The 57,093-nt window shown below is 47.3% G+C and carries 55 protein-coding genes and 1 tRNA gene (2 of these 56 only partly in view); 22 read left to right on the top strand and 34 right to left on the bottom strand.

Translation table 11 applies throughout. The features are described 5' to 3' along the window. On the bottom strand, positions 1-408 hold the 5' portion of the coding sequence (locus U2F10_RS21450; RefSeq protein WP_163696862.1) for a class I SAM-dependent methyltransferase. Its footprint begins 333 nt before the window's first position; only the first 408 of its 741 coding nucleotides appear in the window; the start codon lies at positions 406-408; the stop codon falls past the left edge of the window. A 381-nt stretch (positions 409-789) separates the two neighbouring features. Then, the gene (locus U2F10_RS21445) at positions 790-2,922 is read right to left on the bottom strand and encodes a serine hydrolase domain-containing protein (protein WP_499873208.1); all 2,133 of its coding nucleotides are present in this window, start codon (positions 2,920-2,922) and stop codon (positions 790-792) included. Positions 2,923-3,451: 529 nt separating this feature from the next. Between U2F10_RS21445 and U2F10_RS21440 the strand changes: the two genes are divergently transcribed. Continuing rightward, entirely contained in the window at positions 3,452-7,045 is a 3,594-nt protein-coding gene (locus tag U2F10_RS21440; RefSeq protein ID WP_499873207.1) for an NB-ARC domain-containing protein, read from the top strand. Positions 7,046-7,066: 21 nt separating this feature from the next. On the opposite strand, the gene U2F10_RS21435 is transcribed toward U2F10_RS21440, so the two are convergent. Then, entirely contained in the window at positions 7,067-7,948 is an 882-nt protein-coding gene (locus U2F10_RS21435; protein ID WP_499873206.1) for an SRPBCC domain-containing protein, read from the bottom strand. Positions 7,949-8,176: 228 nt separating this feature from the next. On the opposite strand from U2F10_RS21435, the gene U2F10_RS21430 reads away from it, so the two are divergent. After that, positions 8,177-9,574: an NAD-dependent malic enzyme gene (locus U2F10_RS21430; protein ID WP_163662209.1), complete on the top strand. Its 1,398-nt coding sequence runs from the start codon at positions 8,177-8,179 to the stop codon at positions 9,572-9,574. A 236-nt stretch (positions 9,575-9,810) separates the two neighbouring features. Further along, a complete protein-coding gene (locus U2F10_RS21425; protein WP_163662211.1) occupies positions 9,811-10,104 on the top strand; it encodes a YiaA/YiaB family inner membrane protein in 294 nt (97 codons plus the stop codon). 5 nt (positions 10,105-10,109) lie between these two features. Here the strand turns inward: U2F10_RS21425 and U2F10_RS21420 are convergent, their stop codons facing one another. Genes U2F10_RS21420 through petN form a run of 3 tightly spaced genes read right to left on the bottom strand, consistent with a single transcriptional unit; the run spans position 10,110 to position 11,796 of the window. Next, complete coding sequence (locus tag U2F10_RS21420; protein WP_499061181.1) at positions 10,110-11,450, bottom strand: 16S rRNA (cytosine(967)-C(5))-methyltransferase; 1,341 nt, start codon at positions 11,448-11,450, stop codon at positions 10,110-10,112. 1 nt (position 11,451) lies between these two features. Beyond that, positions 11,452-11,688, bottom strand: coding sequence for a hypothetical protein (locus U2F10_RS21415; protein ID WP_163661770.1), 237 nt, complete (start codon positions 11,686-11,688; stop codon positions 11,452-11,454). A gap of 18 nt (positions 11,689-11,706) precedes the next feature. Continuing rightward, positions 11,707-11,796, bottom strand: coding sequence for a cytochrome b6-f complex subunit PetN (gene petN, locus U2F10_RS21410; RefSeq protein ID WP_006516091.1), 90 nt, complete (start codon positions 11,794-11,796; stop codon positions 11,707-11,709). Between the two features lie 125 nt (positions 11,797-11,921). Between petN and U2F10_RS21405 the strand changes: the two genes are divergently transcribed. Next, a complete protein-coding gene (locus U2F10_RS21405; protein ID WP_163662215.1) occupies positions 11,922-12,338 on the top strand; it encodes a hypothetical protein in 417 nt (138 codons plus the stop codon). Positions 12,339-12,404: 66 nt separating this feature from the next. Here U2F10_RS21405 and U2F10_RS21400 read toward each other — a convergent pair whose 3' ends face one another. The 5 genes from U2F10_RS21400 to U2F10_RS21380 form a co-directional block, all read right to left on the bottom strand. Then, on the bottom strand, positions 12,405-15,299 hold the full coding sequence (locus tag U2F10_RS21400) for a carboxypeptidase-like regulatory domain-containing protein (RefSeq protein ID WP_499873205.1): 2,895 nt from the start codon (positions 15,297-15,299) through the stop codon (positions 12,405-12,407). A 6-nt stretch (positions 15,300-15,305) separates the two neighbouring features. After that, positions 15,306-15,821, bottom strand: a complete 516-nt coding sequence (locus U2F10_RS21395; protein ID WP_499873204.1) for a hypothetical protein — start codon at positions 15,819-15,821, stop codon at positions 15,306-15,308. Positions 15,822-15,919: 98 nt separating this feature from the next. Continuing rightward, positions 15,920-16,708, bottom strand: a complete 789-nt coding sequence (locus tag U2F10_RS21390) for a fimbrial biogenesis chaperone (RefSeq protein WP_499873203.1) — start codon at positions 16,706-16,708, stop codon at positions 15,920-15,922. Positions 16,709-16,944: 236 nt separating this feature from the next. After that, positions 16,945-17,418 carry a hypothetical protein gene (locus U2F10_RS21385; RefSeq protein WP_499873202.1) on the bottom strand — a complete coding sequence of 158 codons (474 nt, stop codon included), beginning with the start codon at positions 17,416-17,418 and terminating at the stop codon, positions 16,945-16,947. Between the two features lie 218 nt (positions 17,419-17,636). After that, positions 17,637-18,086: a hypothetical protein gene (locus U2F10_RS21380; protein WP_499873201.1), complete on the bottom strand. Its 450-nt coding sequence runs from the start codon at positions 18,084-18,086 to the stop codon at positions 17,637-17,639. A 245-nt stretch (positions 18,087-18,331) separates the two neighbouring features. Between U2F10_RS21380 and U2F10_RS21375 the strand changes: the two genes are divergently transcribed. Both U2F10_RS21375 and clpP read left to right on the top strand, forming a co-directional pair. Beyond that, on the top strand, positions 18,332-18,454 hold the full coding sequence (locus U2F10_RS21375) for a hypothetical protein (protein WP_499873200.1): 123 nt from the start codon (positions 18,332-18,334) through the stop codon (positions 18,452-18,454). Between the two features lie 113 nt (positions 18,455-18,567). Then, positions 18,568-19,173, top strand: a complete 606-nt coding sequence (clpP, locus tag U2F10_RS21370; RefSeq protein WP_006516099.1) for an ATP-dependent Clp endopeptidase proteolytic subunit ClpP — start codon at positions 18,568-18,570, stop codon at positions 19,171-19,173. A 9-nt stretch (positions 19,174-19,182) separates the two neighbouring features. On the opposite strand, the gene U2F10_RS21365 is transcribed toward clpP, so the two are convergent. Continuing rightward, entirely contained in the window at positions 19,183-19,881 is a 699-nt protein-coding gene (locus U2F10_RS21365) for a slr1353 family protein (RefSeq protein WP_163662230.1), read from the bottom strand. 123 nt (positions 19,882-20,004) lie between these two features. Between U2F10_RS21365 and U2F10_RS21360 the strand changes: the two genes are divergently transcribed. After that, a complete protein-coding gene (locus U2F10_RS21360) occupies positions 20,005-20,769 on the top strand; it encodes a TerC family protein (protein WP_006516101.1) in 765 nt (254 codons plus the stop codon). Between the two features lie 6 nt (positions 20,770-20,775). Here U2F10_RS21360 and U2F10_RS21355 read toward each other — a convergent pair whose 3' ends face one another. From U2F10_RS21355 to U2F10_RS21340, 4 genes are all read right to left on the bottom strand, one after another. After that, positions 20,776-21,165, bottom strand: a complete 390-nt coding sequence (locus U2F10_RS21355) for a hypothetical protein (RefSeq protein WP_163662232.1) — start codon at positions 21,163-21,165, stop codon at positions 20,776-20,778. A gap of 550 nt (positions 21,166-21,715) precedes the next feature. Continuing rightward, on the bottom strand, positions 21,716-22,585 hold the full coding sequence (locus tag U2F10_RS21350) for a carbohydrate ABC transporter permease (protein WP_499873199.1): 870 nt from the start codon (positions 22,583-22,585) through the stop codon (positions 21,716-21,718). Beyond that, positions 22,582-23,670, bottom strand: coding sequence for a carbohydrate ABC transporter permease (locus U2F10_RS21345; protein WP_163662240.1), 1,089 nt, complete (start codon positions 23,668-23,670; stop codon positions 22,582-22,584). Before U2F10_RS21345 ends, U2F10_RS21350 begins: the two co-directional genes overlap by 4 nt. A 133-nt stretch (positions 23,671-23,803) precedes the next feature. Then, entirely contained in the window at positions 23,804-25,084 is a 1,281-nt protein-coding gene (locus tag U2F10_RS21340; RefSeq protein WP_163696873.1) for an ABC transporter substrate-binding protein, read from the bottom strand. A gap of 168 nt (positions 25,085-25,252) precedes the next feature. On the opposite strand from U2F10_RS21340, the gene U2F10_RS21335 reads away from it, so the two are divergent. Further along, positions 25,253-26,044: a M48 family metallopeptidase gene (locus U2F10_RS21335; RefSeq protein WP_499867538.1), complete on the top strand. Its 792-nt coding sequence runs from the start codon at positions 25,253-25,255 to the stop codon at positions 26,042-26,044. 84 nt (positions 26,045-26,128) lie between these two features. After that, positions 26,129-26,202 (top strand) — tRNA-Arg (locus tag U2F10_RS21330). 379 nt (positions 26,203-26,581) lie between these two features. On the opposite strand, the gene U2F10_RS21325 is transcribed toward U2F10_RS21330, so the two are convergent. Both U2F10_RS21325 and U2F10_RS21320 read right to left on the bottom strand, forming a co-directional pair. Continuing rightward, positions 26,582-26,899 (bottom strand): DUF1830 domain-containing protein, encoded by a 318-nt coding sequence (locus U2F10_RS21325; RefSeq protein ID WP_163696877.1) that lies wholly within the window; start codon positions 26,897-26,899, stop codon positions 26,582-26,584. Positions 26,900-27,342: 443 nt separating this feature from the next. After that, positions 27,343-27,558, bottom strand: coding sequence for a hypothetical protein (locus U2F10_RS21320; protein ID WP_163662254.1), 216 nt, complete (start codon positions 27,556-27,558; stop codon positions 27,343-27,345). 310 nt (positions 27,559-27,868) lie between these two features. Here U2F10_RS21320 and U2F10_RS21315 point away from each other — a divergent pair, with 310 nt between their 5' ends. Together U2F10_RS21315 and U2F10_RS21310 are read left to right on the top strand one after the other, a co-directional pair. Next, positions 27,869-28,105 (top strand): response regulator, encoded by a 237-nt coding sequence (locus tag U2F10_RS21315; RefSeq protein WP_499061174.1) that lies wholly within the window; start codon positions 27,869-27,871, stop codon positions 28,103-28,105. 164 nt (positions 28,106-28,269) lie between these two features. Beyond that, entirely contained in the window at positions 28,270-31,653 is a 3,384-nt protein-coding gene (locus tag U2F10_RS21310) for a leucine-rich repeat domain-containing protein (protein ID WP_499061173.1), read from the top strand. Position 31,654: 1 nt separating this feature from the next. Here U2F10_RS21310 and U2F10_RS21305 read toward each other — a convergent pair whose 3' ends face one another. Then, a complete protein-coding gene (locus tag U2F10_RS21305; protein WP_163696326.1) occupies positions 31,655-31,894 on the bottom strand; it encodes a helix-turn-helix domain-containing protein in 240 nt (79 codons plus the stop codon). A gap of 112 nt (positions 31,895-32,006) precedes the next feature. Here U2F10_RS21305 and U2F10_RS21300 point away from each other — a divergent pair, with 112 nt between their 5' ends. After that, positions 32,007-32,279, top strand: a complete 273-nt coding sequence (locus tag U2F10_RS21300) for a hypothetical protein (RefSeq protein ID WP_499061172.1) — start codon at positions 32,007-32,009, stop codon at positions 32,277-32,279. A gap of 67 nt (positions 32,280-32,346) precedes the next feature. Here U2F10_RS21300 and U2F10_RS21295 read toward each other — a convergent pair whose 3' ends face one another. Both U2F10_RS21295 and U2F10_RS21290 read right to left on the bottom strand, forming a co-directional pair. Continuing rightward, a complete protein-coding gene (locus U2F10_RS21295; RefSeq protein WP_499061171.1) occupies positions 32,347-32,883 on the bottom strand; it encodes a Uma2 family endonuclease in 537 nt (178 codons plus the stop codon). 137 nt (positions 32,884-33,020) lie between these two features. Further along, the gene (locus U2F10_RS21290) at positions 33,021-33,644 is read right to left on the bottom strand and encodes a TetR/AcrR family transcriptional regulator (protein ID WP_499061170.1); all 624 of its coding nucleotides are present in this window, start codon (positions 33,642-33,644) and stop codon (positions 33,021-33,023) included. A gap of 434 nt (positions 33,645-34,078) precedes the next feature. On the opposite strand from U2F10_RS21290, the gene U2F10_RS21285 reads away from it, so the two are divergent. Both U2F10_RS21285 and U2F10_RS21280 read left to right on the top strand, forming a co-directional pair. Next, positions 34,079-35,413 carry an efflux RND transporter periplasmic adaptor subunit gene (locus U2F10_RS21285; protein WP_250564871.1) on the top strand — a complete coding sequence of 445 codons (1,335 nt, stop codon included), beginning with the start codon at positions 34,079-34,081 and terminating at the stop codon, positions 35,411-35,413. A gap of 102 nt (positions 35,414-35,515) precedes the next feature. Beyond that, positions 35,516-38,680: an efflux RND transporter permease subunit gene (locus U2F10_RS21280; RefSeq protein WP_499873198.1), complete on the top strand. Its 3,165-nt coding sequence runs from the start codon at positions 35,516-35,518 to the stop codon at positions 38,678-38,680. Positions 38,681-38,694: 14 nt separating this feature from the next. Here U2F10_RS21280 and U2F10_RS21275 read toward each other — a convergent pair whose 3' ends face one another. After that, positions 38,695-39,063, bottom strand: a complete 369-nt coding sequence (locus U2F10_RS21275) for a rhodanese-like domain-containing protein (RefSeq protein ID WP_499873197.1) — start codon at positions 39,061-39,063, stop codon at positions 38,695-38,697. 396 nt (positions 39,064-39,459) lie between these two features. Here U2F10_RS21275 and U2F10_RS21270 point away from each other — a divergent pair, with 396 nt between their 5' ends. Further along, positions 39,460-39,666 (top strand): hypothetical protein, encoded by a 207-nt coding sequence (locus U2F10_RS21270; RefSeq protein ID WP_163662262.1) that lies wholly within the window; start codon positions 39,460-39,462, stop codon positions 39,664-39,666. A gap of 56 nt (positions 39,667-39,722) precedes the next feature. On the opposite strand, the gene U2F10_RS21265 is transcribed toward U2F10_RS21270, so the two are convergent. Beyond that, positions 39,723-39,866, bottom strand: coding sequence for a CAB/ELIP/HLIP family chlorophyll-binding protein (locus U2F10_RS21265; protein ID WP_499873196.1), 144 nt, complete (start codon positions 39,864-39,866; stop codon positions 39,723-39,725). Positions 39,867-39,909: 43 nt separating this feature from the next. Here U2F10_RS21265 and U2F10_RS21260 point away from each other — a divergent pair, with 43 nt between their 5' ends. Next, a complete protein-coding gene (locus U2F10_RS21260; protein WP_499873195.1) occupies positions 39,910-40,077 on the top strand; it encodes a hypothetical protein in 168 nt (55 codons plus the stop codon). Here U2F10_RS21260 and U2F10_RS21255 read toward each other — a convergent pair. From U2F10_RS21255 to U2F10_RS21245, 3 genes are all read right to left on the bottom strand, one after another. After that, positions 40,037-41,164, bottom strand: coding sequence for a site-2 protease family protein (locus tag U2F10_RS21255; RefSeq protein WP_163662268.1), 1,128 nt, complete (start codon positions 41,162-41,164; stop codon positions 40,037-40,039). The two genes, U2F10_RS21260 and U2F10_RS21255, sit on opposite strands and share 41 nt — an antisense overlap. Positions 41,165-41,335: 171 nt before the next feature. Next, positions 41,336-41,992: a HEAT repeat domain-containing protein gene (locus U2F10_RS21250; RefSeq protein WP_163662270.1), complete on the bottom strand. Its 657-nt coding sequence runs from the start codon at positions 41,990-41,992 to the stop codon at positions 41,336-41,338. A 167-nt stretch (positions 41,993-42,159) separates the two neighbouring features. After that, positions 42,160-42,918, bottom strand: coding sequence for a fatty acid desaturase (locus U2F10_RS21245; protein WP_499873194.1), 759 nt, complete (start codon positions 42,916-42,918; stop codon positions 42,160-42,162). A 141-nt stretch (positions 42,919-43,059) separates the two neighbouring features. Between U2F10_RS21245 and U2F10_RS21240 the strand changes: the two genes are divergently transcribed. Continuing rightward, positions 43,060-43,497 carry a hypothetical protein gene (locus U2F10_RS21240; RefSeq protein WP_499873193.1) on the top strand — a complete coding sequence of 146 codons (438 nt, stop codon included), beginning with the start codon at positions 43,060-43,062 and terminating at the stop codon, positions 43,495-43,497. Between the two features lies 1 nt (position 43,498). Here the strand turns inward: U2F10_RS21240 and U2F10_RS21235 are convergent, their stop codons facing one another. From U2F10_RS21235 to U2F10_RS21225, 3 genes are all read right to left on the bottom strand, one after another. After that, positions 43,499-43,924 (bottom strand): nuclear transport factor 2 family protein, encoded by a 426-nt coding sequence (locus tag U2F10_RS21235; protein WP_499873192.1) that lies wholly within the window; start codon positions 43,922-43,924, stop codon positions 43,499-43,501. A 13-nt stretch (positions 43,925-43,937) separates the two neighbouring features. Further along, positions 43,938-44,438 carry an orange carotenoid protein N-terminal domain-containing protein gene (locus U2F10_RS21230; protein ID WP_163662278.1) on the bottom strand — a complete coding sequence of 167 codons (501 nt, stop codon included), beginning with the start codon at positions 44,436-44,438 and terminating at the stop codon, positions 43,938-43,940. Positions 44,439-44,954: 516 nt separating this feature from the next. Beyond that, positions 44,955-47,408 (bottom strand): ATP-dependent Clp protease ATP-binding subunit, encoded by a 2,454-nt coding sequence (locus U2F10_RS21225; RefSeq protein ID WP_499873191.1) that lies wholly within the window; start codon positions 47,406-47,408, stop codon positions 44,955-44,957. Between the two features lie 509 nt (positions 47,409-47,917). On the opposite strand from U2F10_RS21225, the gene U2F10_RS21220 reads away from it, so the two are divergent. Further along, positions 47,918-48,877: an RpoD/SigA family RNA polymerase sigma factor gene (locus U2F10_RS21220; protein WP_163662282.1), complete on the top strand. Its 960-nt coding sequence runs from the start codon at positions 47,918-47,920 to the stop codon at positions 48,875-48,877. On the opposite strand, the gene U2F10_RS21215 is transcribed toward U2F10_RS21220, so the two are convergent. The 4 genes from U2F10_RS21215 to rplU form a co-directional block, all read right to left on the bottom strand. After that, a complete protein-coding gene (locus U2F10_RS21215) occupies positions 48,874-49,191 on the bottom strand; it encodes a hypothetical protein (RefSeq protein ID WP_499061163.1) in 318 nt (105 codons plus the stop codon). The genes U2F10_RS21220 and U2F10_RS21215 overlap by 4 nt on opposite strands. A gap of 284 nt (positions 49,192-49,475) precedes the next feature. After that, positions 49,476-49,982 (bottom strand): hypothetical protein, encoded by a 507-nt coding sequence (locus U2F10_RS21210; RefSeq protein WP_499873190.1) that lies wholly within the window; start codon positions 49,980-49,982, stop codon positions 49,476-49,478. A 512-nt stretch (positions 49,983-50,494) separates the two neighbouring features. Next, positions 50,495-50,755: a 50S ribosomal protein L27 gene (gene rpmA / locus U2F10_RS21205; RefSeq protein WP_163662288.1), complete on the bottom strand. Its 261-nt coding sequence runs from the start codon at positions 50,753-50,755 to the stop codon at positions 50,495-50,497. A 60-nt stretch (positions 50,756-50,815) separates the two neighbouring features. After that, positions 50,816-51,181, bottom strand: a complete 366-nt coding sequence (gene rplU / locus U2F10_RS21200; protein ID WP_499873189.1) for a 50S ribosomal protein L21 — start codon at positions 51,179-51,181, stop codon at positions 50,816-50,818. Positions 51,182-51,446: 265 nt separating this feature from the next. On the opposite strand from rplU, the gene U2F10_RS21195 reads away from it, so the two are divergent. The 4 genes from U2F10_RS21195 (at position 51,447) to murI (ending at position 56,236) form a co-directional block, all read left to right on the top strand. After that, positions 51,447-52,460 carry a GDSL-type esterase/lipase family protein gene (locus tag U2F10_RS21195; RefSeq protein ID WP_499873188.1) on the top strand — a complete coding sequence of 338 codons (1,014 nt, stop codon included), beginning with the start codon at positions 51,447-51,449 and terminating at the stop codon, positions 52,458-52,460. A gap of 102 nt (positions 52,461-52,562) precedes the next feature. After that, on the top strand, positions 52,563-53,375 hold the full coding sequence (locus U2F10_RS21190) for a carbon-nitrogen hydrolase family protein (protein ID WP_163662293.1): 813 nt from the start codon (positions 52,563-52,565) through the stop codon (positions 53,373-53,375). 145 nt (positions 53,376-53,520) lie between these two features. Then, positions 53,521-54,936: a cation:proton antiporter gene (locus U2F10_RS21185; protein WP_163662295.1), complete on the top strand. Its 1,416-nt coding sequence runs from the start codon at positions 53,521-53,523 to the stop codon at positions 54,934-54,936. Positions 54,937-55,390: 454 nt separating this feature from the next. Further along, complete coding sequence (gene murI / locus U2F10_RS21180; protein WP_163698617.1) at positions 55,391-56,236, top strand: glutamate racemase; 846 nt, start codon at positions 55,391-55,393, stop codon at positions 56,234-56,236. A gap of 176 nt (positions 56,237-56,412) precedes the next feature. Here murI and U2F10_RS21175 read toward each other — a convergent pair whose 3' ends face one another. Further along, positions 56,413-57,093: the 3' portion of a 3'(2'),5'-bisphosphate nucleotidase gene (locus U2F10_RS21175; RefSeq protein ID WP_163662299.1), read on the bottom strand. Its footprint extends 273 nt past the window's final position; only the last 681 of its 954 coding nucleotides appear in the window; the start codon falls outside the window, past its right edge; its stop codon occupies positions 56,413-56,415.

Raw genomic sequence — 57,093 nt, 5'->3', positions numbered from 1 at the left:
ACCACCTGGTTCAAGGGCTTGATAGATACGCTTGAACAGTTGGACTAACAACTGCTCATTGTTATCTGGATCAAACAAGTAGTTGAGACATTCACCAATGGCAGTGACCACCTTGCATGTTGGAATCTCAATTTGGAATAGCGATGCAACTCGAAAATCTGCACTTGGAACTCGGGTTCTGGCTGAGGCAATCATTGCCTCAGAAATATCAACACCTAGGACTTGATATCTTGCCTTGATGAATTCTAGTGTTGATATGCCACTACCACAGCCTAAATCAACAATCAAACCATTTTGAATATTATTTTGGCTCAAAGTAGTGAGGATACCGGTAGATGCATTGAGGGCATAGTCACTGTAGCCTGCATCATGGATATAGGAAAGGTCCTCTTTGTAGAAATCTGCCATTGCTTAACAAAAATTCTGTCTGAGCTATCAATTCACTGGATAACGCTGTTTTTAATTATGCAACTCACAGTTGTCATTAGACCATTGTGCCGAGTCTAAAAAGCACTAAAGAGACATAAGGCAATCGTTTAAGCTACTGTTTGACGACCAGCTTTAACGGTGTCTGCTCATCCATCCACCGTTGATGGGTTTCAAGGCTCTCCTGAATCGTATCTGTGACCTGGCCCAAATCATTCACCAATGCTATGGACTGTCATAGTGACATCAACAGAACAGCTATGAATTCGCTAGATGACCGCTCAATACAAACCCCTACTTTAAAGACCATGAGCCAGGACAAACTTACTGCTGCCCTGGCTGATTAGATATGGATATAATCAGTTAATCCAGCTGCCAAGAGATCATACGAAGTTTCTTCTCTGTGTCTCGCACAGCCGTTAACAGAAACTCCTTGCCATCACGCCGAATAGCAGATGATGCAATCCGACTGACCTGCCCCGCAATATCAGTGCCCACACGCGCGATTTGACCGTTGCTCTGCACTTGATAGGCGATCATGCGCAGAATACCTTCACTATCTTTGACCGAGGCAATGACCTTGCCCCCCGGTGCCGCCGTGAGGTCCACAATGCTGGCAAAGCCTGCTGTGGTCGAAGCCTTACGCTGAATCTGGCCGTTGGCCTGCACCTGCCAGGTGATCAGTTTCAGATTGGCATCTTCATTGCTAAAGGCAGTTACCACAATGTCGTTGCCCGCAAGCTGGGCTCTCACAATGTTCAGCTCTCCCTTGATAGCACCCGCCTCAGCATCGCCTCGACGAGAGAACGTTTTGGCAGCTGAGTTAAAGGACCAGGCAATGAGCTTGAGTGTGCGATCGCTCCCGGTTGTAGCACTCACCACCCCAGCAAAATCGGCACGGGTTGTGGCCACCGCAATATCCTGGACTGGACCAGCATCAATGTCACCTCGACGGATAATATTCAAGGAGGGAGTCACTTCCCAGGCCACCAGTTTTAAGTCATTCTTCATGCCTCGGGTTAGCGTAATCACCCCTTTGCCATCGGGAAAAGGCGTTAAGGCAATTCTCTTAACGGGGCCAGCAACGGCATCATCTCGACGTGTCACCTGACCGCTACTCGAAATCTCCCAGGCAATCAGCTTCAGGTTATCATTCGCATCTCGAAAAGCAGTGACTGCATCTGCACTACTGTAGTCCGGGTGCACCAGATTCACCTGGCTAGCCGCTCCAGCTGTAACAACTTCACCACGGGTCAGTGTCCCCAAATCGTTCACCCGATACGGGATCAGTTGTAATTTACCTTCCGAGTTTGAGAAGACTGCGATCGATCCATCCAGGCTGGCCTCCTTAAAGTCACCGCCCATATCAGTATCCTGTCGCAGAAACTGCGTGATGTCGTAATGCGCTGGAACGTTAGCTGCAGGCACCGCCAGCACAATTTGATCAACCAGCTTCCTGAGGGGGGTAATCTCCTTCATATTGATATTGGTGGCTACAGCAACATGGATACGGCTCAGATCAACGCCGTTCAATGAGGTATAACCGTCCGGGAACATGGCAACGTATGCCGTACCGCTATCGTGAATTAGACCACCATGGGCAAGTTTGCCACGGTCATTGCTATTCCAGGCCATTTTTTCCAGCTCTGGCCCAGTATACGTATTCTCCAAATCAGCCGTAATATACGTCAGATCCTGAGCCGATGCGCGGAAGCCACCTGCTGCCAACCCTGTTCCCGAATTCTTGGGTTTAATAGGAACCGGTGTCCCTTGATCGTTATAAACATGGCTGCGAGCCTGACGGTTACCAAGTTTGGTGCTTTCGGGCAGTACCGCCTCGTGGAGGCCGAGCGATCGCAAGTACGTGTTCACAGCATAGTCGCGATAGGACTTGCCAGAAAGTGCTTCAATGACCAACGTCCATATTCCCAGGCTGTGGTTAGCATACTCAGAATTTGTACCGGGCTGAAAGATCAATTGCTGGGTTCTGAGAAAGTGCTTATGAATGTGTTCATAGGTCACCAATGCTTTATCTTTGATGTTGAACATAGCGGCTGCACCATTGAGGCTACCGCTGCCGTAAAAACCAGCTGCATGATCCAACAGGTGTTGCAGGGTGATTTGGTAGTACCAGTTTTTGTTCGGAGTAGGACTGAGTGCAATGTCTTCCGCAAAGCGATTCTTAAATAAACCACTCGGGCCATACAGCTTTTGTTGCTGAGGATTAATGCCCTTTGCTCGCATCAGCTGCCAGCCAGCAGGTCCTGTTACAACGGCCTTGGTCACACTACCAATACGGCTGCTCATAAAGGGCTCCATGGTCTGTTTTGTTTCGGCGTTAGCCCAGCCATAGCCTTTAGCTACAATTAGCCGACCGTTTTTTGTGACGGCCACAGTCATGCCAGGCAGTTTTTCTGCTTGCATTAACTCTTTGATAAATTCATCTACTTTAGGTTCAAGGCTGGTCCAAGCGTATCCTGAAGCTGGAAGTTCCATAGTATTCTCCTTTTTTTAAAATCTAGACGGCTCTCGACAAAGAGACTCTTTGAACATGAACAACAAACCACCAGAAGCGTTCTGGAGATTGTTGTTATGCTGCTAGCCATTTACAAACAAGGCGATTATTTTCCACAACCCATGTTGCTTTTAGGCGCACTTTGGGTGCAATTTGTCCCGTAGCACCAGATTTACAATTGTTTTTTTGGGTAGTTGAAAACATGACACAGACTCCAATCAGTTTGTCTATGCCTATCTAAACCAAACACCAACTGAGATCTTGACCGAGTTCTTAGGACTTTTGACCGACTTTTTTCCAAATTTGGAAAGTGACGTGCCACATTTGGAACGTCGACATCTCGCAACTTTTATTTATTTATGCTTCAGCCGAGCTCATGCTCCGTTTGGCTTCATGGTACTTACGTTATTAATAATATGAATGCACATTATGCAATTGATAGATGAGTACTGTCAGTAAAATACTTTCAGCTAGTTGATATAGTCATAAGCATGTGGAGCCCTATTGGTTATGTCTCGCTCTCTAAAGGTCCATAGTCAGTCGACTCAAACCGTTAAAAGCTCACTAAAACGATGTGGTTTTCGCAGTCAGCGCTCCCTAGCTGAGGACCTGGGAATGGCTCTATCGACCGTTAGTCGGTTTCTTAATGGCAAGCCCGTTGACTTTGCGACGTTTGTGGAAATTTGCGATCGCTTAAGCCTAGAGTGGCGAACAATCACCGACATCGCTGGTGATATTACATCCGAGACCGACTTAGAAGCATCATCAGCCCTGCCATCTGAAGCTGCTCTATTGTCTTCTGACATTATCCCACCAGAACAACCTCCTGCATCTGAGCCCACCACAGATACACCACAGCAGGATTGGGAAGAAGCCATCGACACCACTTTTTTCCATGGACGCAATGACGAACTAGCCAAATTAAAGAACGCTATTCTCACAGATGAATGCCGTCTGGTAGCGATTTTAGGTTTAGGCGGCATCGGTAAAACCAGTCTGGCCGCAAAACTAGCACAGACCGTTTCCTCAGATTTTGATGTTGTTATCTGGCGCTCTGTACGCAATGCCCCTTCCCTTAAACACCTACTTAAGGAGATGGTGCCTTTCGTATCACAGCAACAGGATATGGCACCCACTACAGAACGACTCTTCCATTGGCTACGGAGTCGACGCTGTTTGATTATTTTAGATAATGTAGAAACATTGCTAGAAAGTGGGCAATCAGGTCAATACCGTACTGGGTATGAAGACTATGGCGATCTGCTACGTCGATTTGGAGAAACCACTCACCGTAGCTGCTTAATGATCACTAGCCGAGAAAAGCCCAGCGAAATTGGCGTTTTAGAGAGCGATCAGCTATTAACCCGCTCATTTCAGCTAGGTGGATCAGCAGAAGCAGCGCAAGCCATTGTCGAAGCAAAAGGGTTGCTGGGTACCCCCGAAACAATCCAACAGTTTTGTCAACGCTATGGAAATAATCCCCTCGCCATTAAAATTGTAGGCACCTCAATTCAGTCAATCTTTGATGGGGACATTGATCTCTTTTTACGGGAAAATGCCCCTGTCTTTAATGATTTCCGTAGACTGCTCAACCAACAATTTGAGCGACTGTCTCCCCTTGAACAAAGCATTTTGTACTGGCTGGCCATCAATCGAGAATGGACAACAACATCTGAACTATTGGATGATATCTGGCCTGTAATTTCACGGGCAGATGTGTTTGATGCCTTAGAATCTCTGAGCTGGCGGTCACTGATCGAAGTAAAAGGAGGTCAATATACTCAGCAACCGGTCATTATGGAGCATGTTACTGAGCGGTTGATTCAAACTATTTATGAAGAGCTAACGATTCTGAGCCAGCCGGAAAATCTGACGCTCGCAACGGCATCTCCACATCTCTTTCATACCCATACCTTATTGAAAACAACGAATAGGGATTATGTGCGTGACAGCCAGCGACGGATGATTCTTGCCCCCATCACCAAACGGTTGCAAGCACTACTGATCCAGCCACACATGGTAAGTCAATATATGATATCTATTTTGACGAATCTCAGACAGGTTGTCGCAGGCTATGGTGTTGGCAACTTTATTAACCTGTGCCGACAACTTGATGTCGATTTAACAGGCTACGATTTTTCTAATTTAGCTATTTGGCAAGCAAATCTAAAAGAAATTAGTTTGCGAGCAACCAGCTTTGCTCAAGCAAATTTTCAGAATTGTCAATTTAACCATGATTTCGGTGCCGTTATCGCTCTGGCAGTCAATCCAGATAATACTCTGCTAGCAGTTGGTGATTTGCAAGGACATATTCTCATTTGGGACCTGGAAACATATAACCATTTAGAAACCATTAACGGTCACCCGGAAGGTGTCTTTTCGATCGAGTTCTCTCCCGATGGGAAATACTTGCTCAGTGGTAGCGGTGATGCCACACTTAAACTTTGGCAGACAACTAACTACCAGTGTATCCAAACCTTTCAAGGACATCATCAAACGGTGATGTCCGTTGCCTTTTCACCAAATGGAGAACAGATTGTGAGCGCTGGTGTTGATAAGCGCATTAAACTGTGGGATATCACGAGTGGGCGATGTGTCAGAACCTTGAAAGGACACAACGGTGCCATTAGGGCAATCACGTTTGCACAGACAAAGCCAATCTTAGCAAGTGCGAGTTTTGACAATACTGTTAAGCTTTGGAATTGGGAAACAGGTCAATGCATTAACACTCTGGTAGGTCATACTCAAGGTGTCTGGAGCGTAGACTTTGGTCCGGATGACCATTTGCTAGTCAGTAGCAGTAATGACCATAGTGTTCGCGTATGGGATGCTGCCACAGGAGACTGTCTCAAGGTGTTGTCAGGGCATCAACATGCTGTTTGGTGCGTGAAAGTTAGCCCTGATGGAAACAATTTTGTCAGCGGTGATTACAGCGGTTTAATTAAGCTTTGGGATCTGAAATCTTACACATGCGAACGGTCTCTTCAAGGACATAATAGTTGGGTGTGGTCGCTTGCATTTTCTAGAGATAGCACCTTCCTTTATAGCGGAGGCCAAGACCGTACTATCCGCATATGGGAATATCAGTATGGATGTTGTATCAAAACTCTCTCGGGATACACCAATACAGTATGGGCCCTTGACTTTTCCCCAGATGGCAAAACATTAGCTAGTGGCAGTCACGATGGCAAGATTCGCCTTTGGGATATAACCCAGCAGCAATGTCGATCTACCCTTCTGCATCAAAGTTCGGTTTTTAACCTTAGCTTTAGCTCAGATGGTAACTACCTTGCCAGTGTTGGGGGAGAGCAACCTGTTGTTAAAGTTTGGCGTTTAGATAAAGAAAGCTGTTCCCAGCATTTAACTGGCCATACCGGTCTTATACGGTCAGTTAAATTCCATCCAAATAGTAACTTTTTATGCAGTACTGGCAGCGATCAGACTTGCAAACTGTGGAATATAGCCAGTAATGAAAACAATAACAACTATGTGAGAACATTTCTAGGACACAAAGAGACTATTTGGTCGGTGGCGTTCTCTCATAATGGCAGATATGTGGCAACAGGCAGCTTTGACTGTTCTGTTAGACTGTGGAACCCTGAAACAGGTGATTGTTTGCAGACATTAGATCATTCTGATCATGTGCATTCAGTTGTATTCAGTTCTGATGACCGTTTATTAGCTAGCACTAGTTCTGATACGACGGTCAGGATTTGGAATGTTCAAACTGGTGAGTGTCTCAAAACGTTGACAGGCTTTGCTAATGCTGTTTTGACAGGCTTATTTCTATTAGATAGTTCTCAGTATGTGAGTGGCGAATTTAATGGCAATCTCAAAATTTGGGATGTGGAAAGCGGCCAATGTCAGCACACCATACAGGCCCATAACCATATTCTTTGGGCTCTAGCCTTGAGCCCGAATGGTCAGATACTTGCCAGTGGTGGAGAAGGAGACACCATTAAACTCTGGGACACCCAATCATGGCAGTGTATTGGCACTCTACAGTTGCCTGGCCCCTATGAAGGGATGAATCTAACCAACGCCACAGGGTTATCAACAGCAGAAAAAACAGCACTCTATGCGTTGGGTGCTGTTTCTGCATAGGTCGTCACAGCATTCAAACGATTACCAACCATCATCGCGGTAGTCTTGATCGTCACGATAGTCACGGTCTGGGTAGTTGCGATCGCTCCTCCGCTCATCAGACCCTCGACCACGATAGCCCCGGTCATCATAGCCTTGGCCACGATCCCCCTGATTGTCATAGCCCTGATCGCGATATTGCCGATCATCATAGCCACGCTGGGGATAATCACGGCCTGATCCCTGATCCGAATAGCCTCGCTCTGGATAACCCTGGTCTGGATAACCGCCTCTACCACCCTGGTTACCGTAGCGTTGGTCATCATAGCCGCCACGACCGTAGCCACGATCGTCATAGCCCCTGTCCTGGTAGCCCCTGCCCCCCTGGTTGCCATAGCCCAAATCATCATAGCCACGACCATAACCACGATCACCATAGGGATCGCGATTTCTGCCATAGGGGTTGCCATAGGGATCTCGCTGAGGCTTGCCGCCACTTTCCACATAGCGCTTCAGCTGGTAAGCCATGCGTCGCAGTCCATCCCGCTCATCCTCTCGAATAAACGGTAGAAAGATGCCCGATAGGGGACCGACAAAAATATCGCGATGCAAATAGCGCGTCCGCCCAGGGGTTACTTCTTGCATTTCAAAGGAATGCTCTGTTTTTAACCCTGGAATTTTCGAAACCCACCTTAGACAGTTACCTGGTCGTAAGGTGGTTACCACGGGCTGAAATTCCGTATCAGCATCGCCTTCAATGCGCTGCATCGCCAGAAATACTTCGCGACCTAGCATAAAGTTTGAGCGCGGATCACAATCGTAGAGAAACGTATTCCAATAACGCCAGTCTTCCTTACGAACCAAGGCATCCCAGACTGCAGCAGCGGTGGCATTAATTTCAATTTCAGCGTAGAGACTTGGCATAGTGCGAAGGCAATGGGGAGTGGGCAATGGGGAGTGGGCAATGGGGAGATTTTGTAGGAGCATTCCATGAAAATCTCCTACAGAAAGGCACAGAGCGCCGTAGGAAAAGAAATTATTTTGTGACCGCCTTTTTATATGGTTGGTTTCAGGGGTCGCGAGATGGGACCATCAAGGCTTAACATTTTTTTTACTACATACCCGCTCCCTATCATCCGAGGTTTTTAGAAAATGGTCAGCTTGACACCGAACCCTAGCTATAGTTTAACCATCCGCATGCATGTGCCCAACCAAGCAGGCATGTTGGCTAAGGTGACCCAGGCAATCGCCGATGCTGGCGGAAGTCTGGGTGACATTGATGTGGTGGAACGATGTCGAGAAAACGTTACCCGCGATGTCAGTGTGGATGCTGCTAGTGCTGAACATGCCGAGGAAATTGTTAATGCAATATATGCCCTAGAGCAGATCGAAGTGGTAAAGGTGCACGATCGCACCTTTAAGCTGCACGAAGGCGGCAAAATCCACATGGAATGCAAGGCCCCTGTGCGCAGTCAAGAAGATTTAGCCATGGCCTATACCCCCGGTGTAGGACGGGTGTGTTCTGAAATTGCGCGGCATCCGGAACGGGTGTATGACCTGACCATTAAATCCAATACAGTGGCAATTGTCACCGATGGCAGTGCCGTCTTAGGACTGGGCAATTTGGGACCCGAGGGTGCTTTGCCAGTGATGGAAGGGAAAGCGATGCTGTTTAAGGAGTTTGCAGGTTTAGATGGCTTTCCCATTTGCCTCAATACCCAGGACACCGATGAAATTGTGGAGACAGTGAAACGAATTGCGCCAGTATTTGGTGGCGTCAATTTAGAAGATATCAGTGCCCCCCGTTGTTTTGAAATTGAAGCCCGTCTTCAGAAGGAACTGGATATTCCTATTTTTCATGACGACCAGCATGGGACAGCCATTGTCAGTCTGGCCGCTTTGGTAAATGCTCTCAAGGTCGTGGGCAAAGAACCACAAATGGCAGAAATTAAACTTGTCATCAATGGTGCAGGTGCCGCAGGCCTGGCCATGGCACGGCTATTCAAGAAAGCAGGAGTTAATCACATTACGGTGTGTGATTCAAAGGGAATTATCAGTCGCGATCGCACCGATCTCAACAGCCGCAAACAAGAATTTGTCGTGGACCAAGGCGGCACCCTCGCCGATGCCATGGTAGGCGCAGACGTATTTATGGGGGTAAGCGCTCCTGGTGTCGTCACCGTAGACATGGTGAAATCCATGGCCAAAGATCCCATCGTTTTTGCCATGGCCAATCCGGTACCCGAAATTCAGCCTGAATTATTAGACGGCATCGTGGCTGTCATGGCTACGGGACGTAGCGATTACCCTAACCAGATTAATAATGTGCTGGCATTTCCTGGCCTGTTGCGGGGGGCCATTGACTGTCGTGCTGAAGCGATTACCACCAGCATGTTTTTGCATGCAGCCCATGCGATCTCAACGCTGATTCCCGACAACGAGCTACGTCCTGACCACATTGTCCCCTCAGTGTTTGATCATCGGGTAGCGACTGCAGTCGCAGCTGCCGTGCAACAAGCCGCTCGCGATGCTGGAGTAGCCAGAAACTAGACCTAGCAAACTTTGGCAAGCAAAAAGTTGTTGCACAGTCAGTTGCAGCCGGATGTCATTTAAACAAGAAATGACATCCGGCTATATCCATCAGAAATGCGATCAACTTCGGAGAACTTCGATGATGTTGGCAACAGTTGAGATCTCTTGACGTCATTGAGTACGTCTCATGGCACCTTCATCTTTCCTTTGGAGAAACTAGCACTATGGCAAACGTTTTTTCCGAAGAGAAACCAATGACGACAACTAAAAAGTTCAATACTCCCAACAGTCATACCACTGCCTGGATTGCTCAAACCTGGTTATCCTTTGTTGTTTCAATCTCAGCCACTGCTATCGGCATCATCTATTTACCAGCTGATGTCTGGTTAAAAGGGTACTTGGGTATGGGTTTACTCTTCTCTGTTGGTTCTACAGTCAGTTTATCTAAAACAATTCGCGATCAGGAAGAAGCCAAGCGTATGCTCAGTCGCATTGATGAAGCAAAATTAGAGCGGTTGTTGGCAGACTATGATCCGTTCAAACAATAATGCCCTTACACGATTCGTCGCATTCTCACCATGAAGAAACCGTCCATATCCTGTTTGTGGGGCCATACCATGGCCCACCCCTGGTTTGTAACAAAGGGTGCTACAGGAGAATCGTCTTCAGGGGGATCAATCTGCCAATCAGGGTGATCGGAGAGAAAGGCCTGAATCAAGTTTTGATTTTCATCGGGATGGAGAGTACAGGTGGAATAAACCAGCACACCATCTGGCTTCACCCAATCCACTGCGGCCTCAAGTAATTCTCGTTGTAGGGTGGTGAGACCGGCAATGGAGTTGGGCGTCTGCCGCCAGCGGGCATCGGCGTGGCGATGCAGTGTTCCCAAACCAGAACAGGGCACATCTAACAATACTCGGTCGGCAATTCCCTTAAACTCGGGATGCTCGCGACTATCTCCCATCACCGTTTCGATGCTGTTGAGCTGAAGTCGCTTGGCATTCTGACGGATCTTATTAAGGCGAGAAGAGGTGCGATCGCAACCTAACACCCGTCCCCGATCCTCCATCATTTCTGCCAGATGCGTCGTTTTTCCCCCCGGTGCTCCACAGGCATCAATCACCGTTTCACCAGGCTGGGGATCCACCAAGTAGCTAACTAGCTGGGCGCTGCTATCCTGCACCATCCACCAACCTGCTTCATAGCCTGGCAGCTGGCGCACATTTCCCATGGGACCCACAATCCTGAGGGCATCTGGAATGCCGCCATGGGGTACCACCGTTAGCCCGTGATCTGTCAGTGCAGTGGATACCTGATCAACCGTTGTACGCAATCGATTCACCCGCAGGTCAATCTTAGGGGCTTGATTGAACCATTCACAAAGCCTGGCCACATCTGCAGCAGGCACTAGCTGCTGCCAGGCTTGGATAATCCAATCGGGATAACTGTGCAAAACACCGAGGGCTGCGATCTCATCGGTGGGCAACTGTAGCGGATCACCCTTCGCTTCTTGCAGGCGGATATATTGCCGCAACATGCCATTCACCACACCGCTGAGTTTGCCGAGACGCTGCTGTTTGGCCAGCTGAACTGTTGTATCTACAACAGCATGATTGGGCACATGATCCAGATAACGTAGCTGATAGAATCCAACGTGCAGAATACGACGTAAATCGGCAGGCTGCTGATCAGCTCGCCGCTTACCCAGTTGATCAATCAGCGCATCCAGGGTGCGTTGGCGGCGTACGGTGCCATAGATTAATTCTGTCGCCAAACGTCTATCGGCGGGCATCAACGTAAATTTGCCGATATTGCGCTCCAGGGCAACATCGGCAAATGCACCTTTGTCTATGTCTCTGAGTACTGTGAAGGCTAGCTGTCGCGCCGATATCAAACTATTTCTTACCCTTACGCTTATTACGTGCAGGAGTACGACTATCGGATGCCTCTTGAGAGCGCTTACGCTTGTTGCGCACAGGTACGCGATTATCCAACGCTTCCTGAGAGCGCTTGCGTTTATCTTGCCACTCTATGGCAGTTAAATAAATTACACCGCCAGTCACAAACAGCAAAAGTAGCGCTGCTAAACTAGCTAGAACACCGTACGCTTGAGCTTCTAATGCACCTGTCATCGAAATATAGCTAATCCCTTAGAAACCGTTGCGACCCCAAATTACCATCGAGATGGAGAAGCTGAAGAAAGCAAGTAATCCAACCCAACCGAGTGTCAAAATATCCATATCGCCTAACTTGCGTTGTTGACTAAACTAAAAGCGCCGCTCAATCGGCTATTTCTATCATACGGTAGATCAATGCCCGATTTTTGGGTGATGGCAAAATTGACGCAGAACAGACAGCTAATGCTATGGACCAAGAACGTGTTGAATCAATCAAAGCTGGAGGTTTGGCTGCGCTAACAGGTACTGGTGTGAGTGCTATGTTGATCGCGTTACACCCTCATCTGCTTAGTGCCAGCGCTTTGACTACCGGCATACTACGGGTTGCTGTAGCCACCGTCTGTGCATTTCTATTTGGGGTCACTTACCGCTACATCGTCCGTAACGACTCCAACCCTCACCTGCGAAGTGGTGCCGTGGGTGCCTTTGCCCTCACCCGCAGCCTGGGGCAACTAGAAAGCATCACGCCTCCAGACCTTGCTTTATCGGGTGCCTTACCCCTGGCAGTACCCATTGTCGAAAGCTTTGGTCTATTTATGTGTATCCGTTTAGTTTTGGACTGGGGTCTGAAGCAACAATGGTTTCAACCGTTCGAGTCTGATTGACTACTGGCCATAGTTTGCTGTACTGGAATACGTAAAATGTTATTCCACCAAACTCATAAATCAGGATTAGCGAGTTAGCGAGCCGATATCAAGTCTAGGGCGCTGAGTTTCAATGGCATCAGGCCTCACTTTAAAGTTGATTTCCTGAAAAGGCTCAGTACTGTCATTGAAATTGAGGATCGTATCGGCAACAGACCGCTCACCAATTTCAAAACGATAGTCTCCTTGGGGCATACCTTCCAGATAAAAGACACCAGCACCATTGGTGACAGACAGGTGACGAGAATCGGAGCTGGTATGGATTGCCTGAACGTTCTGTCCTGCCATGGCATTACCATCGGCGTCTAATACCACCCCTGAAATACTAAAAGACAGTCCCAGGGGAATCGAGAGGTGCGTGTACTCACCAGGGGCAATATCGGCAGCAAACGCCCGAGAAACGGCCTGACGATCAAGTGGAAATCCAGCCGGGTCTAAATCGATGCGATAGACCCCTGGCGCTAGGACGACTGTGGCATAGTTTTTCTGACGATGGGGCTGATAGCGATCTAAAGATTCGTGGTTGATGGTAATCAGCAGGTCTAGATCTTCTAGATATGTGGATTCTCCTGGATCCTGTTGGCCATTGTTGTTGTCATCCAGAAAAGGTTGAATCATCAACCCCCCCTGAGTTCGCAACCAGTCCTGACGTCGGTTGCCAAAATTTAAACCCTGCTGAAGATTGAGACGGGGGGATAGCTCCAGGCGAAAGGTGCTCTGGTCGGAAAAAGCGGATACCTCTTGATAGCGGGCACGCAGGTCTAACCCAGGCAGAATACCGGTGGCAAAATTGGCGAAGGGGCCACTACCGGCTGTGCCGATACCATAGCCCAGTTCGATATCCCATAGGGAACGACCGTCAATGTTGCGATCGCTCGATTGATATCGCCAACTAGCCATTGCCAGTTGACTAAAATCATTCAGGTTGCGGGTCTCATAGCCAATATTTAAGGAATGCCCCAGACTATTGGCAGGGTTTCCCGATAAATTGTAAATGAGCTGGGACTGGGTGGTAATTTCATCGCCACGATGACGCAGCCCCAGGGAACCGTAGCGGGCATTGGTATGCCAGCGGAGATTGCCATTAGTATCAACATTGGCCAGGCCAAATAGATAAAATTTGCCCCGAGTTAGATTGACTCGGGTCCCTACAGCCAGGGCATCGTCCCTGGTATTCCCTGAGGCTGTCAGGGCGATGCTGGGTAATAGCTGCCAATCGGCTCGCAGGCGTTGGGAAAAGCGATCGCTGTTAAAATCAATAGCCAGGTCATCCGTTGGTTGCCAGCGCATGTCAGCATTGACATCGACATCACTATCTCCAGGCGTTAGCATCACCGACATCGCCGCCTTAAGGGGAATATTACTGGGACTGTAAAAGACTTCACTAAGCAATGTCAGGGAACTATCCTGGATAACACCAGCCCCGAGGGTAAGGGATTCACTCACACCAGTCCGATAGCCAATACCACCTCGAAAATTATGGAAATCGCCCCAAAATTGGGGTTCCTCCTGGTTATTCCTCTGTCGATTAAATCCAGCCGATAGCACTAGGGCCGATGCCCCCATCGGTAACTGCCCTGGCAAACTTGAAAAGGTGGCATCATATTCATCCGGGCTGGCTGCCAGCTGGCCATCGGGAAAGAGCAATACCCGATAACGGCCAAAGCCTGTGGTAGCTACATCGGTAAACCGATATAGACCAGAGGAATCCACCAGAACTTCATCGATAACTTGGTTGTTACGGGCCAGCTGTACCAAGGTACCAGGCTCGGCTTCACCACTAACCGTACGATCCAGGTTAGTGGCCTGGAGACGCCGACGTGGGTTAAAACCACCACTGCCGCGCTGGGCAGGGGGTTCAAATCCCCAGCGTTGCACCAGGGTCGCCCCCCAATAGTCACCACCTTGACTTTGCCAAAAAGTGGGCTGGGACCCCAGGGTATAGTCGCTATGGTCACCATAGTGCAAGTACTGTAGTTCATTTAGATACCAGCTCGATTGGTCATCTAGACTGGGTTGATCGATTTCGGCATACCACGCCCCCCCAAAGGCTGTTCCCACCGCATTGAATCGTCCCCGCCAGTTAGTGGAACCGGACCGATCACCACTAGCGGTACGTCCCGACAGGGTGGTTTGTTGGCCAATGCCACTGAGGCTAAACCGATTTGAGTTCAACTCAGGTAGTCCATCGGTGACAATAGGGGCGACAACGGTTTGTTGCTGTTGCGACCGTTGCTCCGGTGGGGCAAACCGAATCACATAATCGGCCATGTCAAAGGTGGCGGAGATGCCCAAATAGGCCTCTATCTCAGCAATGGAGAGCACCCGCCCCAGGTTTGGATCGATGGTAAATTCATTGGGATGAATACGGGTAACCGCAGCTGGCGATCGCAACTCCAGCTCGCCATCATCCCAAACAGTGACCTGCACATTGAGCACCTGCACCACATCATCAAAGGACAGTTGCCACTGTTCAAAGTCAATGGGGCGCTCACCATTTTCATTCCCCTTAACCAAGGTAGTGGGCAAAACATTGCGATTCCCCAGGCTCACCCCCACTGGAAATACAACAAAGTCAGGTGTAGAAGTATTAGGATCAAGGGTAGGAGCATTATTCTCCCCAGGCTCAACATCATCTTCAATATCCACCACAGCTGCATCTGAACCTTTGTCAGCAATAGACTCAGCAGGAGCTAGTGCATTAGGCTGGAGAGAATCTGTAGTTTCAGAAACTGGCTCAGAAGAAAAGAGTTCTCTGGGGTGAGGAGAGTCTTTATTTAGGTCAGATAATTCCTCTGACTCCCCATAGGCTCTCCCCCCTGAGAGGGGTAAACTCTCAGCCAGAGCGACAGTGGTCAACAACAACAGCCACCAAAGGGTGACAAACAGGTGTAGACTGCATCGCCAACTTACCAGGGCCATGGTTGTTTACAAAGGAGTCACGGTGAGTCGCACAGTATAGGTATAACGCCCTGGTGGATAGGCTTGGGGACGTTCCACCCGCATCCGGACACCAAGATCAACGCTGCCGGTTTCCCTGATTAGTAGTGGGTGACCATGGACCACTTCGTTGCCATTATGGCTCACATAGCCAGTATGCTGGGTGCCCACTGGATCAGTAAATCCAGCAGGTGTGGGGGGTGTGGCCATAATGGCAAATGGCTCGCTCACCTGAAGATTCAAAATAGCCGGATCGATGGCTTCTAATGTGGTTTGGCCAGCATCAACAATGTCTAAGGGGGATAGATCGACTAGGTGGCTATTGATGATTTGAGCGTGTGCCGGGGCTGAACCAAAAGCCACCAGTCCCCCCACCAAAACTGATGGCAGCATACGCAACAACACAGTGTCCATAATGGTGTGAATAGTGATGTGAATGGTACGAACGAGAGAATTTAAACCAGAGAATGTGAACCAGATAAAACCGCGTCCGAATTTAGTCAACCCGATTAAACATGAACACTTTCGTAGGGGCAATCCTTATCATTGCCCTGCGATATCGGGGGCAGGTGTCCAGGATTTCGTAAATACAATTTGTGTTGTCAGGAAACGTTGAGTGAGACAGAAAACGGTTGAGTTAATTCTGTTTCACCATCGCGCCAGCTCAGTTCCCCCGTAATTTCATAGGTCCCTGGGGTGAGGGGGCGATCAGGGATAAGATGCAGATTGCGATCTCCACCCGCCATCACACTAGTCGAAATCGTTTCGCCGCTAGTCACTGTCTCACCAACCCGCTGAATCGTCCACTGGGCCTTAGGTCGAGCGGAACCTGAGCCACTGTTGGCCACCAGTAATTCGACGTACTGTTGCTCCACATCCCACTGGGCACCGGTGACAGCCAGACTAGCAGTTACTTTTCCTTGACGCACATAAATAGTTGCCCCCACACGGGTAACAATACCGACGTTACTGCCCACCTGACGTGTTGCATCCAAGGGTTCAGTAAAAATCACGGCCCGATATTCTCCCTCCGGTAGATTGGGGGGAAATATGCTAATTAACCTAACCCTACGCTCACTTTGGGCTGGAATCACCAATTCACGTGGCGAAAACTGCAAGTAGGGGGTGAGATCCTCTGGTGAATTTTCCAGCAGCATAAACCCATTATCCCGTTCATAGGTAAAAGGCTCAGCATAAACCCGCACCCGCATAGCTTCACCCCCATTATTGTTAACGCGCAATACCCCCTGGGCTCGGCCTCGTTGGGCCTCTGTTTCGATGACCAACGGTGACAGCCCCATTTGGGCAAAGGCTACAGGACTCGTAACTAAGCAAGCTAGGCCAACCGCCCAACCGCACCAGCGACTGGCCCCATAAAACGGTAATGACATTCTGGGTCGTGACATTCTAGGATAAGTTCTAGAGAACAAGACTTAGCAACATAGCCCTAAGATGCCCAGGCAAGTTTATGTGTCATCGTTGCAGGTCAGTTTTGATTTGACTCAGCATCATGCAGGGATTTCTCGCTAATGCCATTTTTAATAACCCAAAAACAGCGTCTCCACCTATCCGAGAAAACACTGTTTTTTGCACCTTGTCCTATGTTGTTATTTAGGATTTTAAGTTTCTAGTTGGGCGTAGCTGTAACCGTGACACTAAACTCATAGTTACCGCTAGGGATGGGGGATTGGTTATCGTAAGCCATGCCAACATTTAGTTGGGTCAGCCCTGGGGAAATAAATACAGTGTCACCTCCCAGGGGAGTACCGACTGGAGCCATAAAGCTCTCCTGAAAACCAGTGATACTCAAGGCTGGCCCAGCAGTCTGCATTGGAGGAGCTGCTGTCACTACGGCGGGGCCATTGCAGTCAGCTGTGATCTGGGCTGGAGTGCCATAACCCTCATCAGCGAAGAACCGATAGCCCATGGCACCCCCACCATCCGCTTCAATCTGACCGCTGCTGACCAGGCTTAAAAGACACTGCTCATAAACCACCCCATCAAAAGGCACATCTAGACTATCATCGGCAAAGGCTTTGGGGGTCCAACAGACCATGGCCCCAAGCATCAAAACAGAACAGGCGACAAAATAACGTTTCATAATTCAGGCAATAGTTTGATGATCAATCAATGCGTCTACCAAATCCGAATTCAGTAACCCCGATTCACAATGGACACCCTCCTTGGAGGTGTGCCTTGGCAGGGCTGTGCCTTGTGCCGGCCCTGGGATACCAGACGCCATCAACCAGGATTTGATATTGAATATATAGGGAATAGCTCTAATTGTTCTGGTGTTGAGCTACCCCTAAAAACTGTCGTTTAGTTAGGCGTTGCCGTTAGCAGCACATTGAAAAGGTAATTACCATTTTCAATAGGGGTATTGCCACTGTCGGCATGCATTTCTATCCCAAAACTTTCACCACCAGCGGCCACACTAATATTCTGGCTAGGACCACCATTAGTGGGAATTAAATCAGCAATCGCGAAGGGGAATGGGGTAGTTCCCTCAACTTGGTTCACACTGGTCACCATAACATTGGCGGGAGAGCTACAGTTGGCAGTCACCTGGGCAGACTCTCCTACTAGCATATAGCCACTAGAAGAATCACGCTCTAATGAGCCCGGGCTATCCACAGTAAATTCGCAAATGTTGGTGATGGTGCCCTCAAATGGTACTTCAAAGTCTTCGGCAGTAGCTTTGGGGGCCAGTACTGCGACTGTACCTGCTGCGATCGCAAGCGCCAGGAAGGCAGAACAGCGAATCATCATATAAGCTTGAGCTCCAAATCAATTTTCTCTTTTGTAAGCCAAACACCCAGTCCCAAATCTTTTCTGCATTAGCGTTTGTACTTGCTTCCACCATATGGGTTAGTTAGGTTAAGTTCCCTGGGCAAGATTACGGGATTAACGATTTGCTATGGGTAAACCTGTCCGTAGTCTTTACGGAATCAATTACCCCAAAGCTATGTCAAAACACTGGTTAGGGACGCTAACCTACATTCAGGTTAAAACCTTTGGTTTTTCCCACAGACAAACTAGTACCCGATGGCAGAAATTTGGCAGCGATTTCATCCACCCATCCACCCATCGACTCATCCACATTGGATAGTGGGCAAACTTACGCCACAGAGTACTAGTGTCCTAAATAGAGACAAGGTCTAGTTTAAATCGGGTTATCCGCACTCCCCCATTGCCCCAACTAAGTCTGTACAATCGATAAAGCAAGAAAAGAACCCATACTTAGGCCCTTATGATTCCTACCGTTATTGAGCAGTCGGGTCGCGGTGAACGCGCCTTTGATATTTACTCCCGCCTTCTACGGGAGCGCATTGTATTTTTGGGGCAACAGGTGACAGCTGAGTCATCCAACCTGATTGTGGCGCAGATGCTCTTTCTAGAGGCCGAAGACCCAGAGAGAGATATCTATCTGTATATCAATTCTCCTGGTGGTTCCGTATATGACGGTCTGGGTATCTTTGACACCATGAACCACATCAAGCCCGATGTCTCCACCATCTGTGTGGGTCTGGCGGCTAGTATGGGAGCATTTTTGCTAAGTGCGGGTACCAAGGGTAAGCGCATGAGCCTGCCAAACTCACGCATCATGATTCACCAGCCTCTGGGTGGCGCTCAAGGTCAGGCGACTGATATTGAAATTCAAGCCAAGGAAATTCTTTACATTAAGAAAACATTGAATGATGCCCTGGCAGCTCACACTGGTCAGCCCATTGAACGCATTACAGAAGACACTGAGCGCGACTTCTTTATGTCCCCCAGTGAAGCGGTTGAATACGGTTTGATCGATCAGGTGATTGATCGTCATGCCATTGGCAGCCGTCCAACTGTAGTTGAGTAGGGCTCAAAACTACCTCATACTTGGAGTTGCCTGAGATTCTAGATACAGCAAAAACGTCAGAATTTCTTCGTCCGTTAACTGCTGACGGGAGCGTTTATTAAAGGTTTTCTCTAGATAGCTTCGCCCTTGTACATTACTCCAGCCAAGACGAGCCATTTCTACATCGGTCTGGGCAATGATGTCCGACAGATCTACAGGGTTGGTATCGTCAAAATTTTCGATTGCTGTGGCGGCCAGGGATGATGCTGGAACCTCAGAAGGAGCTGGAGCTTCATCCGGTGTGATGCTGTCAATGGGCCGACCTATGTCTTCCGAGTCTTCAATCTCAGGTTCGACAGGTTCGACAGATAGATGGGTTAATTCTGGTTTCTCAGATGGGGCGGTTTCACTAACGGGAATGGAGGTATCTGTAGCTTGTTGTGCGGAGACACTCGGCTCAGGAACCAATTGCTGAGGTTTGACAAGACCGTTTTTGTGCTCCTGGGAAGTCCCTTGTGCAAAGCCCAGCATCGCCAGGGCACGGGCTTTTGCCTGATCATCTGCCTCGGCCAGGCTAGCATCTGCGGCTAAGGCTGTAACAATTACTGTTTCGCCAATTGTCACGGTGGCTTTCACTAGATATTGCTCGGCGTGGGTTGTAAGCAGTTCAGTCGTTAGGCTGCCATCGGTATACTGGTGACGAAATTGGGCAAAAAGTGAGGAAATCACGGGCGGGAAATCCGTTGACTAGTATGTCGGTGAATAGTATCCGATCTATTCTAAACAAGGGTGTACCTATGCCCGACTGCCAAGGACACGTTTACTGCAATGACCGCAAACTGTAAGGGCTAAATGTTAGATCAGTTACTTGAATGGTCGCCTAATTTAGGTCTGGACACATTACTTCTATTACCGGTGCTGATCGCTCTGGAGGCTGTGTTATCAGCAGATAATGCGATCGCACTTGCTGCCATTGCCCAGGGCTTGGAGTCCGAGGAACAACAAAAGCGCGCACTCAACCTGGGACTGCTCGTCGCCTTTGTGCTGCGCATGACTCTTATTTTGACGGCCAGTTGGGTCCTAAAGTTCTGGCAGTTTGAAGTCGCGGGTGCAGCCTATTTATTATGGCTGGTGTATCAGCACTTTAGCGGTGATACCGATGATGAGCAGCACCACGGCCCTAAGTTTGCATCCCTGTGGCAGGCGATTCCCATCATTGCCTTTACGGACTTAGCATTTTCCCTAGACAGCGTCACAACAGCCATTGCCCTGTCCGATGAAGTAGCCATTATTCTTCTCGGTGGTACCATCGGTATCATTGCCCTGCGGTTTATGGCAGGGCTATTTATCCGCTGGCTCGATGAGTATGTTTATCTAGAAGATGCAGGCTTTGTCACCGTTGCCTTTGTGGGCCTACGGTTACTCGTCAGGGTTATCAACGAAAGCTGGGTACCGCCAGACTGGGCCATGTTAGCCCTGATTGCCGCTGTCTTTGCTTGGGGTTTTTCTAAACGGGTGGAACCCGCAGTGGATGATGAGGTCGCACTTAAGGTACCTGTGATTACCGCCATAGAAACATCTGAAGACGAAGAAGATAAGGTCCTTAGCAAAGACTAATCAAACCTAGCCAAACCAATAGGAGGGCATGCAAGTTTGGGTCATATCTTGCACACTCAAGGATGGCTCGATGGTTTCGGTTTCTTCTGTGCTATTCAATAAAAGGTCAAGCTGCTCTTGCAAAATGTACTCAATACCCCAATAGATATAGCTTTCTAGTCGTAGTTCTAGATCTACAAGCTGATGGAGATATTGGGGTAAGCACTGCCATTCTTGCGGATTATTGAGCTTTGGCATTGCCTTCTTGAGCTGACATTCAACATAATCCAGTAGTAATTGTTTAATCGCCCCATTACCTAAAGCTGTTTGATATGGATAAGCCGGGTATGCGGCTACGACGCTATCAACCTTATCTGATAGAAGTTGAGATACTGAGCTGGTAGTGCATTGCATCATTAAAATCTCTCTAAAAATCGTGTTCTAACTATTGGCATAAGTCGCTAAAACAGCCAGTGCAAAATCAAGCTGAAACGTGAGGATGTAAGCCCTATTGCTTGAGAGATTTTGAAATTTTGTACGTCGCAGGCCATACGTTGACGCGTACCACCACTGCAGCGTACTAGCGACTCCCTGTCCTAACCCCTATTCCTAAGCTCGACGGACTAGTCAACAATGACTGGTCGAACCTCTTATGCCTACCAATACAGAGTAGGGAGAAAATCTAAAGATTTTGTGAGCATCTGGTCATCATTGTGAGCAGACCCTCAAGTATGCTCACTTTATTTTTAGATTGATTTAGCCACCAGTCGCGTACGGAAACCTGGGGTTAGGTCTTGAGGTATCTAAAGTTGCCTACATATAGCCCATTGGAGAACACGCCATGAGGTATTGCCTCTGCTGCAATCATTCGCTTCTGCGTCATATTCGGCAGAATAGTCTGTACTGGTATTGCCCCAGCTGTCGTCAGGCGATGCCAGAGGCAACTGTTGGTGTTCATACTCAACGGTTATCCCTTCACCGAACCCGCCAACAATCCACGCACAAAATAACGCTGTAGGGCAAAAAAGACCGCCAGCGGCACCACCATAGAAATAAAGGCTCCAGCGGTGAGTAAATGCCAGTCTTGTCCCCGGTCTCCCACCAGGTTGCGTAACACCAGGGTGACTGGGGCAACGTCTTGGTTGCCACCCAGATACACCAGGGCTACCAGCAGGTCATTCCACACCCAGAGGAATTGGAAAACGGCGAAGGATGCGATCGCAGGCATCGACAACGGCACAATCAACCGCATAAAAATCTTCAGGTGAGACGCACCATCCACAGCAGCGGCCTCAATTAAGTCTCGGGGTAGTGAGCCAATATAGTTACGCAGCAGATAGATACCCAGGGGTAAACCATAGCCGGTGTGGGCTAACCAAACCGCTAGAAAACTGCCTGCTAAGCCCAGATCGTTATAAGCTCGCAGCACCGGAATCAGTGTCATCTGCAACGGCACCACCAGCAGACCCACAATGGCCACAAACAACGCCTGCCTTCCAGGGAACTGCATCCAGGCTAGGGCATAGGCGGCAAATGTGGCAATGGAAATGGGAATCACCGTAGCCGGGATGGAAATCACCAGACTATTGAGAAATGCCTGCCCCATGCCCTGGCTGGTGAGTACATCGATATAGTTACCAATGTGAAACTGGGCGAGGTCAAAGGGATGGCTCAAGACCGTCCACCAGCCATTTTGCAGCAGGGCATCTCTGCGACGGAAAGAGCTGATCAGAAGACCGGCAGTGGGTAGCGTCCAGAGAAATGCGATCGCAATCACCGCTGTGTGCAATGGCAATCTCTCCAACCAGGTAGGAGCTGACGTACGAGCAATTTTCATCGGTTAGCCTCCTGCTGGGTAAAGCGACGAATATTGGTGACCATCACCGGAATGACCGCTAGCAACAGTACAGTGGCAATGGCACTACCACGACCAAAATTCCTAAAGTTAAACATTTCCTTGATCATGCGGCTGGCAATCACATCGGTATCCAGGTTGCCACCGGTCATCACATAGACAATGTCAAATACCTTGAGCACCGCAACCACCACCGTTGTCGTCACCACCGTAATGGTCGGCATAATCATCGGAATGATAATGCGTCGAAAAATCTGAAACTCATTGGCTCCATCAATGCGGGCAGCTTCAATCACATCTTTAGGAATGCCCTTGACCGCCGCTGACAACAACACCATGCAAAACCCCGTTTGCAGCCAAATCATAATGACAATCAGCGCCAGGGTATTCAGCGGCAACAATGTGGGTAACCAAGGAATGACAGGCACTGAAAGCGTTTCCCACAAAGGCTCTAGAAGACCATCTCGTTCAATCAGCCAACCCAGGGGCTTCCATCCCACTACCTGGCGTACCGCATTAAGCACCCCAATCTGATCGGTCCCCGCTGGCTTAAAGGCATAGACAAATCGCCAAATGACACTGGCCCCCACAAAGGAGATCGCCATGGGTAAAAAGATTAGCGACTTAGCCGCCGACTCATATTTCACCCGATCCACAAGGACCGCAATAATCAGACCCAGCCCTACGCTCAATCCTGACACCAGCACTAACCACAGCAGGTTATTACGAAAGGCAATCACCATATCTGGATTGGTGAGAGCAAAGGCATAGTTTTTCAGCCCCACAAACTTGACTGAACGGCTGTCAAAAAAGCTGATATAAAGCGTTCGCAGTGTCGGTAATACCAAATAGGCCGTCAACATCAGCACCGCTGGTCCCATATAAACCCAGGGGAGAAGGCGATCTTTCCAGGGTCGAGAAAAGCGCTCTACCAGCAGATTGAGTCCGTAGAAAATAGCAAAGGTGCCAATAGAACCAAGTGCGATCGCAATCAACGCCGTCAGAATTCTGAGTAGGTTGGGTTGAGTTCCCGCGAAACCCAACAAGCTCAAGGTCATCAAATCCATTGGTTCACCTTTTGCAAAACACAATAATGCATATGTTGTTGATATCGAGAAGATATCGTTTAAAGCATTACATTCAGGAAATGTTGGGTTTCATGCCTCAACCCAATCCACGGTAATTTTGATTGGAGGCAGATTATTCTGGCCAGCTGGCTTCAATCGTATCCAACACGTCTTCCACCGGTTCACCAGCCACATATTCCACGACACCAGCCCAAAAGGTACCAGTACCGACAGCGCCTGGCATCATATCCGAGCCATCAAACCGAATCGTCTCAGCATTGCCTAGAAATTCCGCCTGCTTTTTACTCAGTGCATCAGGGTAGGCATCCAGGCTTACCTGTTTGTGGGGCGACAAGAACCCCCCCAAACCGGCCCAAATCTCATGGGGTGTCGGCGTTGCCAAATATGCCATCAACGCCTGAGCTTCAGGAGTGTTGTTAAACATGCCAAACACATCTCCAGCCACCAAGACGGGTGTACCGTAGGCCGGGTCAATCCCTGGTAGCAAAAAGATATCCACATCCTCTTCCAAATTCACATCCTCAGGGAAAAAGCTGGCAATAAAGTTAGCCTGACGATGCAAATAGCAGGTCGGCGTATCACCAAACAGTCCCTGGGGCGCATCTCCAAAAGGCGTACTAATCGCTCCAACTGAGCCACCTACTACATAGCTCTCATTTAAGACAATGTCACCAAACTGTTCAAAGGCTACTTGTACCGCATCATCATTAAACGGAATCTCATGGTTAATCCACTGGTCGTACATCTCAGGACCAGCCGTCCGTAACATAATATCCTCAACCCAGTCAGTGCCTGGCCAGCCAGTGGCTTCACCGCTCTCCAACCCCAAACACCAGGGATTAGCACCAGCAGCAACAATTTGATCGCTAAGGGCCAACATTTCATCCCACGTCGTCGGCACGGTAAACCCTTGGGCTTCAAATGCTTTTGGGTTGTACCACACCAGACTTTTTACCGAAGCTCGGTACCAAATACCATAAAGACTCTCGTCAAAAGTAGCCAAGGATAGCCAAGTTTCAGGATAGGCTTCAGCCAATGTCGCCTCATCCATAAACTCCGTGATAGGAACCATTTGCCCTGCCTCAGCAAAGCTAGCCATCAACCCCGGCTGAGGAAACATAGCAATATCCGGCGCATCACCGGACTCCACACGCACAGGCAACAACGTTGCAAACGAATCAGTGCCCTCATAGATCACTTCAATGCCCGTTTCCTCTTCAAAGGGCTTGAGGGCTGCTTCTAATTTTTCCTGCTGTTCTCCGACAATCACACCCAGGATAGTCACCGTATTGTCAGCACTCTCGGATGATGCCCCATCACCTCCGCCACCACAGGCACTCAGCGTTAATAGTGCCGCTATTGATAACCCTAATCGCGTTTTTAATTGGGCCATGTTTAAGGAATCCGATTATTAAACAGCAATTTTCTTTGTTCACATAGTATCAAGGTGAATGGGCAATGGGATCCCGTAGGGACTGCCCTGGTGGCAGCCCTTCATCTTGGCAAAGCATAAAGAAGCCATAGTTCCATGGAACCCTTCGGTTAAACTGATGAGACACAAATGGACTTTGTCACCGTTGCCATGGTGCAGTTAGAGCTGTTTCCACCCTCCGATCCATCAACTGATTTTGACTACACCGTTCGCAAAAGCAAGCGAGCCAAGCACGTGTCTATCAAAATCGAGGTAGATGGCCGTGTGGAAATAGTCGTACCGCCTCGATATAACTGCAAAAATCTACCGGATCTTATTGCCAAACGTCGTGACTGGATTCTGAAAAATCGAGCTCGATTACTAAACGAGCACCAAGATACAGCAACTGATTGGCAGACAACTCAGCCAGATAAACTGGAGTTGCGGTGGCAAGCACCCCTAGCCCAAAGCGCCCCCAGTGAAACATGGCAGGTGAGCTACGAGGCGGATAGTGGCCCGACTTTATGTATTCCGTTGCCAGGTCATGGGCTGAAAGTGCGCGGCAATGTTGACCATGTACCTACGTGTAATCAGGTGCTGTGTGAGTGGCTAGGCCATAAGGCCCATCGGGAGCTAGTGCCGTGGCTACGCCAACTCAGCTTTGATTTGGATTTACCGTTTAAGCGCCCTTCAGTTAGAGGGCAGAAGACTCGCTGGGCTAGCTGCTCTAGCAGCAAAAACATTAGCCTCAATTACAAGCTGTTGTTTTTACCTAAAGAGGTGGTGCACTACGTACTAGTACATGAGCTATGTCATACAGTACATATGAACCATTCACAGGCATTTTGGCGGCTTGTGGATGATAAGATGCCTGGGTTTGAGCCCTATCGAAAGATCCTGAAGAATGGGTGGAAATACATACCACGCTGGGTAGAAAACTGAGCGCTATTCAGCCAACTTGCGGATTTTACTGACGGCATCCTTACGGACAAGATTGTAAGGTGTATCTTTATATAGGTTAGCTTTGGGGCTGTAGCTCAGCTGGATAGAGCAACCGCCTCCTAAGCGGTAGGTCGCGCGTTCGAATCGCGCCAGTCCCGTACTTAAATCATCAAACCGTCCAGCAAAGTCTGGACCAATCGTCAATACCAGATATACCCATAAATACACCACCCAGAACGCTATCCAGCGATCTAGAAAGTTAGCTGGAATTGATGCAGTGATAGGAGAGAATATTTGAAAGGGGATATTTAGCCTACACAGAGTATAAAGATTCTGGAGTTGAATGGTTAGGAGAGATACCTGCACATTGGACAACGACAAAAATTAGGCGTTGCTGAATGCAGGTATGATTTTAGACCGGGACTGGAACATCCCAAAAATTCAAAATGAATCACAGATGGGTAAGTTCCACCAATAACGTAATGAAAAAAAGGTTAATCAGCGCAATTGTGAATAGCAGGGACCATTCACAATATTTCATAGTACTTGGGTAACGGCTGGCGTTGAACTCGCCTCAAATTGTTGGGGAAGCTCTAATTGCTCTGCATGGCGAATAAGACTACAGGAAATTCGATCAGTCAATATGGTCGTCACCATCTCGCATGAATGGATTTCTAATAGTGCTTCTGGAAATGCATGGAATACTAGCTGCTGCCCCGAAAATACCACACGCTCAAAATACCAATTGGGAATATTGGTAATTCGAACGATTTGTAATCTGTCTGTGGGATTTAAATAACAGCAAGCAATATATCCAGAAACATTGTCAGGCAAGGGATCTATCGTGTTATTCATGATTTGATTTATAGTCGAATGAAAATGAGTTTATTAAGGAAGGTTCTAAATAACTGACTGCCAAGCCAGCAACAATGCCACTAGTACGCTTAGACTTAAACCATTTCTAATGACAAACATCCGTAGCTCAGGACTGATTGCAACAATACTGTGGCGCTCAATCTCCGAGTAGGCCAAATTTTGCCTGTCTAGAATTCTTTTAAGGGCCAATTATTTGTTTTATTCGTTAACCTTAACCTAAGTTAGCAAGTTATTTCGTATTACTTTGTGCTTTAACGTTGTTTCTAGATTTTTAATGGGGTTACGGACAACTTTCCCCAAATTTTTGGATTCCCAGAGTTGGGGATTTCTACTTCTATCGTCCCAGAATCATCGGGTAAGAGGCGAAAATAACTGATCTATCTTTGACGTAATGACCAGCCCATTATGGACCAATCACTAGCCTACATACATTGCTCCAGATAAATCGCTTGAATCAAAGGTTGACGATCAGTTAAATACTGCCGAATTTCTACATGCTCTTGGGGCGAAAGCCGGACTCGATTATCGATTCTATGGAGTATCAACCGCATCTGCTCACAGCTGAAATTTCCTTCCCTATGGACGACCGGTGTTTCGTCAATGACAGACCAGACTAACCTCATTAGACCGACATCCATAGGACCCTCCCATGAGTATTTTTACTCACTGGATATTATATCGCGCATTTTATTTTTTCTTAAGAATTGAAAAAAATTACTTGATGGTAGCCCTATTCAAAGGAATAGCAATGCCTTTAGGGTCATTTAAGTACCTATGCGGAATTAGTTACAGAACAGATTTCGAATAGCCACCTACAATTCAGACCATTCAGTCAAAGTCTTTTGTAAGAGATTTGGCACACCTACTTAAGTCCGTTTAACTACAGAAATTCAAAATTCCAACTTAAGAATAGGTTTATGTGAGAGAGATAGAGCGAGCAATCCAGTCATGCAAGCAGCGACTGATGGACCAACAGCCATTAATTTGGTGGAGGAGAAGCACCCTGATTTAGTTTTGCTGGATATCAAGATGCCAAATATGGATGGGTTCGAAGTTTGTCTGTCTCTCAAAACCAATCCACTGACCCGAGAGATTCCAATTATTTTTCTGAGTGCTATGGCTCAGACCAACGATAAGGTAAAGGCGTTATGTGGCTCAACTACAGATCCAACAGCGCAATGCTGACCTAGAGCAACGTGTTGCTCAGCGTACGGTACAGCTAGAAAAGGAAATTTGGGAAAGCTGCAAACTGACAACGTTTGGAATCATCATCCTTGAAAGGCTTAGCAGTTGATGGCGGTTCAGGGATATCACGGGTATCTTGATAACGATGCTGAGCAAAATCGTCTATGTCGTCAAAACCGCGCAGTTTTCTGGCCAGCCCTGAAGGATTGCAAAAGTTAGAGGCTGCTAAAGGTGAGCTGAGCTATGCAGCTATTGCCAAGCAAGCTGGTGTGAGTGCGGATACGGTTAGTCGGTTATTTCATCCGGAGCGGGGTAAGTGGGTAAGTAAGACGAGTCTAACAGCCATTCTTCAAGTTTTAGAGGTAACACTTGAAGAGATTGGTGTTGTTGGTAATAACAACAACAGACTTACTGAAGCTCAAAGACGCATTCAATCAGTTATCAACTATAACGAAGCCACACTGGATCTATCAGGTTTAGAACTCACCTCAGTGCCGAAAGAGCTGGGACAGCTCACCAACCTGACTCGACTTTACCTATCCCAAAATCAACTCACTTCAGTGCCGAAAGAGCTGGGACAGCTTACCAACCTCATGGTGCTTTACCTATCCCAAAATCAACTCACTTCAATGCCGAAAGAGCTGGGACAGCTTACCAACCTCATGGTGCTTTACCTATCCCAAAATCAACTCACCTCAGTGCCGAAAGAGCTTAGGCAGCTCGTCAATCTGACGTGGCTGGACCTATCCCAAAATCAGCTCACCTCAGTGCCGAAAGGTTTGGGGCAGCTCGTCAATCTGACGTGGCTGGACCTATCCCAAAATCAGCTCACCTCAGTGCCGAAAGAGTTGGGGCAGCTTAAAAATCTGACTCGGTTTGAATGCTCGCGCAATCAACTCACCTCAGTGCCGAAAGAGTTGGGGCAGCTTAAAAATCTGACTCGGCTTGAATGCTCTAACAATCAACTCACCTCAGTGCCAAAAGAGTTGGGACAGCTTAACAATTTAGCGGAGCTTTACCTCTCCAACAATCAACTCACCTCAGTGCCAAAAGAGTTGGCACAACTCATCAACCTAACAGAGCTCTTCCTTGATCAGAATCAACTTACCTCAGTGCCAAAAGAGCTAGGTCAGCTTGCCGACCTGACGGGGCTTTGCCTCTCAAATAATCAACTCACCTCAGTGCCAAAAGAGTTAGCACAACTCACCAGCTTGGCAGAGCTTTTTGTCTCTAACAATCAACTTACCTCAGTGCCAAAAGAACTGGGACAGCTCACCAACCTGACGGGGCTATACCTTGCCAAGAACCAACTCACCTCAATGCCAAAAGAACTGGGACAGCTCAATGGCCTCATGGAGCTTTACCTTGATCAGAATCAACTCACCTCAGTACCAAAAGAGTTGGGACAGCTCACCAACCTGACGGGGCTTGACCTCGACAATAATCGACTTATCTCATTGCCAGAAGATTTAGGACAGCTCAAGAATCTGACTCGGCTTTACCTCCATGAAAATGAGCAATTAGGCATTTCCAGAGAAATTCTTGGTCCCACTTGGCAGGAGGTTGACTCTGGTGCAACGCCAGCAAAACCGGAGGATATTCTCAACTACTACTTCCGTATACAGGCTGATCGTCATCCCTTAAACGAAGCCAAACTAATTTTGGTAGGTTTTGGCGCTGTGGGAAAAACCTCCCTTGTTAATCGACTTATTTATAACGAATTTGACTCGAAGTCTGAGAAAACAGAAGGTATTCAAATTACCCAGTGGCCTATTCAGTTAAACCAAACTGAAGATATCAAACTTCATGTATGGGACTTTGGTGGTCAGGAGATTATGCATTCTACCCACCAGTTTTTTCTCACTGAGCGTAGTCTTTACTTGCTAGTACTCAACGGTCGTCAGGGGCATGAAGATGCTGATGCAGAATACTGGCTAGAGATAATCCAAAGCTTTGGAGGTGATTCTCCCGTTATTGTTGTGCTCAACAAGGTCAAAGAGCATCCTTTTGATGTCAATCGTCGTGCGCTGCAGCAAAAATTCCCTAATATTCGTGAATTTATTAAAACCGACTGTGAAACAGAAATTGGAATTAATGAGCTGAGAAGAGCAATTGAACGAGAAACGAATCACCTAGAGCATCTGCGAGCCTCTTTCCCAGCTAGTTGGGTTGAGATTAAAAATCGACTGGCAGATATGTCTGAAAACTACATCTCCTTTGAGAAATATCGAGAAATTTGCCAAGGTGATGGAGAACCCGATCAGCGTGCCCAAGATTCATTAGCGGTTCACCTTCACAGTCTGGGCATTGCTTTGAATTACAAAGATGATAGCCGTCTGCGTGACACCCACGTCCTCAACCCTCATTGGGTCACTAATGGTATCTACACACTACTCAATGCTCATGAACTAGCCGATACCCGAGGTGAACTAGAGTTAGCTTGCTTAGCTAGAAACCTTGACTCTCAGAATTACCCCCCTGAACGTCATGGATTTTTGTTAGAACTGATGCGTAAGTTCGAGCTGTGTTTTCGGTTTGAGGAAGATGATAACCGCTATCTGATTCCCGAACTGTTGGACAAACAACAACCCCCCGAAGCATCAGATTTTATCCTGTCTGAATGTCTAAACTTTCGCTATGAGTATTCCATCTTGTCGGAAGGACTACTACCTCGATTCATTGTGCGTACCCATGTGCTAAGCAAGCATCAGCTCCGCTGGAGGACCGGTGTAATCCTCGACTTTGAAGGCAATCGTGCCCTGGTCAAAGCCGATCCTCAGGATCGCTGCGTCACTATCAGCGTTAATGGGCCCCTGGCAAGCCGTCGTCGTTTGTTAGCAATTATCCGCTATGATTTTGAGCGCATTCACAGTCACTTTAAAACTAAACCCAAAGAAAAAGTCCCTGTTCCTGGTCATCCATCAGTTTCAGTAGACTACCAAGAATTACTCACCCGCGAAGAGGCTAGACAAAACACCTTTGATATTTTTATAGGTGATGGTTTGCTTGGGCTCAACGTTAGAGATTTACTCAACGGCGTCGATTTGGAAGGCCAGGGTAAAGAGAGGATCGATTTCAAACGACAAGACCAATCGCTACGTTTGTTCTACAGCTATGCCCATAAAGACGAAACTCTGCGCGATGAGCTAGAAACTCATCTAAAGTTGTTGCAACGCCAGGGGCTGATCCAACCCTGGCACGACCGTCGCATTATTGCAGGAGAAGACTGGGCCGATGAAATCGATGATAATCTGAATCGTGCAGACATTATCCTGTTGTTGATTAGTGCTGACTTTATTGCTTCAGACTATTGCTATAAAAACGAACTTGAGCAAGCCATGGCCCAGCACAAAGCTGGCAAAGCCCGAGTTATTCCCATTATCCTACGTCCTGCTGACTGGAGTGGCACCCCCTTCCGTAAACTTCAGGCGTTTCCCACCAATGGAAGACCTGTTACTTCTTGGTCCGATCGCGATGAAGCCTGGCTCAATGTAGAAACTGCTATTAAAGAAGCGATCTCAACCATCAAAGCCAAACGCGATCGCTAACTTAATCCAATCCTTGAGCCACATCCCCCAAATACTTCTGAACAAACGTCTCAGCGGCTTCTGAATTCAGTGTTCTTAGCGCTTTAACAATATCCACCAACGTTTCAGAGGTAGGATCGCGCATCTCATGTACCCAGCGGTATACATTAGTACGCTCGATGCCCAATGTGGCAGCGAGGCTGTATTGGCTAATGTCATAGGTCTCTAGAACCTGTTTTAGAACGCGTCCGGCTTTTCCCATGACCCTCATCCTGTCAGAGGATCATGCGCCACAAAAGTATACCTACTAGTTGACGTATACCCAATGGACAACTAAATTTAAAGCGTGAACCATTAGGCATACATTTTCGACTATGCAAATCCAAAGCTTTGTCGCTTTATCTGAGCCCGCTATTGCTCCAGAAGCCTCGCTTCAGCTCTACTCAGTCCCCAAGTCCGATCGCGAACCTGTCAAAATCCTCATCATCGGCTCCCAGGCTGCCGTCAACACCATCATCCACAGCCTCCATCATCACAATTTTGCCGAACCCGTCGAATGGACCCAGTTTTTACCCAACGATCGCCCCATCCAACCCCACCCCGGCGAATCCATGCGGGCTCTGATTAAATATTTACCTCAACTATGAGTTCAACCCCAATTAAGTCATATACTGAGGACTGAGCAAAGTCGAACCCCGTCTGCACCAAGCCTTTCTAACGCTGTTTAGTCATAGCAATAACTCCTTCCACAGTGAAGCTTGAGATATCGCCGAGAGTGGGCAGTGTATCGCCCCTTGCATAAATCATGGGTAGCTCTTGCTCCTCCCAAACCCAGACCTGCTGTCGTTGGATATCAATTAACCAAGCAAGCTGAGTACCATTACCCAGACAATGCAAAATCTTATTTTGTAGGTCTAGAGTACTTTGATCAGGAGACCGAATTTCGATTAACCAATCCGGTGGGCCTTGAAGCGGGTCATCTTCATCGGAGAAACGCTGAATCGCTACAACAGCAATATCTGGAACTGGCGAGTAAGGAGGCACAATGCACCGTAGCTCCTGGATTGCCTCATATCTATCTGTCTGAGCATTGATAGCATTTACCAGATTGCGTTGCAGACGAGAATGGAATAATGTTGGCATAACTTTTTGCTGGGCTCGACCATTAATAAACTCCCAGGCTGGTGAAGCTTCAATATTAGGCTGTTTGAGAAAGTCGGCCAAAAGGGCCGTAACAGTAGGGGATTGCATGATTTCCTCGGGTGCCCAATCCTAATGTAGTCATATGATCGCTGAAAGTAACCGATGTTGCCAAGTAATCAGGACAGTTTTCCCTAGTCCATTTACAAAAGACAATGATCACACCTCTAGGTGAAACGTGATTTACCTTATGTTGACATTCCAGGAGTCAAGAACCGCACCAAATATTGAACCGCATAGTCAACATCTTCTGGCTGGCTGCTTTTCAATAAGGAGTCTGGTTTACCCGCCTCATTTTGCACGCGAATTAATGTAGCAATCACCAAGTCTAACTTCCAGTTCAGTTCTCGCTGCGAGCAGTCAGGAATTATTTGCTGCAGAATTTTGAGAAATGCCAGGCGGCTCTCCATAAATTCCCCACTAGCAATACTTTGCAGCGGTTCTGGCTCACTCCAACAACGCCCCATAAACTGAGCCCGCACTGTTCGAAATGACTCATTTTGAACAATCTTTTGAAAACATGGTTTTAGAAATGCCGTCAGGATTTCTTCAATCGATGGCAAAGTCTCTTTTTTCTGAAGTCCGTTGAGAATAGCCAACTGCTCAACAACAATTGGCTTGGCAATACGAGAAAAGATTGCTCGAAACAGCTCTTCTTTTGAACCAAAGTGATAGTTAACCGCCGCCAAATTCGCATTGGCTTGATTGGCAATGGCCCGCACAGTAGTCCCTGCATACCCCCGCTCGGCAATTAACTGTTCGGCTACATTCAGAAGTTGCTCTTTGGTATCAGCGGATGCTGCACTCGCCATTGAAGTTATCTATGCTCCTAAACTAAACAAATACTTAAATCAGTTGGGTATGTCAGCCATCATAAGCGACTACCAGGACATAACATCCAGGATTCGCCTCAGCAAAGGATGAACTGAAAAAAATCATTTTTTATTTGCCAATTATTCAAACGTACGTTTTAATTATATCAAACATACGTTTGAATGAAGTCTACAGTCTTACCTGCTTTTTTGCTTCTGGCAGAATGCAACAATTCACCCTGGGCTTAAGTCTCAGGGCTAACTGAATCAAAACCCACTAAAGGGGTTGAAGATCCATAAAAGCGATAGTTAGGGCTTCGTCGTCTACATTGCCTCTTGAGTAGACAACCTCAAATTAGCGCTGGATTTCGATAGCACTCATTATCAACCACTGTTCAAACATACGTTTGCTTTTTTGATGGACTGATAGCGCCATGACCTTTAAATCACCAGGATTAAACTCGGCATTATCCACAGTCTTTGGTATTTCTCGCCAACGTCTGGCTTTAATTTGCCTGGGCACCATAGGATTCCTTATGATCGGTATCCCCAGAATAAAAGAGCGTATTGCTAGCTCAGCTGAGGTGCCCTCCGAACAAGCAGAAAGAGTTTTGCCCGTAGAAACTCTAACGGTAACTCCAGTAAGTAGCTATTTAGTGTCGCGCACCTACACAGGGGAAATTGCATCGCTACGGGCCAGTGAACTGGGGTTTGAACGTAGCGGGCAACTGGTGGAAGTCCTGGTAGTCGAGGGAGAAGTTGTAGACACTGGCGCTCCCCTTGCTCGCTTAGATATTCGTAATCTAAAAACTCAACGCCAACAACTGCTGGCAGAAAAAGCCCGAGCCAATGCCCAATTAATGGAACTGCAAACAGGGGCTCGGTCAGAAGACATTGCTGCCGCTGCCGCTGCTGTTAGGGACTTAGAAGAACAGTTACGGTTACAGCAAGTGCAGCGTACACGGCGTGACTCTCTCTACACCCAAGGGGCCATTTCTCGCGAAGAACTAGATGAGTTCTCCTTTGGTGAAGGGGCACTCCAGGCAAGACTAGATCAGTCTCGCAGTCAGCTAGAAGAGTTACAAAACGGTACTCGCCCCGAACAAATAATGGCTCAGCAAGCACTGGTGCAACAGTTGGACGCCAGCATTGCAGATTTAGATGTGACCATCTCCAAGAGCACGTTACAGGCTCCGTTTGCTGGTGTAATTTCTGCTAAACAGGTCGACGAAGGCACCGTAGTCGGTGCTGGTCAGTCGGTCATACGTCTTTTAGAAAATGCAATACCTGAAGCCAGGATAGGTATGCCCGTCAGTGCTATTGATCAGTTAAATATCGGTGATGAGAAAACAGTGTATCTGGGTGAACGCCCATATTCGGCGACAGTATCGTCGATTTTACCCGAGGTTGATGCGCAAACACGCACGCAAACAGTTGTGCTGGCATTGGAATCTGCAGCTGCTAGCCAAGCAAATACTGGACAAACCGTGCGGGTGAATTTGCAAGCGTCAATTCCCACAGACGGCATGTGGTTACCCACAGAAGCCCTAACCCAGGGAATTCGCGGTTTGTGGACCTGCTATGTGTTAGTTCCAGATGAAAATTCTGACGGAGGATACTATACAGTGCAATCCCAATCCGTAGAGGTTGTATATCAAGATAGCGATCGCATCCTAGTCCGCGGCACCCTCCAACCCAATGACATGGTCGTCGCCAGTGGTCCCCATCGCCTGGTTCCAGGCCAATTAGTCACTCCAGTCCAACCATAAAACTCCCATAGGGATGCACAGTTGTGCGCTCAATGCAGGATTGATATCTCGTAGGGCACACGACAGTGCGCCCCTCCCCATTAACCTTAGGAACCTGCCACCATGGTTAGACCGTTTTACCGCAACATCCGGCTGCTAATCCTCACCATTGTGATGGTCGTAGTGTGGGGTTTTGTATCCTTCCAGGCCCTGCCACGACAAGAAGATCCTGAACTGGTCTCCCGTATCGCCGCCGTCCAGACAGCGTATCCCGGAGCGAATGCCGAACGTGTGGAGGCTCTAGTCACAGAAGTGATTGAAGCAGAACTATCGGAACTCGAAGAAATCGATGTTCTCTCGTCTGACTCACGGGTAGGATTCTCAACCGTGACTGTTGAGCTAAGTGAATCAATTATCGACGCTCAGTCGGTATGGTCCAAGGTGCGAGATGAATTGGATGACGCAGCCATACAATTACCCGCTGGCACCAGTGAACCCGAGCTAGACGAGGCTTTTGTCAAAGCTTACACAATGATTGCCTCCCTTACCTGGCAGTTACCGACAGACCCAAACTATGCAATTTTGCGGCGCTACAGCGAAGAACTGGCGCTGCGACTGAGGGGAACAGTCGGGACAGAAGAAGTGGAACTATTTGGCGACCCTGTAGAAGAAATTGTAGTAGAGGTCAATGCCCCCAGTCTGACAGCAGTGGGTCTGTCTCCCCAAGATTTAGCCAATCGCATTCAAACCAGTGATGCCAAGATCACCGCAGGCCAGTTTCGTAGCGACGAACAGAATTTAGCCATTGAGGTAGAAGGAGAGTTAGAAACTCTAGACCAAATTCGCCAGATTGCTATTCAAACTGACGATGGTCGCTTTACTCGCCTCAGCGACATTGCCCAGGTATATCGAGGCATACAACAACCGGTAACAGATTTATCGCTTGTGAGTGGCAAGCCTGCCATCGTTGCTGGAGTGATGATGGAGTCGGGCATGCGCATTGATGTCTGGGCTGAGAGCGTGCGCGCAGTACTGGCAGACTTTGAAGCTCAGTTGCCCCAGGGGGTGAGCCTGGATATTGTCTTTGACCAAAGTAACTATGTAGAAAAGAGAATCAGAAAGCTGTTAGGAAACCTGATACTGGGTGCCCTGCTGGTGGTAGGGGTTACTTTGTTCACCATGGGCTGGCGTTCGGCTTTGGTAGTAGGTACGGCTCTGCCCATCACCACCATGGCAGTCTTTGGCTGGATGACAGTGTTTGGAGTACCCATTCACCAGATGTCGGTAACCGGACTGATCATTGCCCTGGGGTTACTGATTGACAATGCCATTATTGCGGTAGATGAAATCCAAATGGAGCTACAGCACGGCCATCGCCCCATTGATGCTGTGGCAAAAACGGTTGACTACCTTAAGGTACCGCTGTTTGCATCTACCGTGACTACGGTCATGACGTTTTTACCCATTTATCTATTGCCAGGGGCAGCGGGAGAGTTTGTTGGCAGCATTGCCCTGGGGGTGATTGTGTCTTTAATTTCATCGTTGGTGCTATCGCTAACAGTGATTTCAGCCCTAGCCGCAAGAGTTTTAGGACGTAGTCAAACTAAGGCACATCAGCTGCAAGATCCGACTCAAACTGGCCCTGTTAAGTCACTACAGAGATTTTTGTTACGGCCTGGTAGCTGGTGGGCAGATGGATTCTCCTCACCATTGTTAGCTCGTCCGTATCGCAAGTCACTACAGTTGACAATGAAACATCCTTTGCTTGCGATCGCACTCTCCCTCACCATCCCCCTCATCGGCTTTATCTCCGCCTCTACCCTAGACCAGCAGTTTTTTCCCGCAGGTGACCGTGACCAGCTCCAGGTAGAAGTGGAGTTTGCCCCCCAAACTGCTATTGGGCAAACCCGTGGGCAAATGTTGCAGGCTCGCCAGGTCATGTTGGAAAATTCCAATATCGACGAAGTGCATTGGTTCATTGGAGAAAGTGCGCCTAAGTTCTATTACAACTTTACGGGCAACCGGCGTAACCAGGCCCAATATGCCCAGGCCATGGTACAGCTCAACACCAATCGAGACCTGGCATCCATTGTGAAAAACCTCCAAGAGCAACTAGACAATGCTTTTCCGGCAGCCCGCGTCTTGGTCAAACAACTGGAACAGGGGCCACCCTTTGATGCCCCTATCGAACTGCGACTTTACGGACCCAACATCGAAGAACTACGGCAACTGGGTGTACAGGCCCGACAAATTCTTATCAGTGTTCCCGATGTTGTTTATGTACGAGATGATTTAACAGAAGCGCTACCTAAACTAGGGCTGAGGATTGATGAAGAACAGGCTCAACAGACGGGCTTGAACAATACGGCCATTGCACAGCAGCTAGAAGCCTACTTAGAAGGTAGCGTTGGCGGCTCAATTCTAGAAGCGACTGAAAACCTGCCAGTGCGAGTACGGATTGCCAATAGCGACCGGGCAGACCTCAGTCAAATTGCCTCTTTAGACTTGCGTGGAACAGGCAACCGGGCATCCACTGCTGCTCTAGGAGACTTCAGGTTAGTACCTGAGCTAGCCAAGATCGCCCGCAGAAATGAACAGCGGGTGAATATTGTGCAGGGCTTTATTACTGCTGGAGTGTTGCCCTCAGTGGTGCAACAGGCCTTTGAGGAGAAACTGGCCGAAGCCAACTTCGAATTACCGGCTGGCTATTGGTTCGAGTTTGGCGGAGAAAAAGCTGAACAAAGTCAGGCCCAAGGCAACTTACTACTCTATGTACCTTTGCTAGCACTGGTCATAGTAATTTCTCTGGTGTTATCCTTGGGTTCATTTCGCCAGGCCGGTATCGTCGCAATGGTGGGGATTGGCTCTGTTGGTATGGCCCTATTTTCACTCAAAGTATTTGGGGCTGTGATGGGCTTTATGGCCATTGTTGGCAGTATGGGGCTGGTGGGTATTGCCATTAATGACACGGTCATTGTTCTCTCTGCACTCAATGGGGATAACAGAGCCAAACTAGGGGATCGTCAGGCCATTGCCACAGTCGTAAATAAGGCCACACGGCACGTAATCACAACAACCATTACGACAATTGCGGGTTTTGTGCCGCTAATCATCAGTGGGGGATTGTTTTGGCGGCCACTGGCCATTGCGATCGCAGGCGGCATAACCGGTTCGTCCATCATGGCACTATATTTTGTCCCTGCCGTTTACAGTCTGATTTATCGCTCAAAATACACACATGAACGGAGAAATAAATCTGCCCACGACTTTGAAACTGGGAGCTTGTAATTTATACATTAGTCTTAAGACACCGCAAGAGTCCCCTCAATGGGGCCCGAAATCGCTTGCCAAGCACCAATACCACCCATCAGTTCAGCAACATTTTGATAGCCCACACCACGTAGCTTAGTAGCAGCGCTGGATGTAACCTCGTTAGTTTCACCATAAACGTAGATATCGCGATCGCTTTCAAGACTTACAGAAACACGAGCAACAAGTTCATCCACAGGCATCGAAATGGCCCCTAAGATGCGTTTCTCATTAAAAAGACACCTGCTTCTAACATCAATAATAGTGAGAGCAGGCTCGCCCCAATCTAAACGATCCTTCAGATCAAATACCGTTGAAATCGGCTTGAGGGGCTGCGGGGTGGGAAAAAATGCAGAAGGCATGGGTTAAACAGCAAAGGATGCTGGCACGAGAAGCAACCCCTCAAGTGTAACGAAATCTAAATTTAAGTCAATTTAGATTTTATAAAGTTGACATTTTTAACTAGATGCAACCTGACTTTTCAAATTTTTAGTATAGCCATTTACCTAAATAGCGATTTACCTAAATACATATGCGCCAATTTTTATACACACACGTGTGACTGAGCAATAAAAAATTATATATACCCAAACCTATACCCAACAGGATTTACACCCTATCAGCTAGAGGTTTGTAGCTTCATTTACACCAGCTATGAAGCATTAATGTAGAATGAAAGATAAAGAAAATATTAAACAAACCAGATTTAAATACTCCAATGATAAAAAAAATATCCTAGCAATAACAGAGCAAACAGTATGGATGCTTCAACGCTAAGGCTACTTTGGTCCGTAATCTTAGAAAACTCACCAGAGAATATTTCTAACCTTCCTGAGGCTCTTTTTGTTAGACACTTACTTGAGCAGATTCAAGACCGAGTTTATTTAAGTATTGATGAGCAAAATGCGATGCAATCTTACTTGCAAGCCAAACGAGGGTTGATTCTTGAAATGATTCAAGGATAGGTTGTACCGGTGCATCGCATTCTAAGCAGGCATGTAAGCGCCCTAATGCGGTCACACTACATAATTCCTAGCTGAGACAAGATGCTTTTACCAGTAAGCAATTCGGTAATAATACCGATGGTAAAGCCTAGCATTGCCAGACGACCATTCCAGCGCTCAGCAACCCGGGTGAAACCATATTGTGCCGCTTGATTTTTCATGCCCCAACCCTCTGAAAAGTCAGCAGCTCATCGGTAACAAACGATGAGTAATTTTGGTATACCTATCGTAGCGCTGGCTGAAGGGAAGTGTTCTAAGAAGCAAAAAGTAAAAACGGCTTTGCTTCATAACAATTCTGCTAAGAAGCAAAGCCATGCTTATACTATGGTTTCTACGCTGGCTGAGATTGAGCTTTCTGCTGCAACAGATTAATGATTTCAGCCTTTTCTAAAAGCCCAACTAAGGCACCATTTTCTCGGGTAACTGCCAGTGCTTGAGTTCCCTGAGCCTCCAGTTGACGAATAACATCTAACAGAGGCTGATTAGCTTGAACCTTGATTTCTTGCGCAACGGGTTTCAGAAAGTCACGCACCGGATGATCGCTCCATTGATCTGATGGAACTATTTTAAGTACATCCAAATCGATCGTCCCAGCTAGCTGGTTATTTGCAGATTCCACAAGAAAACGCTGCCATCGACTGTTACCACTTGCCAACAGTGTCGTATCTGCTAGCTCACGAAGCGTATCACTTTCATGGACAATGGGACTATTTTCAAGAACTACATCGGCGGCTGTCAAGCCAGATAATGCCTCTTGAACAGTTGCCGATTGTGCAGACTGGCCAGCATTTTGCAAAATAAACCAACCAATAATTAACGTCCAAAAACTACCAGCATTAGACAATCCCAGAACAGCAAGGATACCTAGCATAATTGCTGACCAGCCAATCATTTGCCCCGCGCGACTGGCCCAGCGAATCCCACGGTAGCGATTGCCAGAAATTTTCCAAACAACAGCCTTCAGAACATTACCACCGTCCAAAGGTAAACCTGGAATCATATTGAAGGTTGCAAGGATCAAATTAATATAGGCTAGCAAGCTAGTCACTGCAGCGACTGGCCCAGTCACAAGACCACTACTAGCTAGGAGGGTTAGCAAAACAAACAGTACTAAACTCACAAGGGGACCAGCTACAGCAATCCAAAAGGCCCCAGAGGGTGTTTTTGCTTCATCATCTAAGCTTGCTAAGCCACCAAACAAGAAAAGTGTGATGGAGTTGACTTGGATACCTTGCTGTTGAGCAACGAAACTATGCCCCAACTCATGGAGTAAAACAGAAGCAAATAAGAGAATGCCTGCGATCAATCCTAGAATTAGAGCCATTCCTCCCAGCCAGGGAAACTGAGCAGCTAGACCACTGCCAAAATTTAGAGTGGTGAGGGCCAACACAAAAAACCAGGAAATATTGATAAAGAAGGGAATACCAAACAGATTCCCAATGCGAAGATTACCGTTCATATCGGTCTCCTTTCAATAACTTGGAACTGGATAATGCGGCTCTTCGATACAGTTTGAAACCGTTGTGAGGACTATTTCCAGTTCACCCTCAGTGTAACGAACTGTAAACATTGTTTTATCATCCGTTAGGGGGTAATAGCCGTCCGGTCATGAGTTCGGTCCAGGCAGTAATTACAAGAGTCCTTCTAGAACAGCTCTAACCACACGATAGTCAGAATCCTGTTGCAGCTTGTCTAACATCGCTTGAGCTTCAGGTCCACCAAGGTGTCTCAAAGTCCTAGCAGCACTTGTTCGAACCAAGCCATTATCGTCGGTTGCCGATGCCAGGGCAAGATTCAACGCTTCTGAAAGTTTATGGGTTTCCTTAAGTCTTCTCAGCTGAGTTAACGCGGCCATTCTGACGGTAAGATCTTCCCCTTGAATTCCTAATCGACATAATTTCAGGAGAACCTCAGGATCATCCAAATCTTCTAAAGCACCAAAAATGCTCTGCCGTACCAACCAGTTTGAATTCTGTTCAAACGCGGCTATGAGATGAGGAAGTGCTTGGGCTCCAAATTTGGCGAGTGAATTAGAGGCTTCGGCAACAACATTATGATCGGTTTCATTGTTAAGTATGCTAATCAGGGCTTCAAACGCTTCATTATTTCGCTTATATCCCAGTCCCATTGCCACAAAGGAGCGTACGAGAAATTTACCATCATTCATTCGTTGCTTTAGCAGCGGCACAACGGCGGCAGGCTCATGATGATGAAGTTCAGCAATGGCTTTCATCCGCAATTGCGGGTTGGGGCTGTCAAGGAAGGCTTGAATCTGAGGAAAGTTCATGGATTTTTTTGAGGTGGGTATATGACCACCTTACATTTCTTTACAAAAAGACAACGAGATATTGAAGAGTTGGAAACGTCAATGTGGTTCTTTTGCCGTTGCTGAATGAGGGGATAAATTGATACTTTTCAGGTTAAATTTTCCCGAGGAGCAGCAACGTCGTTCTTTTATGGGAGAAAAGGCTCAGGATAACCATCGGCCATCGCTACATCAGGTAGCTGGTACCAGGGAACCTCAGGGTAGGCATGATGCTCCCTGTGATAGCTAAAATGATAGCAAGTTAGCAAGGAGAAAATCACTGGGTAGTAGTAACTTCGAGTCTGATGAACATTGTTGTTGCTTTGGTCATCATCATGATGATGAGGCAAAAATATACCAAACGTAAATAGCTGCAATGAGCTGAGAATCCAGGGAATAAGCCAAAACAAAATAAGATTTTGACTATTAATCTTGGCAAGAAATACTAAAGAAACTGTTGTCAGGACAATGCCAGTTACTACAACAGCTAGATTACGAGGAGTCAAATAATTCCTCATAAAGCTACCATACCAGCGTATAAAATACCGAATCAAATGGCCATCGGGCTTTGAGTAAAAATCAGGATCCCGTGCTTGGGCTGGGTAAGCATGATGCTGCCAGTGCAGTTTGCGACAGGTTTGGTAGGGCAAAAAACCATATAGACCTAAGGCCAGGCGACCAACCCAACGATTTTTAGATGGGTCACCGGGAAAGACATTGCCGTGGATAGCATCATGGGCAATAACAAACAGTCCCGTGTGCAAGAATGTTCTCGACAAGATCCAAAAGACCAAGAGTACTGGGGAATAATTGGTAGAATGTTGTTGGAGGAGAACTATTAGGCTGATGAGCCAAGTGATCGCGATCGCAAGCGCAATCATCAATCCCATCCAGTTCGACCTCAGCATCTGTAGTTTGTTACAAAATTTAATACATAACATCAAATACACTTAACTTTTATTGCAAGAGATTGCACTTCTTGTCGAGCCAAGTAATGGTGTAGGTAGGTACTTGTTGATTTAATGCCCGCTCTCTGCTCGATTAATCCCATGCAGTCCAAACTTTCTTTAGCCCCCCGCTACACCCTGGACGATGAGTCTGCTTGGCTTATCGGCATCGACCCAGTGCGTCGCTATTGGATCAAGGTTGACGGTGAAACAACCATAAAAATCACAATTCCAGGACTATTGATTCCCTCACTGGAAACTCTGAAGGAAGCCATTCAAAGTTTTCGCTCATTACCCGTTGGCGCAACACTGACACTACCAACGTTTACGAGGGAGCGACTCACCATCCACCATCTGACAAGTAATCTCTACGCTATCCCACACCCTGTTAACGGTGCCTTAGCTTGGCATTTATTTGATCATGAAACAGTTGAAGCTTTTTTATTGACAGCCCATCCAGACTGGCGGTGTGCGCCCCAAGACATTGCCCTGGGGCGTGATACCCTGATCCAATCATGGGAGCTATCCAGCGTTGCTTAAATTAACTCTCAGGTCGCAACTTTAAAAGCTCCTCTAAAGTTGCAACAAGGTTGATACGAACTGACTCGATTTTGTTATCTGCTGCCAAAATGAAGCGCCAGGTAACATTCACCTTAAAAACCAGCGCTGTGACTTTACCGCGAACGTCAACTTGCAGACGTTCACTATTCAATTGACATGTTTCAGCACCCAACAGAGAAACTGACATTCCATCCGCCTCTTTAACCAAATAATCTCTTATTTTAGTTGGCCCGATAACGGGGGCCTCGAAAGGCGGATAAAGACTCCCTTCAACAGTAAAGAGATTAGCAACCTGCTGATACTCACCGCGATTAAACAGTGTAAAGTACCGCAAAACCACTTCAGATTGGTTATCTAACCCAGTAGCATCTGCAAGTTGCTGGTCGATCAGGTGTATCGTTGCCATCTTGGTCAACCCTCTAAGCAAATGAGTCGTAACCCATATTGACAACAATCTGACGCAAGACCGTAATCTGTTGACCAAAGTCTAAGGCAACAATGCGATTGTACATATCATTGGCATTGCGAGAAAGTACGTAATTGGTCGGTACTCCAATCACATCTCCTGAGCGCATGAGTTCTGCCAACTGGTACCAGAAAGCAAGCTTAGTGTTATTAGTTAGTACACCATAGGCTTGGGTCATGGATGTCTTACGTTGAGCAATCAAATCTTGCATAAAAGCCATTTGACCGTCAGGCCCCAATGCCTTCACCTGACTGAGCAAGCCTTCAGCAAATTGCAGACGGGCAGCCCCTGTGGCAGCTGGCGTAACAGAACCATTCCCCATCGCCTTATAAATAAACCAAAGTACACCAAGCTTCTCATCCGTAGATAAGCGCTTAAATGCAGCAACAGTCGCTGGAACAGCATCCAATAAACTAACAGACTGACTAGAAAAAGTGCTTGTAGTAAATGTCATGATTGAATAATTCCTTAGTTAATGTATGACAATTGGGAAAATCAATGATGTCTTTAAAAGCCCATGAAGACTGGTACACAACTATCAAATAGACCATTGACAACAACATCAAAAGTCCACAGATAAATCGGCGCTTAATACCGTCTGCTTAATGAGGGAACAAAACCTAAACAAAGTACTCGGCAAAAGCTGTAAACAAAATGAGAACAAAGCCACAATTCCGGCCAGTGGATCATCAAATTATTCAGCCTATCTATTAAAGCTAAACCGCTGTTCTTGTAAGTCGTCTAGCCTAATTACAAAGTTACTCAAACAGGACCTTGGATGTTAATGCAATTTGTAGACTTCATGGAACTGCTTCCTAACTTTCTATAGAAAGTGTAACGCAATGTAAACAATCATTGCCACACTCTCGGCAGATTAATCCATAGAAAACATCTATGGTTAGTCAGCACTGAACTCAACCCAATCCAAAACCTTATGCCCTATCCCTGGGCAGTCTAGGGCCTTTTGCTATCAGCCGCTGACAAGAGCTAATGCCCGCTCCCGCTGAACTGTTACCTGGCCATCATCATTTACATCAAGAACAGCCGTTTCACCGGCACGAATGTCACCAGCCAGAAGAGCTTCAGCCAAGCTGTCTTCCACCAAACGAGTAATCGCCCGTCTTAGGGGACGTGCACCGTAGCTCGGGTCGTATCCTTCCACAACAAGTTTGTCCTTGAAGGCCTCGGTGACCTCAATCTTAATTGCCTGTTCAACTAAGCGCTTGGCCACATCCTGTAGCAAGATATCCGCAATTTGTTTGACCTCACTACGCTGAAGCTGATGGAAGACAATAATCTCATCCAGACGGTTGAGAAACTCAGGTCGGAAAGAGGATTTAAGAGCATCATTGACCTGCTCACGGGTGCGCGTATATTGGGCCGTAGCCAGATCTCCATCAATCATGTCAAAACCAATACCCGTACCCTGCTTCTCAATGGCACGGGAGCCAATATTTGAAGTCATGATAATGACAGTGTTTTTGAAATCCACGACACGACCTTGAGAGTCAGTTAATCGGCCATCATCTAACAGCTGCAGCAACAGATTGAAAACATCTGGATGGGCCTTCTCAATCTCGTCAAATAGGACCACTGTGTAGGGCTTACGTCGCACAGCCTCTGTCAGCTGACCACCATCGCCATAGCCCACATATCCTGGAGGGGAGCCAATCAGTTTAGCGACTGATTGGGACTCCATATATTCCGACATATCCAAGCGGATAATGGCATCCTCAGCACCAAACACACTATCAGCCAAGGCCTTAGTCAATTCAGTTTTACCGACACCAGTAGGGCCACAGAAAATAAAGCTCGCAATGGGTCGCTGCTCACTGCTTAAGCCAACCCTGGCCCGCCGAATAGCCTTAGCAACAGCATTCACTGCGTTTTCTTGACCAATGATGCGCTGATGTAGGGTTTCTTCCAGCTTCATTAACATGGCAGACTCAGATTTAGTAATCCGGTTAGCTGGAACACCTGTCCACGAGGCCACTACCTGCGCAATATCCTCCACTGTCACCACAGGGCGTGTATCTATAGCAGCTCTGTTCTCATTAAAATTTTGCAGTTTAGCTTCCAGTTCCAGTTCCTGATCCCGTAACTCACTAGCCCGATCAAATTCCTGAGCTTTTACCGCAGCATCTTTATCCCAGATAATTTTACGAAGAGACTGCTTAAGTTCTTTGGCTAAAGACGTCTGAGAATGACGCAGATGCACACAGGAACCCGCTTCATCAATTAAATCAATCGCCTTGTCGGGTAAATAGCGATCTGCGATATAACGATTTGACAATTTTGCAGCAGCCACTAGAGCATCATCGGAAATGAGCAAATTGTGATGTTGCTCATAGCTAGATCGCACTCCTTTCAGAATCTCAATCGTCTCCTCAACGCTAGGTTCATTAACCATTACAGGTTGAAAGCGTCGCTCTAAAGCTGCATCTTTCTCAATGTACTTGCGATATTCGTCGAGGGTAGTGGCACCGATACACTGCAGTTCACCTCGGGCCAAAGCCGGCTTAAGCATGTTGGCTGCATCCATGCCACCTTCCATGCCACCTGTTCCCACCAGGGTATGAATTTCATCGATGAGAAAAATGATATTGCCAGCCTTGTTAACCTCAGCCACAATCTGCTTGAGGCGTTCTTCAAAGTCTCCGCGAAATCGAGTGCCCGCTACTAATGAGTTAATGTCTAGACTCAACACCCGCTGGTCGAGAAGCAATTCCGGCACATCTTGGTTGATAATCCGTTGAGCCAATCCCTCAGCAATCGCTGTTTTACCCACACCAGGCTCACCAATAAGTACTGGGTTATTTTTGCTACGACGACCTAGAATCTGAACAACGCGCTCAATCTCCTGACTGCGGCCAACAACCGGGTCAATTTTGCCCTCGGCAGCTAATTTCGTCAGGTCAGTGGCAAACTCTTCCAACGCTTTTCCCTTAAAGCCACTAGCGTCTCGACTACCGGCAGTGGGTACAGGCATCCGTTCACCCACTGCTCGAATAATTGCGATACGGAGCTTGACCAGGTCTACGCCTAGGGTTATCAGTATTTTGGCAGCAGAACTTTTGTCACTGCTGGTGACTGCAAGTAATAAGTGCTCTGGACTTACGTAGCTTTGATCTAACTGCTGAGCTTCCTTGAGAGATTGCTCTAAAAGCTGTTTAGCGCTAGGGGTGAAGGGAATTTCGGCAGATGGTTGCTTACTATCACTTTTTAGCGTAGCCTCAACTGCTTCCTGTAAAACCTGTAAAGTTATACCAGCTTCCTGAACAATGGGAGAAACCAGACTATCGCCTTGGGCAATGACCCCAACCAGTATAAGTTCGGTTCCAACATAGTGTTGGCGTAACCGGCTTGCCTGCTGCTGGGCAATCATAATGGCCGAGATTGCCTTGTCGTTGAAAAGCTCAAACATAATACAAAATTCTCGATAGTTTGTCTGCGAGATAACGTGGATAGCCTAGGAACGGATGACTACCTACGGGGGATATGGAGAGTGAAGCGTGATGATGTTGCTAATTCCAACTTACAGAGCTGATCGGAGAAAGAACTGAAGCGTAGATAAACGGTTGCTTAACGTTCTGGGAATACCATGGCTGCCTCGCCGATTAACTTATGTAAAGGACTACATTAAAAACACTAATGCAATCGACCCCAGCCTAGGGAGGGGGAAATCCGTACAGTCAAGCATTTTTCCTTGACAAATCAGATAGTTCGGCAAACCGCAAAATTTAAATACGGCTTTCCACCCCTGTAAGCAATTCTGATTTTTATTTACATTAATTAATACAAAAGGATTGATTAAGACTCAATTAGCCATTCCCAATCACTGATCCGTTGGGGCCATTCAAGTTTTCCATAGCCTGACAGGTGATTGCACACCTCAAGATCAAAGTCAATTTTACTTTTAAGCACGTTCGAAAAATGAGCACTGTTCAAAACGATAAGGATTTAGTTCGCATCTACTTAAAAGAGATTGGTCGTGTACCCTTACTAACGCCAGAACAGGAGGTTACCTTTGGCAATGCGGTGCGGACATTGATGACGATTGAAACTATAAAGGATGGCCTTGCAGAATCTCTTGGCCATGAGCCGACTTTAGAAGACTGGTCCAAGGCAGCTAATCTGACAATTGATGAACTCAAAATGGCTGTGGAGCAAGGTCAGCGAGCTAAACGTCAAATGGTGGAAGCTAACCTGAGATTGGTAGTTTCTGTGGCGAAAAAGTATCTCAAACGTAACGTCGAGATACTCGATCTCATTCAAGAAGGCACCATTGGTTTGCAACGAGGCGTAGAAAAATTTGATCCGTCCAAAGGATATCGGTTTTCTACCTATGCTTATTGGTGGATTCGGCAGGCAATGACGCGTGCGATCGCAGAGAAAAGTCGCACAATGCGTTTGCCTATTCATATCCACGAAAAGATCAACAAAATCAAAAAGACTCAGCGACAGTTGGCGCAACAGCTGGGCCGTTCTGCCACATTTCAAGAAATTGCTAATGCTTTAGATTTGCCGCTTGAAAAAGTTCGCGATTGCATCAGTTATAATCGGCAACCCCTCTCTCTCGATCTACGTTTAGGGGATAACCAAGATGTAGAACTCGGTGATCTTCTAGAAGACGATAGTCAATCACCAGAGGACTATGCAGCTCAAGAACTGATGCACTCAGACGTCGCTGACATGATGAGCACGTTAACTAAGCAGCAACAAGAAGTCCTTTCATTACATTTTGGCCTCAAGGGTGGTCAAAAAATGACATTTGCTCAAATTGGCTCACAACTCAACGTCAGTCGTGAGCGAGCTCGCCAGATTGAGCGAGAGGCCTTCAAATTTCTGCGCCGTAACTATAACTCCGCTCGCAAGCATCTAGCAACCGCTTAATCAACAGCTGACTCCAGTAACGCATTAAGCTGCTGCACTCGGACATCTTGCCGCTGCCGTAGGATACGTCTGTAGGAATTAACGAGGGATTGAGCCAATTGACCTTCAACGATAGCCGCCTCGTCACGGGATGCAAAAGGAGATGCCAATAACGGCTGTACCGAGGGTTGCAAAAACGTGCTAGTCAACTCTGTAAACAGAGCTTCATCCCAAACTAAGCCTGATTCGTAAGCCTCGGGAGCCACTGTCAGATGGGCCTTAGCCATACAACGAATCACACTACGTAACGGATAGAAAAGACATTGGGATGCCATGGCTTAAATCTTGAGGAAACCTAAAAACAACAGTTAATTGTTGTGCAGTATACGTCTCTTTTTTTCTTTTTTCAAATTCTTTCTTAGTGTGCCCAACCCATAGGTCGACAGCACTAAGTAATAGTACTTACAATGCGCCCCATTAATTTTTAGCTGTCTAGGGTAATGCACTGAACCAGTCAAGACTGTAGCTTTAAACACAAGAAAAGCTGGTGAACAAAAATTCACCAGCCTAACGCCATGCATTAGAAAGATCTACCTGTCAAAACAAGCTATGTGAGACCTTAAGCAGGATAAACTTGTAGAAGCTTACCAGCCAGGTACCCGTAACCAATGATTGGCTGGCTGCAATTATGCTTAACAGGACCAATCTGAGCTACTGCTGCTACACCGTAAAGACCGGCAGTTAGCTGAGCATCTTCAGGCGTACCTGTCCACTTCAGTTCATATTCATAGGTATCTTTCACCGTTGTGATGACAACTTCTACATCCTCTTCAGCCGCTGCACCACCAATACCTTCGAAGGCAAAGCGGACATGGACGTCAGTGCCTAGACACATTAGCAGTGAAGTCAGCGGGCTCTTGTTAAACGTAACTTTTAAGCTAACAGAAAGCTCTTCGCTATCAGCAACAATATAAGGAGAGTTAGCAGGAGCAGGCGTCAAACCAGCTTTTGTATCATCACTTGTTCCAGCGATAGTCAAATCGCTCATTGAGAAAAAAGAAGGACCAAGAATATTCTTGGAATAGGTCTCAGAACCGAAAAATTGTTTGGTTGGTTGAGCAGTCATAAGAATGTCCTAATGTTATTCGTTTAAGCCGAAAACCGATACAAAAAAGTGCTTTTTACGCTTTTTTTGATTAGCTTTACAGCGCATTTACATCATGCTTGATACTTTTTAGAAGACCATCACCCACGAGGGTAATGTTTTAGAAAAGAGATTAAAAACAGAAATAAAAAATCAAATTAAACAGATTTTTGTATATCATGAATTATCAATTCTGAGAACTCTTCACCCTATCGGTTACCAATCAAAAAACTGACAGAATACTCTCCCAATCTCACGGTACAGATTAAGTTCTAAAATCACCTACCATAGGCATGCAAAAACTAGCCCAACGTCAGCAACAACAATGCATTAATACATTTTGTAGCATACTTGAACACATATATATCATTCAGCCTTAATTAATGAGTGCCATCACTTCCATAGGTACTAAGAGCATAGCTGCCATAAAAAACGCCTCGACTACTAAAGTCGAGGCGTTTTTAAATCAACAATATGACTGCTGATAAAAGTGCCTAAGCTGTAGCTGGATAAACGCTTACTTTTTTACGACTCTTACCCTTGCGCTCAAAGGTAACTACGCCATCAATTAAAGCGAATAAAGTGTCATCACTACCACGTCCTACATTCTCACCAGGGTGAACTTTAGTACCACGCTGACGAATGATGATGTTGCCTGCAACTACTGCTTCACCACCATATTTTTTAACGCCTAGGCGTTTCGCATTGGAGTCGCGACCATTTCGCGTACTACCCGTACCTTTCTTATGAGCCATTACTTAAATCTCCGTGTCTACCTAAGTATAAACTGACTACTAATGCCTTGATTCAGCGCTCTATTCTTCTTCGCTAGCAGCAGGAGCGTCTTCCGCAGTGATCGTTTTACCACCAATATTGATGGAATCAATCATCAGGCGAGTGAGTTCTTGACGGTGACCACGTTTCTTACGGGTCTTCTTCTTAGGCTTCATCTTGTAAACGATGACCTTTTTGCCTCGTAAGTGGCGGACTACAGTACCACTCACGCTAGCACCCTCTACAAGAGGCTGACCGATACTGGTTTCACCATCATCATTAACTAATAGCACCTTATCAATAGTGATACTGGTGTCTTCATCTACTGCTAGACGATTGATATCGTAAAAGCGACCAGGCTCAACACGCAGTTGGGTACCACTCGCTTCGATAATTGCGTATGTCATTCTTTCTCCCTTGCCGTACAGGTAGCATTGTCTGCTTCAAACCTGATCCGAGCAGTTTTTTGCACAGACTCTAATCATCGTTAATTTTGGCAGATACTGTCAAGGGTTAATTAGAGACACTACAGAATCAACTGAATTATCTATTTCCGAAATTCTTTACAGTTTTTGATATATGGGTCTGGACCATATTTCGTCCTGATTGCCCCTGGAGCATGCGTTTTAAGTATATAAGTTCTGTTCTCCATAGGCGAGGAAATTCAGGCATATGTCAGACCTACTGATGTTGATGGCACAGCTCACTGCTGCGGAACCCCTTAGTGGTCCGAATTCGGACGCTGACATCGCGCCGATGGCTCAAGCCGCTGTTGATGCAGCTAGCCAGATTGAGCAGTCGCTCCCTCAACCAGCAGTACTGGGCGACATGGCTCTGACACCTGAGTTTTCTAGGGAAGTTGCGGCTCGCAGACAAAAACTTTTACACCTCCAGCAAACAGCGCGTCACCGCCCTGAACCAACGGCCTACGCGACCACGCCTCGGGCATTGGAGGTAGCTCGTCGTCAGGCAACCGTAATTGCTGGGCCTCGACCGAATAGTGGTCCACAGCTGTTTGAGCAACGTTGGGCTGCGTTAAAATCTGGTTCGTTATATACACGGGTAGCACCAGAGAGTTTCCAAGGTCAGTGGGCCAAAGCAACGTATCAGCCCACCTATGAAGAATGGCAAGGTCTATTAAAGCAAGAGGCAGATGCGATCGCATCTGGCCAAGGCAGCAATCGACTCACCGTTGTCGTCGGCGATTCCCTGAGCATGTGGCTGCCTCCTGAGCTATTGCCTCGCGATCGCTTCTGGCTCAACCAAGGAATTTCTGGCGATACTACAAGCGGTATCCTCAAGCGACTTTCCGCATTCGCCAACACCAGCCCCGACACCATTCATCTCATGGCCGGTGTTAACGACCTCAAAAACGGGGCCAGCGACCACGAAATTCTGACCAATCTCAACCAGATCATGGCGCGACTACGACAGCAGCACCCCTATGCCCGCGTCGTTGTCCATTCCATCCTGCCTACCCGTTGGGAAAATATCCCCAGCAGTCGTGTGCGCTCCCTCAATACCCGTATCGCTGAACTCACCGACTACCATCAGTTAGATTACTTAGACCTCCATCCCAGCTTCAGTAACGATACCGGCAATCTTCGCCAAGAATTGACGACGGATGGCTTACATCTCAACCGATTAGGCTACCAAGTCTGGCAACTAGCTCTGTTAGAGGTGTAGAACCGCGATGTATAAAAATAGGCCACCAACGGCGCTTTCCAACTGACCAATTTGCCCCGTAGAATAAAGGGCCAAGGTCAAATATCACTAGTAAGCGCCCACATGAAATCCTATCTGGCTGCAGCGTTGCAGATGACCAGCGTACCTGACCTGAGAAAGAATCTTACTCAGGCCGAGGACCTCATTGACCTGGCCGTACGTCGTGGAGCCGAGTACATTACCCTCCCTGAGAACTTTTCCTTTCTCGGAGATGAAGCCGGTAAGTTAGCCCAAGCCACTGAGATTTGCGCTGCCAGTGAGCAGTTTCTCAAAACCATGGCCCAACGCTATCAGGTCACATTGTTGGGTGGTGGATACCCTGTCCCTACAAAAGATGACCGTGTTTATAACACGGCACTTTTAGTTGACCCCAACGGCAAGGTCTTGTTGCGTTACGAAAAGGTACATCTATTTGATGTCAACCTGCCCGATGGCAATACCTATCAAGAATCTGCCACAGTCACCTCGGGACATCAACTACCAACGGTATGCAAAACTCCTAATCTCGGAGTTCTAGGCATGTCCGTTTGTTATGATGTGCGTTTTCCAGAACTCTATCGGCACTTGTCTCAACTAGGGGCAGAAGTGATTACGGTGCCTGCAGCCTTTACGGCTTATACCGGCAAAGATCATTGGCAAGTATTGCTCCAGGCACGAGCCATTGAAAACACTTGTTATATAATTGCCCCTGCCCAGACTGGGTTCCATAACACCATTCGCCAGTCCCATGGCCATGCCATGATTGTTGATCCCTGGGGTATTGTGCTAGCAGATGCAGGACAAGATGTAGGCATGGCCATCGCCGAAATCACCCCATCACGACTGGGACAGGTCCGACAACAGATGCCATCTCTAAACCATCGGGTATTTGCATAGAGCATCTATTAAATATTTGCAACTCGCATTATGACAGAAGTATGAATTTTTCCTTAAAGAAAGGGATGAACCTGATCGTAATGAGCTAATAGCATCGAGCTAACTCATGTAGAGTAAACAGGATAAGTAAATTTCTACGGTTCGTATGATCGATATAACCGGAGTGCTTTCAGGCATAGAAAGCAGTACGTTTTTATTAGCTGAAGTTAATGAGGCTGAGTTAGGGCCATTTGTCTTAGCCAGCGTGTTACTTAGTTTAATTGTTATTTACTTAGCCGCGAAAATCGGTGGTGAGCTTTGCGCTCGGGTTAATTTGCCATCTGTTCTGGGTGAGCTAGTCGGTGGGGTAATTGTCGGAATCTCAGCCCTCAACCTAGTTGTTTTTCCTGAAGGAGCCGAGCCTGTCCACTCGGTGCTCATGGATTTTGTCCAACTCACCGCCCATTTGGATCCGGATGCGCTGCTAACAATATTTAAAAGCCAGAGTGAGGTGATTTCTGTTCTGGCTGAGATTGGTGTCATTATTCTGCTGTTTGAAATCGGCTTAGAATCCGACCTCAAAGAACTGATTCGAGTCGGTCCCCAAGCAGCAGTTGTTGCCGTTGTCGGTGTAGTTGTACCCTTTGTAGCGGGCACTGCCGGGTTGATTGCCCTATTTAATGTGTCAACAATTCCAGCTGTATTTGCTGGGGCTGCACTCACCGCAACCAGTATTGGTATTACAGCCAAGGTATTGGCAGAGCTGCAAACGCTCAGTTCACGGGAAGGACAAATTATTATTGGTGCTGCTGTTTTAGACGATGTATTAGGCATCATTGTCTTAGCCGTTGTCGCCAGCCTTGCCAAAACCGGTGAAATCGAAATCACCAATGTGATTTTTCTAATTATTGGTGCAGCTGTATTTCTAGTAGGCTCAATTTTGGTTGGGCGGCTACTCAGCCCACTGTTCGTTGCACTGGTCGACAATATGCAAACCCGTGGCCAGGTGCTGATTAGCTCCCTGGTTTTTGCATTTGTGCTGTCCTACATTGCCGCAGCCATTCAGCTAGAAGCAATCCTTGGAGCATTTGCTGCCGGCTTGATTTTGGCTGAAACCAGTAAACGGAAGGAATTGGAGGAACAAATCAGCCCAATTGCAGACATGCTGGTGCCCGTCTTTTTTGTTACCGTGGGTGCCCATACAGACATCAGCGTCCTGAACCCTCTCAACCCAGCGAACCGTGAAGGCTTGGTTATTGCCTCCTTTTTGGTTGTCGTTGCCATCCTCGGCAAAATCATCACTGGATTTACGGTCTTTGGTCAAGATGGAATCAACCGCATGGCCATTGGTGTTGGCATGATTCCTCGAGGCGAAGTGGGTCTGGTGTTTGCCGGCGTAGGTGCTGCTAGTGGCGTCCTCTCAGAATCGTTGGATGCAGCCATTATTGTGATGGTTATCCTGACTACGTTTATCGCCCCGCCACTCCTGCGTGTCGTCTTTAATACCGACGATGATGATGATCCCAATTGTCCCACTGACATAAAAGCTCCCCAAGAAATGGCTGAGGCAGCTACAGACTGAGTTTTCCTTAGACCAAAATCTGTTGTCTATGTGCAACTAGCCGCAGCCGAGTGTGAATAACAAAGCTGTGGCTAGTCGTATAATTGCGCATTATTGCTGATATCGCTGAGGAATTTTAGAGATTACCTTTGGTTCTAGCGAATCAATGGAGTCACTGACGTAGGCTATGGCTTCTGGCTAAGTGTAGGGGACCAATTTTTTAGACAAAATTAACTCTGACCTGTAAAAAGTAGTTGGATTTAGTTATCATGCGAGCCAATTAAAGCATGTTGCATGGGCTAGGACCATGCAACATGGTCAGATGCTGAGTGGGTTTCATAGCAATTCAGACAGTTTCGATAACATTCGAAGTTACGGCTTTTTGCTTAAAAGTTTTGTATGAAACTAAAATCTGTCAAAAATCCAACTAAACTCTAAGCAACGTAAAATATCCAATTTAGTAAGCGTCTTCCCCATGGCAAAAATCCTTCAGATGCCCATCCAAACCGGTAAAATTGGCGTTTTTGACAGCGGTGTTGGAGGATTAACGGTATTACGGGAGATTATGGCCCATCTCCCCACTGAGTCTCTACTGTACTTTGGCGATACTGCTCGGGTGCCCTATGGCGATCGCTCTCAGACAGAGCTATTAAGGTTTGTGCGGGAAATCATTACTTGGATGCAGGGGCAGGGCGTCAAGATGGTAGTGATGGCCTGTAATACCAGTTCAGCATTGGCCCTAGAAACGGTTCGGGCAGAATTTGACATGCCCATTCTCGGGATTATTTTGCCAGGGGCACGGGCAGCGGCTAAGGCAGGTCGACGCATTGGTGTCATTTCTACAGTCGCGACGGCCAACAGCAATGCTTACAAGCAGGCGATTTTAGAAGCATCGCCAGTAGCTGAAGTTTGGCAGGTTGGCTGTCCTGATTTTGTGCCTTTAATTGAAAAAAATCGGATTGATGATCCCTACACACGGGCAGTGGCTACAGATTATTTGAAGCCTCTGATGGCTGCCAATATCGACACATTGGTATATGGCTGTACCCACTACCCTCACCTAGCTCCATTGATGGAGCAAATTTTGCCACCATCCATTAAGGTGATTAATCCAGCCCAGTCATTGGTGTCTGCTATGGCTAAAGAGTTAGACATGCTGGGCTTACGCAACACCCAGTCGAAACCAGACATAGACTTTTATGTCAGTGGCGATCCAATCAAGTTTGCTAAAGTCTCTGGGCAGTTGATGGGATTTAGTTCACAGGTGCAGCCAGTGAGCTTGTCCGTTTTAGAAGGGCTTGCGATCGCACAATCCGTTTAAGGCCTAACCCATGGGCTATGACTTTCTTCTGTTTAAACTCACGGCCCCATTCGATCTCCTCAAGACCTATCAGAAACTAACACCTTGTTAGACATAAGACCTGGCTCGATGAGATTTCAATATAAAAAAGGGCGCACCCATGGTGCACCCTCCAGGCTTTTAATGAGATGGTTGATCTAGTTAGTTAATACTGCTAGGACCTTGTCGTGAATTTCACCGTTACTGACAACCACACCTTGAGTATCCACAAAGCGAGGCTCCTTGGAGAAGTCTAAGGTCTTGCCATGCATATCGGTTACTTTGCCACCGGCCTCTTCAATTACCAACACACCAGCCGCATGATCCCAGATCTTTTCACGATATCCAGGGTACTTAGGAGAGGGTAGTCGCAAATAAAGGACGGCATTACCAGAGGCGACAGTACCATATTTAGCCTGGCTATCCATACGAATGGCCTCAGTGGTAATACCAGCCGCCTGGGCAATGCGTGAATGAAGCTCTTGGTCACTGTGGGCCACACTTTCCACAAAACGGAAGTTAGCAGTGTCAGAAGAAGACGTTACAGAAATCTTCTCAGGATTGTTGCCATCCATGTCCATCATCATGGTCCCTTCACCGCGAACAGCCACGAACAAGATGCCAGAACGTCCATTTAACTTCAGGGCAGGACACCCTAAGACACCCACCTTCAAATCACCATCTTCCACCATGGCCAGGGCAACGGCATACTGGTCACCCCGCAAAAAGCCCTTGGTACCATCAATGGGATCTAGGGTCCAATAGCGGGGGCTCACATCACCATTACCTTGGTCAATCCAGCCAGGAATCTGCTCATCGGTAGCATCAGGAAGAACAGC

Origin of the sequence: Leptothoe sp. EHU-05/26/07-4 (assembly GCF_043421015.1) — a bacterium.
Taxonomy (GTDB): Bacteria; Cyanobacteriota; Cyanobacteriia; order Phormidesmidales; family Phormidesmidaceae; genus Leptothoe; species Leptothoe turfae.
The sequence above is the reverse complement of the archived record's forward strand: the minus strand, read 5'-3'. Positions and strand labels throughout refer to the sequence as shown.

What these genes read in the sequence shown, in the direction of transcription:
- U2F10_RS21445 (WP_499873208.1), bottom strand. Translation starts at nt 2,922, where the DNA reads ATGGAACTTCCAGCTTCAGGATACGCTTGGACCAGCCTTGAACCTAAA.
- U2F10_RS21440 (WP_499873207.1), top strand. Translation starts at nt 3,452, where the DNA reads ATGTCTCGCTCTCTAAAGGTCCATAGTCAGTCGACTCAAACCGTTAAA.
- U2F10_RS21435 (WP_499873206.1), bottom strand. Translation starts at nt 7,948, where the DNA reads ATGCCAAGTCTCTACGCTGAAATTGAAATTAATGCCACCGCTGCTGCA.
- U2F10_RS21430 (WP_163662209.1), top strand. Translation starts at nt 8,177, where the DNA reads ATGGTCAGCTTGACACCGAACCCTAGCTATAGTTTAACCATCCGCATG.
- U2F10_RS21425 (WP_163662211.1), top strand. Translation starts at nt 9,811, where the DNA reads ATGACGACAACTAAAAAGTTCAATACTCCCAACAGTCATACCACTGCC.
- U2F10_RS21415 (WP_163661770.1), bottom strand. Translation starts at nt 11,688, where the DNA reads ATGACAGGTGCATTAGAAGCTCAAGCGTACGGTGTTCTAGCTAGTTTA.
- petN (WP_006516091.1), bottom strand. Translation starts at nt 11,796, where the DNA reads ATGGATATTTTGACACTCGGTTGGGTTGGATTACTTGCTTTCTTCAGC.
- U2F10_RS21405 (WP_163662215.1), top strand. Translation starts at nt 11,922, where the DNA reads ATGGACCAAGAACGTGTTGAATCAATCAAAGCTGGAGGTTTGGCTGCG.
- U2F10_RS21400 (WP_499873205.1), bottom strand. Translation starts at nt 15,299, where the DNA reads ATGGCCCTGGTAAGTTGGCGATGCAGTCTACACCTGTTTGTCACCCTT.
- U2F10_RS21390 (WP_499873203.1), bottom strand. Translation starts at nt 16,708, where the DNA reads ATGTCATTACCGTTTTATGGGGCCAGTCGCTGGTGCGGTTGGGCGGTT.
- U2F10_RS21385 (WP_499873202.1), bottom strand. Translation starts at nt 17,418, where the DNA reads ATGAAACGTTATTTTGTCGCCTGTTCTGTTTTGATGCTTGGGGCCATG.
- U2F10_RS21380 (WP_499873201.1), bottom strand. Translation starts at nt 18,086, where the DNA reads ATGATGATTCGCTGTTCTGCCTTCCTGGCGCTTGCGATCGCAGCAGGT.
- clpP (WP_006516099.1), top strand. Translation starts at nt 18,568, where the DNA reads ATGATTCCTACCGTTATTGAGCAGTCGGGTCGCGGTGAACGCGCCTTT.
- U2F10_RS21360 (WP_006516101.1), top strand. Translation starts at nt 20,005, where the DNA reads ATGTTAGATCAGTTACTTGAATGGTCGCCTAATTTAGGTCTGGACACA.
- U2F10_RS21355 (WP_163662232.1), bottom strand. Translation starts at nt 21,165, where the DNA reads ATGATGCAATGCACTACCAGCTCAGTATCTCAACTTCTATCAGATAAG.
- U2F10_RS21350 (WP_499873199.1), bottom strand. Translation starts at nt 22,585, where the DNA reads ATGAAAATTGCTCGTACGTCAGCTCCTACCTGGTTGGAGAGATTGCCA.
- U2F10_RS21345 (WP_163662240.1), bottom strand. Translation starts at nt 23,670, where the DNA reads ATGGATTTGATGACCTTGAGCTTGTTGGGTTTCGCGGGAACTCAACCC.
- U2F10_RS21340 (WP_163696873.1), bottom strand. Translation starts at nt 25,084, where the DNA reads ATGGCCCAATTAAAAACGCGATTAGGGTTATCAATAGCGGCACTATTA.
- U2F10_RS21335 (WP_499867538.1), top strand. Translation starts at nt 25,253, where the DNA reads ATGGACTTTGTCACCGTTGCCATGGTGCAGTTAGAGCTGTTTCCACCC.
- U2F10_RS21325 (WP_163696877.1), bottom strand. Translation starts at nt 26,899, where the DNA reads ATGAATAACACGATAGATCCCTTGCCTGACAATGTTTCTGGATATATT.
- U2F10_RS21320 (WP_163662254.1), bottom strand. Translation starts at nt 27,558, where the DNA reads ATGGATGTCGGTCTAATGAGGTTAGTCTGGTCTGTCATTGACGAAACA.
- U2F10_RS21315 (WP_499061174.1), top strand. Translation starts at nt 27,869, where the DNA reads ATGCAAGCAGCGACTGATGGACCAACAGCCATTAATTTGGTGGAGGAG.
- U2F10_RS21310 (WP_499061173.1), top strand. Translation starts at nt 28,270, where the DNA reads ATGTCGTCAAAACCGCGCAGTTTTCTGGCCAGCCCTGAAGGATTGCAA.
- U2F10_RS21305 (WP_163696326.1), bottom strand. Translation starts at nt 31,894, where the DNA reads ATGGGAAAAGCCGGACGCGTTCTAAAACAGGTTCTAGAGACCTATGAC.
- U2F10_RS21300 (WP_499061172.1), top strand. Translation starts at nt 32,007, where the DNA reads ATGCAAATCCAAAGCTTTGTCGCTTTATCTGAGCCCGCTATTGCTCCA.
- U2F10_RS21295 (WP_499061171.1), bottom strand. Translation starts at nt 32,883, where the DNA reads ATGCAATCCCCTACTGTTACGGCCCTTTTGGCCGACTTTCTCAAACAG.
- U2F10_RS21290 (WP_499061170.1), bottom strand. Translation starts at nt 33,644, where the DNA reads ATGGCGAGTGCAGCATCCGCTGATACCAAAGAGCAACTTCTGAATGTA.
- U2F10_RS21285 (WP_250564871.1), top strand. Translation starts at nt 34,079, where the DNA reads ATGACCTTTAAATCACCAGGATTAAACTCGGCATTATCCACAGTCTTT.
- U2F10_RS21280 (WP_499873198.1), top strand. Translation starts at nt 35,516, where the DNA reads ATGGTTAGACCGTTTTACCGCAACATCCGGCTGCTAATCCTCACCATT.
- U2F10_RS21275 (WP_499873197.1), bottom strand. Translation starts at nt 39,063, where the DNA reads ATGCCTTCTGCATTTTTTCCCACCCCGCAGCCCCTCAAGCCGATTTCA.
- U2F10_RS21270 (WP_163662262.1), top strand. Translation starts at nt 39,460, where the DNA reads ATGGATGCTTCAACGCTAAGGCTACTTTGGTCCGTAATCTTAGAAAAC.
- U2F10_RS21265 (WP_499873196.1), bottom strand. Translation starts at nt 39,866, where the DNA reads ATGAAAAATCAAGCGGCACAATATGGTTTCACCCGGGTTGCTGAGCGC.
- U2F10_RS21260 (WP_499873195.1), top strand. Translation starts at nt 39,910, where the DNA reads ATGAGTAATTTTGGTATACCTATCGTAGCGCTGGCTGAAGGGAAGTGT.
- U2F10_RS21255 (WP_163662268.1), bottom strand. Translation starts at nt 41,164, where the DNA reads ATGAACGGTAATCTTCGCATTGGGAATCTGTTTGGTATTCCCTTCTTT.
- U2F10_RS21250 (WP_163662270.1), bottom strand. Translation starts at nt 41,992, where the DNA reads ATGAACTTTCCTCAGATTCAAGCCTTCCTTGACAGCCCCAACCCGCAA.
- U2F10_RS21245 (WP_499873194.1), bottom strand. Translation starts at nt 42,918, where the DNA reads ATGCTGAGGTCGAACTGGATGGGATTGATGATTGCGCTTGCGATCGCG.
- U2F10_RS21240 (WP_499873193.1), top strand. Translation starts at nt 43,060, where the DNA reads ATGCAGTCCAAACTTTCTTTAGCCCCCCGCTACACCCTGGACGATGAG.
- U2F10_RS21235 (WP_499873192.1), bottom strand. Translation starts at nt 43,924, where the DNA reads ATGGCAACGATACACCTGATCGACCAGCAACTTGCAGATGCTACTGGG.
- U2F10_RS21230 (WP_163662278.1), bottom strand. Translation starts at nt 44,438, where the DNA reads ATGACATTTACTACAAGCACTTTTTCTAGTCAGTCTGTTAGTTTATTG.
- U2F10_RS21225 (WP_499873191.1), bottom strand. Translation starts at nt 47,408, where the DNA reads ATGTTTGAGCTTTTCAACGACAAGGCAATCTCGGCCATTATGATTGCC.
- U2F10_RS21220 (WP_163662282.1), top strand. Translation starts at nt 47,918, where the DNA reads ATGAGCACTGTTCAAAACGATAAGGATTTAGTTCGCATCTACTTAAAA.
- U2F10_RS21215 (WP_499061163.1), bottom strand. Translation starts at nt 49,191, where the DNA reads ATGGCATCCCAATGTCTTTTCTATCCGTTACGTAGTGTGATTCGTTGT.
- U2F10_RS21210 (WP_499873190.1), bottom strand. Translation starts at nt 49,982, where the DNA reads ATGACTGCTCAACCAACCAAACAATTTTTCGGTTCTGAGACCTATTCC.
- rpmA (WP_163662288.1), bottom strand. Translation starts at nt 50,755, where the DNA reads ATGGCTCATAAGAAAGGTACGGGTAGTACGCGAAATGGTCGCGACTCC.
- rplU (WP_499873189.1), bottom strand. Translation starts at nt 51,181, where the DNA reads ATGACATACGCAATTATCGAAGCGAGTGGTACCCAACTGCGTGTTGAG.
- U2F10_RS21195 (WP_499873188.1), top strand. Translation starts at nt 51,447, where the DNA reads ATGTCAGACCTACTGATGTTGATGGCACAGCTCACTGCTGCGGAACCC.
- U2F10_RS21190 (WP_163662293.1), top strand. Translation starts at nt 52,563, where the DNA reads ATGAAATCCTATCTGGCTGCAGCGTTGCAGATGACCAGCGTACCTGAC.
- U2F10_RS21185 (WP_163662295.1), top strand. Translation starts at nt 53,521, where the DNA reads ATGATCGATATAACCGGAGTGCTTTCAGGCATAGAAAGCAGTACGTTT.
- murI (WP_163698617.1), top strand. Translation starts at nt 55,391, where the DNA reads ATGGCAAAAATCCTTCAGATGCCCATCCAAACCGGTAAAATTGGCGTT.